Here is a 57,671-nt window from a genome sequence, read left to right on the forward strand (position 1 = left end):
GAAATCTTGAGCCAAGTGGAACAGCCACTGGTTGTTGATACGACTAAAACACCTTACGTTATTTTAATGGTGGGTGTGAATGGCGTGGGTAAGACAACCACTATCGGTAAGTTGGCGAAACAATTCCAAAGTGAAGGCAAGAAAGTGATGCTGGCGGCGGGTGATACCTTCCGCGCGGCAGCGGTTGAACAACTTCAGGTTTGGGGGCAGCGTAATGATGTTCCGGTTATCGCTCAGCACACGGGTGCCGATAGCGCGTCTGTTATCTACGATGCGATCGAAGCGGCGAAAGCGCGTGGTGTTGATGTTGTGATTGCAGATACTGCAGGCCGTTTGCAGAACAAGAGCAACTTGATGGAAGAGCTACGCAAGATTGTTCGTGTAATGAAGAAGATCGATGATTCTGCACCGCACGAAATCATGTTAACGCTAGATGCAGGTACCGGTCAGAATGCGATTAGCCAAGCGAAGTTGTTTAGTGACGTGGCACCAGTAACGGGAATTACGCTAACTAAGCTAGATGGTACAGCGAAAGGTGGTGTAATTTTCTCAATTGCTGACCAGTTCCAGATTCCAATCCGCTACATTGGTGTGGGTGAAGGCATTGATGACCTGCGTCCATTTGAGTCTAAAGACTTTATTGAAGCACTATTTAGCCGCGAAGAGTAACGCGAGTAGCAAAGTGGTTTATCCTTAACCTGCTACCGTTTTAAATTTGATATGAGTGATCGTAAGAGGAATTTTCGGTGATCAAATTTCAGCAAGTGAGCAAAGCCTACCGAGGCGGACGACAAGCGCTCCAAAAAGTGGACTTTCATCTCAAACGAGGAGAGATGGCATTTTTAGGCGGGCACTCTGGTGCCGGTAAAAGTACCTTGCTGAAGTTGATCTGCGCGATAGAGCGTCCAACTGACGGACGTGTTTGGTTTAACGATCACGATATTACTCGTATCCCAGCCAAAGACATTCCCTTTTTACGTCGTAACATCGGAATTGTCTTTCAAGATCACCGCCTACTGATGGATCGCTCGATCTTCGATAACGTCGCTCTGCCTATGCGTATTGAATCTATTTCTGAAAACGAAATTAAACGTCGAGTCAGCGCCGCGTTGGACAAAACCGGTTTATTAGACAAAGCCCGTTGTTTGCCAAGCCAGCTCTCTGGAGGTGAACAACAACGGGTCGGTATTGCTCGCGCTGTAGTTAACCGTCCAACTCTGCTTTTAGCGGATGAACCAACTGGTAACCTAGATCCTGAACTATCGAGTCGTGTATTACGTTTGTTTGAAGAGTTCAACCGTGCGGGTGTCACGATCATGCTAGCGACGCACGATATCGGGTTAGTGAACACTCGCCCTCAGTATCGTCATCTGGAATTAAACCAAGGCTTTTTGAGTGAGGTTGAAGATTATGGCCGCGAATAAGCGCATCAAGAAACCTCAATCCAATCGAGCAGCAACCCGGGCTTCAAGCGACGGTTTTTTTGTTGTTCATTGGAAACAAGCCAAGTCATCGTTCTCGCAAATGTGGCAGCGCCCGTTAGGCAACTTGCTGACCCTTGCGGTGATTTCAATGGCTTTAGCTATGCCCGCTTGTTTGTACCTACTGGGCAAGAACGTTGGTGAAGTGGCGAAAGACGTCACCAGCCCGTCACAAATTAGTGCTTATGTAGAGGATGGTATCCCTGAGCCGAGAGTCATGGTGCTCAAGGATGAAATCGAAAGTTGGGACCAAGTCGAACTGGTGGAGTATATTTCTCCACAGCAAGGTCTTGAGGACCTCAGCCAGTATTCTGGTTTTGAGGACGCCCTAACTATCCTCGATGATTATTCATTGCCAGGTGTGTTGGTGATTACGCCAAGCGTACACAGCGACACGTTAATTAAAGAACTGGCAGGCAAGGTTAAGAAACAAGAGTTAGTCACTGATGTTCGTTTAGATGAAGACTGGTTAGCTCGACTGGATGCGATCAAAGCACTTGCGGCTGTCATCGTGATTACCTTAACTGTGTTGATGTTGGGCGCCGTATTTCTGATTATCGGCAACACACTACGATTTAATGTGTTGGCGCATAAAGAAGAGATTCAAACCATGAAGCTGATTGGTGCTACCGACAGCTACATTCTTCGACCATACCTGTATGCTGGAATGTGGTTTGGTGTATTAGGTTCGATTAGCGCGTGGGTAATGACGGCATTGATTACCGTATTACTGAACAGCGCAGTGGATGACTTGGCTCAGCTGTACGATAGCCACTTCCGCTTAATTGGCCTGAGTTGGGATGAATCTTTATTGCTTTTGATCGTCGGAACCTTGCTTGGTAGCGTGGCTGCGAAGCTTTCTGCGCAGCGTCACCTAAAAGAAATTGAACCTGTTTAGGTGAATAGAGTCATAATTAGACGAAAAATAGGCACTTCTTAACCAGTTTTAGCCTTGTATAGACGAATTGATTATGCATAATTACTTCCCCATCCTTGAAACCTGTTCATTTTAGGTTCAAGATTGTAGGGTTTTAATAGATGTATTACTCCAGATCAGAGATTGATGAGGAACCGAATGGCAAACCAAGCGTATCAAATGGCTTTAGTCACACAAGATAGTTTAGATAGCTATATCCGATCAGCGAACAGCTACCCAATGCTGACACCTGAAGAGGAACGTGGACTTGCAGAGCGATTACATTACAAAGGTGAGATCGATGCTGCGAAAGGCTTGATCCTTTCACACCTACGATTCGTGGTGCACGTTGCAAGAGGCTACTCTGGCTATGGGCTGCCAATGGCTGATCTTGTCCAAGAAGGTAACATCGGCTTGATGAAGGCTGTTAAGCGCTTCAATCCAGAAGTTGGTGTCCGTCTAGTCTCTTTTGCTGTTCACTGGATCAAAGCTGAGATTCATGAATACGTATTGCGTAACTGGCGTATCGTTAAGATCGCTACGACTAAAGCGCAGCGTAAATTGTTCTTTAACCTTCGTAAGTCTAAAAAGCGTTTAGGTTGGTTCAATAACGGTGAAGTTGAGACGGTTGCGCGTGAGCTGGGTGTTGAGCCTTCAGAAGTTCGAGAAATGGAATCTCGTTTGGCGGCACAAGACGCGACGTTTGAAGCGCCTATGGACGACGACGACGGTGGTTCTGCTTACACGGCTCCAGTTTACTACCTAGAAGACAAAGCGTCAGACGTTGCTGAGACGGTTGAAGCGGCTAACTGGGAATCACATACTAATAATCGCTTAGGTCTCGCATTAAAGAGCTTAGACGAGCGTAGTCAACACATTGTTCGCTCACGTTGGTTAGACGACAACAAAGCAACACTGCAAGACTTAGCGGATACCTATAGCATTTCTGCAGAGCGTGTTCGCCAGTTAGAAAAGAATGCGATGAAGAAATTGAAGCAAGCCGTTGGTGACTTCTAAAGGCAGATAAGCCAGAAGCGATAAAATAAGCTGAATTTGAAAAGGCCGAGATCGAGAGATCTCGGCCTTTTTGTTTTTGATCGATTTCTCAACTTTTGCGTTCGAAATTTGCAAAACTATTTTGTGGATAACTCTGTGAGGAATTTATTCGTCAGCTGTCTAAAAGCAGGGTGTAGTAAGGCTTTGGCGGGGTTTTTCGCGTGGGGATATGTTTCAGTTAACCCACAGTTAGATCAGGATCATTACTACATGTTGTGGATCTATTTTTAAAAAGGCACTTTATTCACGCAATTCACAGATTTATCCACAAATGGTGCAAAAGTGATCGCTGGTGGATAACCTTATTAAGTGGGTGTGATTGTTAGCCTTGGGATAGGTTACAATGGCAGCAAAGTAAATCAGTATAAAAAGAGAAAGTTATGGACCAGTTTAAACATATCGACGTTAAAGGCGCTCAAGCCCTTATTGAACAAAGTGAAGCTCGACTTGTCGATATACGAGATCCGCAATCTTTTGCGGTTGCCCATTCAGAAACAGCCTACCACCTGACTAACGATACAATGGTGTCGTTTATGGATGAGGTTGAGTTCGAACAGCCTATCTTAGTGATGTGTTACCACGGTATTAGTAGCCAAGGCGCAGCACAATATTTAGTGAACCAAGGCTTTGAAGAGGTATATAGTGTTGATGGCGGTTTCGAAGCTTGGCATCGTGCTGAACTTCCGGTGATCGCGGGTTAATAGCTTTATCACTTAAACGCTTCAAGCATCTCCCATAGCATGAATAGGAAGTAACAATGATTAGACTGATGGTGTTAGACAACCCACGTCTTGCTCAAGCATTTATTGATTATATGGCCTCTCGTCAGATCCCTATTCAGATGTCTCCAGAGGGAGAAGGGCGTTTTGCTTTGTGGCTTCTTGATGGTCAATTTCAGGTTGAAACCGAAGCTGAGCTGAATCGTTTTTTGGCTGAACCGAATCATAAACGTTATCAAGCGGCCTCTTGGGACATGGCAGAGACCAGAAAGAGCAACTTTCATTATCACACGCCAAGTTTTATGGGCATGATAAAAGCCAAAGCGGGCCCCGTGACACTGAGCCTAATGTTGGTGTGTGTGGTAATTTTTGCGCTGCAACAGATTGGTTTTGGCCAAGCTATTTTCAATGCCCTGCATTTCCCAGCGGTTGATGGACAGCAATGGCAGTTGTGGCGTTGGTTGAGCCATGCCGTTCTGCATTTCTCTGTTATGCATATCGCATTCAATATTTTGTGGTGGTGGCAGCTAGGTGGGGACATTGAGAAGAAACTAGGTAGCCTCAAGCTACTTCAGATCTTTGCTGTCTCTTCTGCGCTTTCAGGTGCTGGGCAGTATTGGGTTGAAGGGGCGAACTTCGGTGGTTTGTCTGGTGTTGTGTATGCCTTGGTTGGTTACTTATGGGTTGTAGGTGCGAAGGCACCACAGCTTGGTTTAGGTATCCCAAGACAGATTGTCGGCTTTATGTTGGTGTGGTTAGTGCTTGGGTACATGCAGCCATTTATGGCGATCGCCAATACAGCGCATTTGGCTGGCCTAGCCGCTGGTGTCATTATTGGTTGGATTGATGCGATGAAAGCACCAAGCTCGGCAAGAAACTAACTCATTTTTTCTCGTGAGTAGCCAAACGATAGAGACAAAAAAGCGGCCAGATGAGCCGCTTTTTTATTGGGAATCGTTTTACATCATTACTGATAAAGGTATTTGGTAAACAATAAGTCAGCAATGAGGGTTTTACCTGTTTCAGGAAGTAAAATTTTATTGAGGTGCTCAACTAAGGACTTTCTCAAATCTTCACGACCGGATAGAGACTTAATTGTCTCTTCATTTTGTTTGCCGAGTAATTCAATCACCGCATCACGAATCAATGGCTGATGATGCTCAATGGCTTCTAAGTCATTACTATTTGCGACCATTATGTCGAGACGGACCTGAATATAGCCCAGTTTTTTACCTTTAGTGTAAAAATTGGTGGTGAGATCGGGCTCTAGCGTGAAGTAGGCTAGTTTGGGTGTCGATTCTTCTTCAGCGAAACTTGATGCTGAAAATAGTAGATTAATCGCAATAAATAGTTGGGCTACATAACGTTTGTGCATATTTGAGACTTTTCTTTAGTTTATTCGCGATATTCGAAACGCATTAGTCTTGTTACAATGAGCGGTCTAAATCTAAATACGTTTACAATTCGAAGGACGCTTTAATTTTATTCGAAAGTTGAAGCTTTATTGTACGTGTAAAGTCACCTATTGAATACTAGTATGAATCAGTCAATATCATTGTATCTAAATTCGTTAATGAATGTAGATTGGCAAAGCACAGAAAAATTTAGTTTTCCTAATGAAACCACCAAAGAGTGGCTTATGGAACAAGGATCGCTTTCCCGTAAGTTGGGCAAGTGCTGCAAGCACCTGTCTGTTGAGTTGCTTCATAATCAAGTTGTGGAACGATCAATTCTGCAGAAGGACGAAGAACGCCTTTTATCATCACATGATTGCTTACTACGTAAAGTGATTTTAAAGGGAGATGATGAGCCGTGGGTGTTAGGTCGAACCTTAATACCTCGAATTACCCTAGAAGACCATCAGCACTCCGATCTTTCTCAACAAGGGGATGTCCCGCTTGGATTAACTGTTTTCAGTGCTGAGAATGTGGAGCGAGATGCGCTGCAAGTCGGTTGGGTTATCGCTGGCGATGAGCGATTACTCGCGCGTCGTTCTCGATTATGGATGAATCATAAACCGATGCTTGTGGCCGAACTTTTTTTACCAACATCCCCCATTTACTCTAAGGAGAGTGTGTAAATGCTTGCCACCAAAGCGAAGGCGTACTGGCAATTGACGCGAATGAATCGCCCGATTGGTACTCTGTTACTCCTTTGGCCGACCTTGTGGTCGCTGATTATTGCTGCGAAAGGCATGCCTGATTTTGATGTCTTGGTTGTTTTCATACTCGGTGTGGTGTTAATGCGATCGGCTGGCTGTGTGATTAATGACTTTGCTGACCGTAAAGTTGATGGTCATGTCAAACGCACCAAGCAACGTCCATTACCTTCAGGCTTGGTTTCCAGCAAGGAAGCCATTGTGCTCTTCCTAGTGTTAGCTGTGGTTTCTTTTTTGTTGGTACTCACCATGAACCCGCTGACCATTAAGCTCTCTTTTATTGGCGTTGGTCTAGCGTTCATTTATCCTTTCATGAAGCGTTTTACACACCTTCCGCAGTTGTTTCTCGGATTGGCTTTCAGTTGGGCAATACCAATGGCTTGGGCGGCGCAAACCAATGAACTGCCAAGCATTGTGTGGTTTATCTTCGTGATTAATGCGTTGTGGACGATAGCCTACGACACGCAATATGCGATGGTTGACCGAGATGATGACTTGAAGATTGGCATCAAGTCGACGGCTATTCTGTTTGGTCGTTTTGATAAGCTTATGGTTGGCGCGCTGCAGTTAGTTACACTGGCGATGTTGATTGCATTGGGCATGCACTACCAACTCGGTGATACGTTCTACTGGGCACTGTTAGTTTCGGGAAGCTTGTTCGTGTATCAACAGCATCTGATGCGTCACCGCGATCGAGACCTTTGCTTCCAAGCCTTCTTGAACAATAACTATGTTGGAATGGCGGTGACTGTAGGCTTGTTCATTACCTTCTGGTAAGCATCAGCTTTACAAGTAAACGAACGCTAAAGAAAAGGCACCCATTGGGTGCCTTTTTTGATCGTGTTCAGTCTAGTGATTAAAGTGAATGCTAACCAAGAGATTATTCTGCTTGGTGGATACTCTCTTGAATCGTCAAGCGTACTTCAGGGTAAAGCATTGAGTAGAGAAGTTTAGCGAATTGCTGAGTCTTTTCTAAATCACAGTTACCATCGTTATCCAGATATTGCTGCTGTTTCAGAGTTGCGAACATCGACGCAAACACGCCTTTATCGAAGAACTCTGGTGCGTTGATGCCTTGTAGGCGACCCAGTCGCTGTGCGATGTCTTGGCTTTTCTGCTCAAGGTCTGACTTATCTAGATCAGGATTCTCTGTCAATAGGTTCAAAGCAATCGAGTAGCGCTGGAGAGTTTCTGAAATCGTGCGGCCTAGTAGCATCAGTGCTTGGCTGTTTGACTGGTTGATCGTTACTTGGTTGTTCGACACAACAAGCAGACCTTGGCTAACAAGTTCTTCAATGATGTTCGCCACCACGCTTTCAAGTTGAACTTCGTCGTAGCTTAAGAACAGCTCTTTCTTCAAGAACGGGTAGATTGCAGCAACATTCTTTTGAATCGAATCAATCGTTAGGCCGTGCTGACGAATGGTCATTTGAGCGATTAATGATGGTAGAGCAAACAAATGAATGATGTTATTACGGTAGTAGGTCATCAGAATCGATTGGTGACGGTCTAGCGAAATGATGTCACCCATCGTGTCGGATTCAATTAAGAACTTGTTCAATGACTCTGCGTGTTTTACTAAATCTTCAGCGCTGTCTTTAGGCACTGTGAATGTATCTGAATAAGGCACATTCTTAAGCAGAGACAGGTAGCAGTTGATCTGAGAAATCAAAGAATCACGAGACAATGCACGCTGTCTTGAAGCCAGTAACGCCGTTGCACAAAGTGTTAGTGCGTTGGTCGCTGCCGCATCGTTAATGTGTGTCATCATTTTGGTTGCTAGGTCATTAACCACTGGATTCATCCATTGTGGCTTACTGGTTCCCATTGGATCGATATCTTTAGTCCACTCTGGAGCGTGCTCGTTCAGATATTGGTTAAGCTGAATCGGCTCACCAAAGTTGACGTAGCCTTTACCAAAGTTACGCAGCTTACGAATGGTACGAATCACTAGGCTCGCGTTTTCTTTCTCTTTACGCTTACCACGAAGTTCTTTCGCGTAGGTCGCGACTTCCATTACGTGCTCATAGCCGATGTATACAGGAACCAAAGTCACCGGACGGTTCATGCCGCGCAGCATTGCTTGGATTGTCATCGCTAGCATGCCGGTTTTCGCCTGCAATAGACGACCCGTACGAGAACGACCACCTTCACTGAAGTACTCTACTGAGTAACCTTTAGCGAACAGTTCGGCTAGGTATTCACGGAAAATCGTCGAGTACAACTTGTTGCCTTTGAAACTACGACGAATAAAGAACGCACCTCCGTGACGGAAAATAGGGCCGGCAGGGAAGAAGTTGAGGTTAATACCTGCAGCGATGTGCGGAGGAACCATGCCTTCATGATAAAGCACATAAGAAAGCAGTAAGTAATCCATGTGGCTGCGGTGACAAGGCACGTAAACAATTTCGTGGCCGTCTTGAGCGAGCTTACGAACGGTTGAAGCGTTGCTAATATGCAGGCCTTGGTACAACTTATTCCACAACCAACCAAGAATCTTCTCACCGCGTTTGATTAGTGAGTAAGAGAAGTTCGCAGCAATCTCGTCCATGATGTCTTGAGCTTCTTTGCTCGCTTTCTCGATCGAAATGTTTTTTGCTTGTGCTTCGTCTTCAATCGCTTTTTTGATCGCTTCTGATTTTAGTAGGCGATCAAACAGAGCTTGGCGGCTTGGCAGGTTCGGGCCTGATGCCGCCAATTTTTGGCGAGAAAAGTGAATACGTGCCACGCGCGCCAGTTTATGCGCGATGGTGCTGTCGGTGCCGTGTGAGTTAGCCATGTATCGTAGAGATACCACTGGGCTAAAGCGAACTAGGCAGTCACGACCTGCTAGCAATACCGCTTTTGATTTCTCTAAGCCATTCATTGCTTGTAGGTAAGGCTTCTGGTTATTTTCTTTACCAGGTTTACGCCCCCACAATACCGTGGCAGGGATAACTTGAACGTCGAGTTCAGAGTCTTCAGCATGCAGTGAAAGCAGCTCAGAGAAGACTTCAATTGATGAGCTTGGTACATAATCATCGTCTTGCAGTAGAGTTTTGCGAGAAGAGATAAAAACGTAGCGTTGCAGTGATTTGCCATTGATTTCAAGCTTGCTCAACGGATCAGGCAACCCTAATTCAAGTGCATGTTTTTGCAATGTAAGAATGTCGACACTAGAGCGAAACGGTAAGGCGTATACAATCGGTTTGCTCAAATCAATGTTCAAATCCTCTATGGGGTTTGAAGGGATTGATGTGCTCTTTACCAATAGGGATAAAGGTAGCTTCATTAATGAACGTGAAAAAGATTGTCCAGAAGACATATAGGTTCACTGCCTCAATAGTTATTTCAATGTGCTCAAGCGTATCTCTATTTCTATAATGAAAGGATAAATCCTATGAGTGAAATAGGGATAAGCCTAGGCGTAAATTTAATCGATGCAAGAATACCAGAAACTGGTCTAACCTTTTAATGGAAATAGTCATATTGCCGTTAAGTTTGTGGAAAATCATTCATCGACTGATTGAGTATAGGGTTTAAAATGACCAAAAAATCAAACACCGGATTCAAACGTATCGTCAAAGCGGCGGGCTTTTCATGGCAAGGCATCACGAGTTCGTTTAAAAACGAGGCTGCATTTCGACAAGAAGTCTTCATGGCGACGGTGCTTATTCCGTTGGCGTTTTACTTAGATGTAAGCCAAGTTGAGCGAATCTTGATGATTTCAGCAGTTGTGTTGGTGATGGTTGTTGAGTTGATCAATACCGCGATTGAAGCGGTCGTTGACCGAATTGGTAGTGAACATCATGAGCTTTCTGGGATGGCGAAAGATGTCGGTTCGGCCGCGGTTTTCATCTGCTTGGCACTTGCAGGTTATGTGTGGCTAGAGATCTTGTTTTTGTAATTCGCTAAAAATGAACTAAAAACAACCAATTGCTTTGCTTTTGTTCAGTTACTGGATATACTCACAGTCAACTGTATAAAAAGACAGGTGAATCATGAAGCCGTTAACGCCCCGCCAGCAACAAGTTTTTGACCTTATCAAAAGTAAGATCGAAGATTGCGGTATGCCACCGACTCGTGCAGAAATCGCACGTGAACTTGGCTTCCGTTCTGCAAATGCTGCAGAAGAACATTTAAAAGCACTTGCTCGCAAAGAAGCAATTGAGATTATCCCGGGCGCGTCTCGTGGTATTCGTATTTTGCTTGAAGACGCAGCGAACGAAGAACAAGGTTTACCCTTGATTGGTCAAGTTGCCGCTGGTGAGCCTATTCTGGCCCAAGAGCATGTAGAAATGCATTACCAAGTTGACCCTGGCATGTTTAAACCACAAGCCGACTTCTTACTTCGTGTAAATGGCGAAAGTATGAAAGACATCGGTATTATGGATGGCGATTTACTGGCTGTTCATAAAACACAAGATGTACGCGATGGTCAGGTTGTCGTGGCTCGTGTCGATGATGATGTAACGGTAAAACGCCTAGAACGTAAAGGTTCAACGGTGCTGTTACACGCTGAAAATGAAGAGTTTTCTCCTATCCATGTCGATCTAGAATCTCAACACTTGTCTATTGAAGGACTTGCGGTTGGTATTATTCGTAACACCGACTGGATGTAGTCAGTGCAAACAGCTTATTGATATTTACTCTCAATAACTTGTTATTGTAATTGATATTCATTATCATCTTCTTTGTCGAGATACAAGGAAGATGATGATGCCAAATCCAACCAAACCTCAAATGAAGCCGCTTATTCCTAAGCCGCGATCTTCTGTTCAAAAGGCTTCTTCTGATCAAGGGTCGGCGCATCAAGAATTCCAAGTCCCGACGAACCTTGTTCAACACCTTTGGTTTCGCAGTCGAGAAAGCTTAGCCGATGATGGTCTCGTTTATGACCCTATCGCAGCGCAAGCCTGCAAGCGTTGCCAACTCGCACCTGAATGTCTGACTGGCGAACTCGATCAGCAACAACTTCTCTACGCAACACTGACTCAACTTTGTGACGCTCAAGTTCAACAATTTCTATCTCACAACCCAGAAGCTTGGATTATCAATGTTGGGGCAGGCCTCGATACCCGTTTCTACCGTTTAGATAACGGCCGTTGTCACTGGGTTGAATTGGATGTAACCGAGAATCTAGTTTGGAGACAACGCCTGTTCCACAAGAATGAACGCTACCGTTTAGAGTGTGGTTCGGTGGATGACCTGACTTGGTTGGATGAACTTAATATTCCAGAACAAGCTTCGGTGATGGTGGTGTGTGAACATGCTCTACTGGATTGCAATGAACAACAGACGGCGAACTTTATTCAGTCTTTGAGCCGTTATTTTACCCACGCACATGCATGTTTAGTGTTAGCTGGGGATAAAAGCTCTAGTGCTCTGGGGCAAAAACTCGGTTCTGGAAAGTATGCACATGGCTTATCTTCTCCGATAGACAGCGTTCTTAATTGGCTGCCATGGGCTCAATGGGTAAAAGCGTTTTCTCCACTTGACCAGCAGTGTAATCGTTGGAAGTTGTGGCAACGACTCCTTTGTAAGATCTCTCAGGTCAAAAAGCGTTTAACGCCGCAATTAGTACTAGTTAAATGGTAATTCTAGAGACTCTGTATTTCGAAGTGCTGAGTACATAGCCGCTATAAGTAAAATTCCACAACATAGTGAAAGCCCACTCACTAGGTTAAACTATCGCCTCTAATCTAAGAGGTGATCGTGAAGTTATTTAATCCCCAAACCATTTTTCAAACTTTATCCAATCAGGCGATGCACAAAAAAGTGCTGTTGCTCGCGATCCCGATGGTTCTTTCCAATATTACGGTTCCACTGTTGGGCTTAGTCGATGCTGCGGTTATCGGTCATCTGGAACATTCTTGGTATTTAGGTGGTGTGGCGCTGGGTGGCACAATGATCAGCGTGACCTTTTGGCTGCTCGGTTTCTTACGGATGTCGACGACTGGTCTAGCCGCACAATCTTATGGTGCGGACGATGGCAAGCAGCTTGGCTTAGTTTTCGTGCAAGGCGTGACCATGGCTTTAGGCTTTGCAGGTGTATTTTTACTATTGCACAGCTTGGTTGCGGATGCGGTTTTCTCATTGAGCAGTGCCAGTGAGCAAGTCAAACATTATGGCCTACAGTACTTCTCTATCCGCGCTTGGAGTGCACCTGCTGCGCTGACTAACTTTGTAATTTTAGGTTGGCTACTCGGGACTCAAAATGCCAAAGCGCCAATGTGGATGGTGATCATCACCAATGTCACCAATATCGTTTTGGATATCGTTTTTGTTATCGGTTTAGAATGGCAAGTGGAAGGTGCAGCATTGGCATCTGTAATGGCTGATTATGCCGGTCTAACATTTGGCCTGATTTGTATTTACCGAATCTGGTTGAGAAAGCAGTTACCATCGCCATGGGATCTGCTTAAGAGAACCAGCCAAGGTTTGAGTCGTTTCGTAAAACTGAATCGCGATATCTTTCTTCGTTCATTATGCCTACAAGCGACTTTCACTTTTATGACCTTCCAAGGCGCAAGCTTTGGTGATGATGTTGTGGCGGCCAATGCGGTATTGATGAGTTTCTTGATGATCATCTCTTATGGGATGGATGGTTTTGCTTATGCAATGGAAGCTATGGTCGGAAAGGCGATTGGCGCGAAAGATAAAGAAGAGTTAAATCAGTCTTTGATTGGCACTTTCTTCTGGAGCTTCAATATTTGTTTGGTACTGACCATAGCGTTCGCGATTGCTGGGTCTAGCTTGATTCATATGATCACCACCATCCCAGAAGTGAAGACTCAGGCTGAAGTTTACCTACCGTGGTTGATTGCGATGCCGCTCGTTTCTATGTGGTGCTTCTTGCTGGATGGTATTTTCGTTGGGGCAACCAAGGGCAAGGATATGCGCAATAGTATGTTTGTGGCTACCTGCAGTTTCTTCATGATTTTCTATTTAGCATCAGGTTTAGAGAACCATGCGCTGTGGTTAGCTATGTTGAGCTTTATGGCGATGCGTGGCATCGGTCTCGGTGTTTTATTTATTTCTCAGTGGAAGAAAGGTGAGTTTCTCGCTTAGCTTAGATAGATTAGTTCAGGGGGCGATAAATAGAAGCTGTGCAGATAAAAAGGTATTTAGACTATCATGTTCTAATTACTCGCATAGATATATAATTCAGTAGTTTAAATGAAAACAGCAAGCTCATGGCTTGCTGCTTATGTATTTGGCCTTCAGGTGGTCAAATAGCTCTATTGGTTCTTTGTTTAGAACAAACGGTTAAGTCCGTTAAGCGCTGCTACGCGATACGCTTCGGCCATCGTTGGGTAGTTAAATGTGGTATTCACAAAGTACTCGATGGTGTTAGCTTCACCTTTCTGTTCCATGATTGCCTGACCGATGTGGATGATCTCAGCAGCACGCTCACCAAACACGTGGATACCTAAAATCTCTTTAGTTTCACGATGGAAAAGTATCTTCAAGCTACCAATATCTTTACCTGCGATTTGAGCACGAGCTAAGTGCTTGAATGAAGATCGTCCCACTTCATAAGGTACTTTAGCCGCGGTAAGCTCTTGTTCTGTTTTTCCGACAGAGCTGATCTCAGGAATAGTATAGATACCTGTTGGGATGTCTTCGATAAGGTGTCGTTCTGCTTCACCTTTCACCACGGCTTGAGCCACGAATCGACCTTGGTCATAAGCAGCACTTGCTAGGCTAGGATACCCAATCACATCACCGACAGCGTAAACATGTTCAACACTGGTTTGGTAGTTGCTGTTGACTGATACTTGTCCGCGAGAGTCCGCTTCTAAGCCAACCGCACCAAGGTTCAGTTTATCAGTATTACCCGTTCGACCATTGGCATACAGTAGGCAATCGGCACGCATTTTCTTACCTGACTCTAGGTGAATGATTACGCCGTCATCAGTGCCTTCAATTTTCTCAAAGGTCTCATCGTTACGAATAACAACGCCGCTGTTCCAGAAGTGATAAGACAGAGCATCCGAGGTTTCGTTATCTAAGAAGGACAACAGGCGATCGCGAGTATTAATGAGATCGGTTTTAACGCCTAAGCCGCGAAATATAGAGGCATATTCACAGCCGATAACACCAGCACCATAGATGATGATGTGCTGAGGATCGTGTTTCAGAGAAAGAATCGAGTCGCTGTCGTAGACACGTTCATGCAGGAAGTCGACATTGTCTGGTTGATAAGGGCGAGAACCTGTCGCGATAACAAATTTGTCTGCGCTGTAGTGTTCTTCAGTACCGTCGCTTTGCATTACAGATATGGTGTGGGTATCGATAAAACGTGCAGTACCGAAGACTAACGTGCATTGGTTGCGATCGTAGAAACCTTGGCGCAAGCGAGTCTGTTTGTCTATGACCGATTTAGCATGTCCCAGAATATTGGAAAATGTTGAGTGGATACTTTTGTTGTTCTGACAAAACAGAGGGTTACTGTTGAATTCAATTATACGGCTTACGGCATGACGCAGTGCTTTGGAAGGAATAGTCCCCCAGTGGGTACAACCACCACCAACGCTGCTCTCTTTTTCAATGATTGCAACGTTCAACCCTGCTTTGGTTAACCCCATCGCTGCCCCTTCTCCTCCGGGGCCACTACCAATTACGATTACATCAAAGTGGTTGGAGTGTGGCATAGATATCTTCCTTGTTATATTTGATTAACATTGCTTTAGCGAGATTTTAACTGATTCTGTTCTTGGGTACATGAAAAGGGCATCAGAGAGTCGGTGAGATCACGTCATGCTACTGAAAAAATAATATTTGGTATGTCGTATGTCTCCAAATGACGGTGCGGATATTGAAATGTTTTCTTTGAACGTATTTACTTTGATACGTGAACAAAGAGGTGTGTTTAGTGTCTTATATAACCAGAGTGCCTTATATAAGTAAGTGATTCGCGTTATATTGGATAGAGTATTAGACATGCCTGTTTAGGCTGTAAAAGAAGATGTTGATAAAGTATGAAACCAATGGGCATTCGCGCACAGCAAAAAGAAAAGACTCGTCGTAGCTTAATCGATGCGGCATTTAGCCAACTCAGTGCCGATCGTAGTTTTTCTAATCTAAGCTTGAGAGAAGTCGCTCGTGAGGCTGGAATAGCTCCGACTTCCTTTTATCGTCACTTCAAAGACATGGATGAGCTTGGCTTAACTATGGTTGATGAAGGTGGCTTATTATTGCGTCAGTTGATGCGTCAAGCTAGGCAACGCATAGTAAAAGAAGGCAGCGTGATTCGCACATCGGTTGAAACCTTTATGGAATTCATTGAAAGCAGTCCAAACGTATTCAGACTGTTATTGCGGGAGCGCTCAGGAACCTCATTTGAGTTTCGTGCCGCGGTAGCTCGTGAGATACAGCACTTCTCTGCTGAGTTAACCGAATATTTAATCACAACAGGAATGACAAGAGACGAAGCTTTTACTCAAGCGGAAGCCTCCGTCATCTTGGTTTTTAACTCAGGGGCAGAAGCATTAGATTTAGATCGACGTCAGCGAGATGAATTGGCTGAGCGTTTGATCATGCAATTGCGAATGATGGCCAAAGGAGCTTTTTGGTATCGTAAAGAACGTGAACGTAACCGATTAAAAGGCGGGATTGAATAATGTCGAATGAAAATAATACTGTAAACCGTGGTTCTGAAAGAAAGACACTCGTACTTGCTGTTGTAGCAGGTGTGTGTGGTGACGCACTGTTATCTTGGGTAACAATGAGCGAAGTGGGCTTCTCTATTTTCCCGCTGATTGCTTTAGTGTTGGCTGTACAAGCGCTATACCAAGAATACCTAACAAATCCAGTATCTGAAGATATTCCGTTAGTGGGTTTAGCTTGTTTCTTTGTAGGTGCATTTGGCCACTCGGCTTTTGTGAAAGCACAGCACCCTGATGCCGGGTCAAACTTCTTTGCGATTATCGTCGCGATGCTACTGCTCGCTTGGGTAGGTAAGAAGCTTGGCTTTATCGGTAAAACCGCTTAAACCAACGTATAAATAAAAAAACGAGCCAATTGGCTCGTTTTTTTGTATCTGCTGTTTAGCTTCAACGTTGACCTAGAGATCGAGGCTTACGCTTTACGCTCTAGGAATACACCAGCCTCCATGTGGTGCGTGTAAGGGAACTGGTCAAATAGAGCAAAACGAGTGATATCGTGCGTTTCGCTTAGAATATCTAGGTTCTCTTTCAATGTCTCAGGGTTACAAGAGATGTACATGATGCGCTCGTAACCTTGAACCATCTTACAAGTATCCACATCCATACCTGAACGTGGTGGATCAACAAAAATAGTGTTGCAGTTGTAGCTCTTCAGATCGATGTTTGCTTGTTGTAGGCGACGGAATTCACGCTTGCCTTCCATTGCTACGGTAAAGTCTTCTGCAGACATGCGGATGATCTGAACATTTTCAATCTTGTTCGCCGCGATGTTGTATTGCGCGGACTCTACTGACGGCTTCGCTAGTTCTGTTGCCAGTACACGTTCGAAGTTCTGTGCCAGTGCTAGTGAGAAGTTACCGTTACCACAGTAAAGCTCAAGCAAGTCGCCTTTGCTGTCTTGAGTGCAGTCGACAGCCCATTCCAACATTTTCTCTGCTACTTTGCCGTTTGGTTGAGTAAAGCTGTTTTCTACTTGCTGGTAGATGTAGCTATCACCATTCACATCTAGTTTTTCAATGACGTAGTCGCGATCCAGTACGATTTTCATCTTACGAGCACGGCCAATCAGGTTTAGATTAAAACCTTCATCGTTTAATTGCTGCTTAAGTGCTTTAGCATCTTGAATCCACTGTTCATCCAATTGACGGTGGTAAAGCAGTGATACCAAAATTTCACCACTTAAAGTCGAAAGGAAATCGACTTGGAAGAGCTTATGGCGCAGAGAATGGTTGTCTTTCATTGCATCCGTTAAGAGAGGCATTAGATCGTTGATCAGGCGGCTAGCCGCTGGGAACTGGTCTACGCGGTATTTTTCTTTAGTTTCTTGATTGAACATGACGTAATACATATCGTCACCTTCATGCCACACACGGAATTCAGCACGCATGCGGTAGTGTTGCTCTGGAGATTCATACACTTCCAGCTCAGGCACATTATATTCTGAGAACATTTCAGTAAGACGTTCAGTCTTTTCTACGAGTTGCTCTTGGTAGCGTTGCGGGTTTACTTCTAAATTCGCCATTGTTATGCCTTTTGCTGTCGTGCTTTTAAATCAAGAGCGCAGATTTTATTCAATCTCAGCACTATGTCCAGTGTTGTCCTAACAATGAGTAAAAGATCGTTCGTAAATAATAGCAATGTAATATCACTAAAGTTTTGTAGCACGGAAAATTTGAATATTGACTGGACAAAAGAAAGATAGCTTAATAACATCTTTGCAAGCTGGTGCTATCTAGATGTATAGATGGCTGAAAGGGAATCTGGTGGGAATCCAGAACTGACGCGCAGCGGTAAAAGAGAACGAGTATTCATAGACACTGCAAATAGCATTTTGTGGGAAGTCGAATATTAGGTAACCGAAAGGTTGTGCTCTTGAGTCCGAATACCTGCCAGCGGCCAAGCCACATAATGTGGTTTGGTAGGACTTTACGCGATTTAGGATCACAACATGAACAAATCCCTTTTAGCGGTTACTGTAGCATCGCTGCTTTCACCTATCTCCAATTTACAAGCACAAGAAGCATCTACTGACGAAACCATGGTCGTTACGGCTAACCGTTTTGAGCAAAGCACTCAAAGTACCACGCTACCTGTTGTAGTTGTTACTCGATCAGAGATTGAAGCGATTCAAGCTAATGATATTTACGAAGTACTACGTCGTTTACCTGGTATTCAGGTAGCGAGCAACGGTGGTTACGGACAAAAGCAGAGTGTTTTTGTTAGAGGTACTAACTCTGACCACATCTTAGTACTGATTGATGGCGTGAAAACAGCAAGTGCAACATCAGGAGGAGCAAATTTTGCTGCTATTCCACTAGTTGGTGTTCAGCGCATTGAGTTTGTGCGTGGTCCTCGAGCTGCAATTTATGGAGCCGATGCGATTGGTGGTGTAATTAATATTATTACAGACACATCAAGTTCAGAAGCAAAAGTTAGCGTAGGGTTTGGATCTGATTCATACAAAAAAGGCAGTGTGGCAGTGTCTGGTAATATTACAGACTCTACAAGTGGTTCTGTAGCTGTAAAGCGAGCAGAGACTGATGGGTTTTCTGTTCAAAACTCAGCAGGTGATCAAGACGCAGATGGACATGAAGTGACTGAGCTAGCGCTTGCGATAACTCATAAACTGAATGACGAGTTTAAGCTTAAGTTTAATTCTACTTACTCGGATGGTGAAACAGAGTACGATCCGAAAAATGCTAAAAAAGATCAGACACTTTACAGTGCAATAGGCCGTCTTAGTTATACTGGAGAAACGTTGTCGAGCAACTTTTCTTTAAGTAAAGCTCAAGATTCTAGTAAAGATTATTACTACAAAAGTACTTATCAAACGGATCACCAGGCCGTTGCTTTCACAAATTTATTCGCTGTGAACAATGAAGTTTCTATTGGTGCGGGCCTTGATTGGTCTAAAGATGACGTATCAGAGTCCTCAAAAGACTATGCCGAGAAATCTCGTACGAATAACTCGCTATATGTTAGTGGCTTTTATGACAACCAAACCGTACAAGCTGAATTAGCTTTACGCGGTGACGATAACCAACGCTATGGCAAGAATACTACATGGCAAGCGGGTTTAGGATATTGGCTAGCAGCTAATTATCGCGTGACGGCTAATGCTGGTACGGCATTTAAAGCACCGACATTTAATCAACTATATTGGCCGGGCTCAGGTGTACCAACACTGAAGCCTGAAGAGTCAAAAAACTATGAAGTCGCATTCGAAGCCCATCAATCATTAGTTGATTGGAGAGTGTCGGCTTACAAAAATGATATTAAAAACATGATAGTTGGATGGCCATCAAAAAACATTGGTGTCGCTGAAATTAAAGGCTTAGAGCTATCGGGAGAATTCGATACAGGAAGTTTCTCTCACCAAGTTAGCCTTGACTTTATGGACCCGACAGATAAAAGCGATGGGTCTCAACTTTTACGTAGAGCGAAACAAAATGCTAAGTGGAACGTGACGTATTTTGCGGACAACTGGCAGGCGGACTTGAGTTATTTATATCAAGGTAAACGTATGGATAGCGGCAATGTTGAGTTAGATGAGTACTCGCTAGTAGATATAGCTGCGAGCTACTTTGTGACGGATCATTTCACAATGAGAGGGCGTATTGCCAACCTTTTTGATAAAGATTACACGTTAGCTAAAGGGTATGAAACACAAGAAAGAAGTTTCTTTATAAACGCTGACTACCAGTTCTAATTAACAACTAAACCGCCTTCGGGCGGTTTTTTCTTATTGGATATATCAATGAAAAAGAAAGTCGTCATAAGTTGGTCGTCAGGAAAAGACTCTACCTTAGCGTTAGAGCGTCTACTTGAAAGCAACGAGTACGAAGTTGTTGCTCTCTATACTACACATGTTGGAGATGAAGTTCCTTTCCAAGTAACTCCTATTGAGGTAGTTGTAATGCAAGCTCGATTGATCGGTTTACCATTAATTATGATTGAGCTACCGGAAGTCTTCCCCAGTAATGAGGTTTACCAAAGTACGATTGTCTCGGTACTTAAAGATTCTGGCTTATCAATCGATGCGGTCGCGTTTGGAGACATGTTTTGCAATGGTATTGCTGATTACCGAAGAAGCTATATAGAACCTGCAGGTTGGGAGTGTGTGTTTCCTCTTATGGGGGAGAGTAGTCAGGCATTAGCTAATGAAATAGTCGACAGAGGAATCGAAACCTTTCTCGTCACGGTCGATAGCGATGCATTAGACATGAGCTATTGCGGGAAAGAATACACACTTGAGCTAATAGGCAGCTTACCGAGTCATATCGATCCATGTGGCGAAGATGGTGAGTTCCACACCTTAGTGACGTCAGCGCCATGCTTTAAAGGTAAGCTCAAGATAGAGCTAGAAAATGTAGAGCAAGGTGAGCGCTTTGTTCATCAACGTTATCAAGCTTGCATTATATAGAGTGAGGATTGGCGAAAACTAAGCGAAGGAGTATCATTGCAGCGAAACTTATTATAGGTAATCGTTGTGTCGGAAAGCATGCAAAAAAACATATTGATCTTTGATTCTGGAGTTGGCGGTCTGTCCGTATATAAAGAGATAAGCCAGTTACTACCGAATCATAACTATACTTATGTATTCGATAATGAGGCTTACCCATACGGTGAGCTCGATCAGCAAGTCCTTATCCACAGAGTTCAAAGCATCGTTGCCAGTTTTGTGGCTAGCCACACTATTGATATTGTGGTGATAGCCTGTAATACCGCAAGTACGATTGTGTTACCTACACTTCGAGCTAATAACCGAATCCCTATTGTCGGGGTTGTTCCGGCAATCAAGCCTGCATCCCTACTTGCCAATAAAGCCGTTGGTCTTATAGCAACACCCGCAACGATTACTCGTGAATACACACACGAGCTCATCAAAAACTTCTCTAGTAATAAAAGAGTTGAGCTTTTAGGTTCGACTCAGCTGGTGGATATGGCCGAAGATAAACTCAGAGGTGAGGCGATTAACCTTGAAGAGCTGCAGCAAATCCTTCAACCAATGATCAACACAATTGATGTGGCTGTTTTAGGGTGCACTCATTTTCCACTGATCAAATCAGAGATTCAGCAAGTGCTAGGTAAAAACGTGATGTTGATTGATTCAGGTAGGGCTATTGCTAAGCGGGTTCAAGATTTATTGGATTTAGAGAGCAGTACTGAAGAAGGGGGAGTGCGTGAGGCTTTTTGTAGTGCACTTCCTAAAAAAGAAAGTGCACTAAATAGTATGCTGAAGCAGTTAGGGTTTAGCTCAGCTCAGCTTCGTCCGTTTCTGGATGTTTAGGATCGTTTGCAACGCGTACTTTTAAAGTACGTTGCATGTAATCTTTATCGTTAAGTTCTGAAATAGCATGATTTACATCATTACTTGCCATAACAACAAATCCAAAACCTCTTCTTTTACCAGTACGTTTGTCTTTCATTAAACGTACAGCAAATACTTCACCATATTCAGAGAACAATTCACGTACATGTGATTCATTCGCTTTGTATGGAAGGTTACCCACATAAAGTGTTTTTGTTGAAGCCTTAGGTTCTGACTCTGATTTTGAGTTGGTGCTTGAAAAATTAACAACAAAAGCGGAAGCCAAGACACCAAGGATAAAGGTAATTGCAGGCGATATATCTACCTGAGAGAAAACAATGCCGCCCAATACAGCTAGCGCGACAATTAACAACATCGATTTTTTTGAGTTCATATCGGAATACTACATATTAATAAACGAAATATACGCATCTACCATTAACAAAATAGACACATGAATCTTACGTTCATGGCTTCCATTTTGCCAATGTATTGCTGTGATACGTCTCAAATGTTTAGTTTTTATTCGAAAAATGCGGATGTGGTGGCTTTTTAGGCGAACAAAACTTTTATTTTAAAAAGCTCTTGTGCTCTATATCGAACTCTCTATAATGCCGCATCACCGACAAGGAGTGAGACGAAAGTCACGCTGCGAAATCGGTAGAGAATAAGAGTTTGAAAATAACCCTTGACTCTCTAAGTGGTGCAGGTATAGTACGCACCCCTAGCGACTGAGATGTAAATCACAAAACGCTAGCGCTCTTTAACAATTTAAACCTATCAATCTGTGTGGGCACTCGTTGATGAATATCAAAACGTTATTGGTTCTTTTTCGAAAGAGCGTAATAACAGTTACTTCGGTAACAAACTTGATTTCAATGAACTGAGTGACCAATACAAAATTAAGTTTACTTAATTTTGGCACAGTCAATTCATTACCATTCTGTTGGAATGGTAATAGCTTTAAAATTACACTCTTTATTTATAAAGAATAGTTTTGAAGTCAGTATTCGTTGAGTCACAAAATCTTAAATTGAAGAGTTTGATCATGGCTCAGATTGAACGCTGGCGGCAGGCCTAACACATGCAAGTCGAGCGGAAACGACACTAACAATCCTTCGGGTGCGTTAATGGGCGTCGAGCGGCGGACGGGTGAGTAATGCCTAGGAAATTGCCTTGATGTGGGGGATAACCATTGGAAACGATGGCTAATACCGCATAATGCCTACGGGCCAAAGAGGGGGACCTTCGGGCCTCTCGCGTCAAGATATGCCTAGGTGGGATTAGCTAGTTGGTGAGGTAATGGCTCACCAAGGCGACGATCCCTAGCTGGTCTGAGAGGATGATCAGCCACACTGGAACTGAGACACGGTCCAGACTCCTACGGGAGGCAGCAGTGGGGAATATTGCACAATGGGCGCAAGCCTGATGCAGCCATGCCGCGTGTATGAAGAAGGCCTTCGGGTTGTAAAGTACTTTCAGTTGTGAGGAAGGGTGTGTAGTTAATAGCTGCGCATCTTGACGTTAGCAACAGAAGAAGCACCGGCTAACTCCGTGCCAGCAGCCGCGGTAATACGGAGGGTGCGAGCGTTAATCGGAATTACTGGGCGTAAAGCGCATGCAGGTGGTTCATTAAGTCAGATGTGAAAGCCCGGGGCTCAACCTCGGAACTGCATTTGAAACTGGTGAACTAGAGTGCTGTAGAGGGGGGTAGAATTTCAGGTGTAGCGGTGAAATGCGTAGAGATCTGAAGGAATACCAGTGGCGAAGGCGGCCCCCTGGACAGACACTGACACTCAGATGCGAAAGCGTGGGGAGCAAACAGGATTAGATACCCTGGTAGTCCACGCCGTAAACGATGTCTACTTGGAGGTTGTGGCCTTGAGCCGTGGCTTTCGGAGCTAACGCGTTAAGTAGACCGCCTGGGGAGTACGGTCGCAAGATTAAAACTCAAATGAATTGACGGGGGCCCGCACAAGCGGTGGAGCATGTGGTTTAATTCGATGCAACGCGAAGAACCTTACCTACTCTTGACATCCAGAGAAGCCAGCGGAGACGCAGGTGTGCCTTCGGGAGCTCTGAGACAGGTGCTGCATGGCTGTCGTCAGCTCGTGTTGTGAAATGTTGGGTTAAGTCCCGCAACGAGCGCAACCCTTATCCTTGTTTGCCAGCGAGTAATGTCGGGAACTCCAGGGAGACTGCCGGTGATAAACCGGAGGAAGGTGGGGACGACGTCAAGTCATCATGGCCCTTACGAGTAGGGCTACACACGTGCTACAATGGCGCATACAGAGGGCAGCAAGCTAGCGATAGTGAGCGAATCCCAAAAAGTGCGTCGTAGTCCGGATTGGAGTCTGCAACTCGACTCCATGAAGTCGGAATCGCTAGTAATCGTGAATCAGAATGTCACGGTGAATACGTTCCCGGGCCTTGTACACACCGCCCGTCACACCATGGGAGTGGGCTGCAAAAGAAGTGGGTAGTTTAACCTTTCGAGGAGGACGCTCACCACTTTGTGGTTCATGACTGGGGTGAAGTCGTAACAAGGTAGCCCTAGGGGAACCTGGGGCTGGATCACCTCCTTATACGAAGATAGTCACGATGAGTGTCCACACAGATTGATGGTTTAGATTTAGTTAAAGCCAGAGCTTTAATTAATAACGTAAGTTATTGATTAAAGCTTTTTGCTTTATGCTCTTTAACAATTTGGAAAGCTGACTGATTAACTGACTTACGAGTCATGTTAATCAAATTTAAAAGTTCTCAATGTTTATCTTTTATTAGATAAACACAACAAACACATTCAAGTGTCTTGTATTCGAATCAAACTAAGTTTGATTCACAATTGAGTCCGGCAAACAGTCATCAAGAATTAACCCTTCTTGATGACAACCAAAAACCTTGGTTAGTTGCCATACGCTTATTTGTCTTCACTTTTTAAAGTGAAAGCAAATAGAAACCCTTTCGGGTTGTATGGTTAAGTGACTAAGCGTACACGGTGGATGCCTTGGCAGTCAGAGGCGATGAAAGGCGTAATAACTTGCGATAAGCCCAGATTAGGTAGTAATAACCTTTTGAGTCTGGGATTCCTGAATGGGGAAACCCACTTGCATAAGCAAGTATCCTGTTGTGAATACATAGCAACAGGAGGCAAACCGGGGGAACTGAAACATCTAAGTACCCCGAGGAAGAGAAATCAACCGAGATTCCGAAAGTAGCGGCGAGCGAAATTGGATTAGCCCTTAAGCTTTTAATGAGACAGATGAAGGCTCTGGAAAGTGCCGCAATAAAGGGTGATAGCCCCGTAATCGACATCTCATAATCAGTGAAAACGAGTAGGGCGGGACACGTGATATCCTGTCTGAATATGGGGGGACCATCCTCCAAGGCTAAATACTACTGACTGACCGATAGTGAACCAGTACCGTGAGGGAAAGGCGAAAAGAACCCCTGTGAGGGGAGTGAAATAGAACCTGAAACCGTGTACGTACAAGCAGTAGGAGCACCTTCGTGGTGTGACTGCGTACCTTTTGTATAATGGGTCAGCGACTTAATTTTAGTAGCAAGGTTAACCGTTTAGGGGAGCCGTAGGGAAACCGAGTCTTAACTGGGCGTACAGTTGCTAGGATTAGACCCGAAACCAGGTGATCTAGCCATGGGCAGGTTGAAGGTTGAGTAACATCAACTGGAGGACCGAACCGACTAATGTTGAAAAATTAGCGGATGACTTGTGGCTAGGGGTGAAAGGCCAATCAAACCTGGAGATAGCTGGTTCTCCCCGAAAGCTATTTAGGTAGCGCCTCGGACGAATACTACTGGGGGTAGAGCACTGTTAAGGCTAGGGGGTCATCCCGACTTACCAACCCTTTGCAAACTCCGAATACCAGTAAGTACTATCCGGGAGACACACGGCGGGTGCTAACGTCCGTCGTGGAGAGGGAAACAACCCAGACCGCCAGCTAAGGTCCCAAAGTATAGCTAAGTGGGAAACGATGTGGGAAGGCTCAGACAGCCAGGATGTTGGCTTAGAAGCAGCCATCATTTAAAGAAAGCGTAATAGCTCACTGGTCGAGTCGGCCTGCGCGGAAGATGTAACGGGGCTAAGCTATACACCGAAGCTGCGGCTACGTACCTTAGGGTATGTGGGGTAGGGGAGCGTTCTGTAAGCCGTTGAAGGTGTGCTGTAAGGCATGCTGGAGGTATCAGAAGTGCGAATGCTGACATGAGTAACGATAAAGGGAGTGAAAAACTCCCTCGCCGGAAGACCAAGGGTTCCTGTCCAACGTTAATCGGGGCAGGGTAAGTCGACTCCTAAGGCGAGGCCGAAAGGCGTAGTCGATGGGAAACGGGTTAATATTCCCGTACTTCTTACAATTGCGATGGGGGGACGGAGAAGGCTAGGTGGGCCTGGCGACGGTTGTCCAGGTTCAAGTACGTAGGCGGAAAGTTTAGGTAAATCCGGACTTTCTTAACGCTGAGATACGATGTCGAGCTACTACGGTAGTGAAGTCATTGATGCCATGCTTCCAGGAAAAGCCTCTAAGCTTCAGATTGTAAGGAATCGTACCCCAAACCGACACAGGTGGTCGGGTAGAGAATACCAAGGCGCTTGAGAGAACTCGGGTGAAGGAACTAGGCAAAATGGTACCGTAACTTCGGGAGAAGGTACGCTCTTATCAGTGAAGTCCCTTGCGGATGGAGCAGACGAGAGTCGCAGATACCAGGTGGCTGCAACTGTTTATTAAAAACACAGCACTGTGCAAAATCGTAAGATGACGTATACGGTGTGACGCCTGCCCGGTGCCGGAAGGTTAATTGATGGGGTTAGACTTCGGTCGAAGCTCTTGATCGAAGCCCCGGTAAACGGCGGCCGTAACTATAACGGTCCTAAGGTAGCGAAATTCCTTGTCGGGTAAGTTCCGACCTGCACGAATGGCGTAATGATGGCCACGCTGTCTCCACCCGAGACTCAGTGAAATTGAAATCGCTGTGAAGATGCAGTGTACCCGCGGCTAGACGGAAAGACCCCGTGAACCTTTACTACAGCTTGGCACTGAACATTGAACCTACATGTGTAGGATAGGTGGGAGACTATGAAACCGCGTCGCTAGATGTGGTGGAGTCGTCCTTGAAATACCACCCTTGTAGTTTTGATGTTCTAACGTTGGTCCCTGAATCGGGATTACGGACAGTGCCTGGTGGGTAGTTTGACTGGGGCGGTCTCCTCCCAAAGAGTAACGGAGGAGCACGAAGGTGGGCTAAACACGGTTGGACATCGTGTGGTTAGTGCAATGGCATAAGCCCGCTTGACTGCGAGAATGACAATTCGAGCAGGTGCGAAAGCAGGTCATAGTGATCCGGTGGTTCTGAATGGAAGGGCCATCGCTCAACGGATAAAAGGTACTCCGGGGATAACAGGCTGATACCGCCCAAGAGTTCATATCGACGGCGGTGTTTGGCACCTCGATGTCGGCTCATCACATCCTGGGGCTGAAGTCGGTCCCAAGGGTATGGCTGTTCGCCATTTAAAGTGGTACGCGAGCTGGGTTTAGAACGTCGTGAGACAGTTCGGTCCCTATCTGCCGTGGGCGTTGGAAAATTGAAAGGGGCTGCTCCTAGTACGAGAGGACCGGAGTGGACGAACCTCTGGTGTTCGGGTTGTCATGCCAATGGCATTGCCCGGTAGCTAAGTTCGGAATCGATAACCGCTGAAAGCATCTAAGCGGGAAGCGAGCCTTGAGATGAGTTTTCCCTGGCACTATAAGTGTCCTAAAGGGTTGTCGTAGACTACGACGTTGATAGGCAGGGTGTGTAAGTGCTGCGAGGCATTGAGCTAACCTGTACTAATTGCCCGTGAGGCTTAACCATACAACACCCAAGGGGTTTTGTGGACTCAATAGAAAGACAGATCTTGAATGAGTTTGAAGAGATACTTTTAAATCAGTTTTCCGAATTATTAATTGTCGCTAATGCGTCAATTAAACAAAATTTGCTTGGCGACCATAGCATTGTGGACCCACCTGATTCCATGCCGAACTCAGAAGTGAAACACAATAGCGCCGATGGTAGTGTGGGGTTTCCCCATGTGAGAGTAGGACATCGCCAGGCTCCAAATTTATTTTCACTTTTTTAAAAGTGAAGACAAAAGTTCGACTTTGTCTATTAAATAGACAAGTCACCATAGGATTCTAAGTTTTCTTAGAGTTTTATGTTGACTTTCAAAGTGGAAAGCGTATTATACGCGTCCTGCTTAAGTGCTAAGGCACTGAAAGCGTTCTCTTTTTAGAGAACACGCTCTTTAACAATTTAAACCTATCAATCTGTGTGGGCACTCGTTGATGAATATCAAAACGTTATTACTTAGGTAATGACAGTTACTTCGGTAACACAATGATTTCAATGAACTGAGTGACCAATACGTTTAACTACTTGTAGTTATTCGGCACAGTCAATTCATTACCATTCTGTTGGAATGGTAATAGCTTTAAAATTACACTCTTTATTTATAAAGAATAGTTTTGAAGTCAGTATTCGTTGAGTCACAAAATCTTAAATTGAAGAGTTTGATCATGGCTCAGATTGAACGCTGGCGGCAGGCCTAACACATGCAAGTCGAGCGGAAACGACACTAACAATCCTTCGGGTGCGTTAATGGGCGTCGAGCGGCGGACGGGTGAGTAATGCCTAGGAAATTGCCTTGATGTGGGGGATAACCATTGGAAACGATGGCTAATACCGCATAATGCCTACGGGCCAAAGAGGGGGACCTTCGGGCCTCTCGCGTCAAGATATGCCTAGGTGGGATTAGCTAGTTGGTGAGGTAATGGCTCACCAAGGCGACGATCCCTAGCTGGTCTGAGAGGATGATCAGCCACACTGGAACTGAGACACGGTCCAGACTCCTACGGGAGGCAGCAGTGGGGAATATTGCACAATGGGCGCAAGCCTGATGCAGCCATGCCGCGTGTATGAAGAAGGCCTTCGGGTTGTAAAGTACTTTCAGTTGTGAGGAAGGGTGTGTAGTTAATAGCTGCGCATCTTGACGTTAGCAACAGAAGAAGCACCGGCTAACTCCGTGCCAGCAGCCGCGGTAATACGGAGGGTGCGAGCGTTAATCGGAATTACTGGGCGTAAAGCGCATGCAGGTGGTTCATTAAGTCAGATGTGAAAGCCCGGGGCTCAACCTCGGAACTGCATTTGAAACTGGTGAACTAGAGTGCTGTAGAGGGGGGTAGAATTTCAGGTGTAGCGGTGAAATGCGTAGAGATCTGAAGGAATACCAGTGGCGAAGGCGGCCCCCTGGACAGACACTGACACTCAGATGCGAAAGCGTGGGGAGCAAACAGGATTAGATACCCTGGTAGTCCACGCCGTAAACGATGTCTACTTGGAGGTTGTGGCCTTGAGCCGTGGCTTTCGGAGCTAACGCGTTAAGTAGACCGCCTGGGGAGTACGGTCGCAAGATTAAAACTCAAATGAATTGACGGGGGCCCGCACAAGCGGTGGAGCATGTGGTTTAATTCGATGCAACGCGAAGAACCTTACCTACTCTTGACATCCAGAGAAGCCAGCGGAGACGCAGGTGTGCCTTCGGGAGCTCTGAGACAGGTGCTGCATGGCTGTCGTCAGCTCGTGTTGTGAAATGTTGGGTTAAGTCCCGCAACGAGCGCAACCCTTATCCTTGTTTGCCAGCGAGTAATGTCGGGAACTCCAGGGAGACTGCCGGTGATAAACCGGAGGAAGGTGGGGACGACGTCAAGTCATCATGGCCCTTACGAGTAGGGCTACACACGTGCTACAATGGCGCATACAGAGGGCAGCAAGCTAGCGATAGTGAGCGAATCCCAAAAAGTGCGTCGTAGTCCGGATTGGAGTCTGCAACTCGACTCCATGAAGTCGGAATCGCTAGTAATCGTGAATCAGAATGTCACGGTGAATACGTTCCCGGGCCTTGTACACACCGCCCGTCACACCATGGGAGTGGGCTGCAAAAGAAGTGGGTAGTTTAACCTTTCGGGGAGGACGCTCACCACTTTGTGGTTCATGACTGGGGTGAAGTCGTAACAAGGTAGCCCTAGGGGAACCTGGGGCTGGATCACCTCCTTATACGAAGATAGTCACGATGAGTGTCCACACAGATTGATTAGGTTTAAAAAGTAAAAGAGATACTAGTGTCCCGTTCGTCTAGAGGCCTAGGACACCGCCCTTTCACGGCGGTAACAGGGGTTCGACTCCCCTACGGGATACCATCTTTAAGTATTCTCTTCTATCAGAGTATTTAGAAATGGTTCATTAGTTTGAATCAAGCTCTTTAACAATTTGGAAAGCTGACTGATTGATTTACTTACGAGTAATTCAATCAAATTTAAAAGTTCTCAATGTTTATCTGCTCTTAGTTAATAAGAACGGTATAGACACAACAAACACATTCAAGTGTCTTGTATTCGAATCAAACGTTAGTTTGATTCACAATTGAGTCCGGCAAACAGTTATCAAGAATTAACCCTTCTTGATGACAACCAAAAACCTTGGTTAGTTGCCATACACTTATTTGTCTTCACTTTTTAAAGTGAAAGCAAATAGAAACCCTTTCGGGTTGTATGGTTAAGTGACTAAGCGTACACGGTGGATGCCTTGGCAGTCAGAGGCGATGAAAGGCGTAATAACTTGCGATAAGCCCAGATTAGGTAGTAATAACCTTTTGAGTCTGGGATTCCTGAATGGGGAAACCCACTTACATAAGTAAGTATCCTGTTGTGAATACATAGCAACAGGAGGCAAACCGGGGGAACTGAAACATCTAAGTACCCCGAGGAAGAGAAATCAACCGAGATTCCGAAAGTAGCGGCGAGCGAAATTGGATTAGCCCTTAAGCTTTTAATGATGCAGGTGAAGGCTCTGGAAAGTGCCGCAATAAAGGGTGATAGCCCCGTAACCGACACATCATAATCAGTGAAAACGAGTAGGGCGGGACACGTGATATCCTGTCTGAATATGGGGGGACCATCCTCCAAGGCTAAATACTACTGACTGACCGATAGTGAACCAGTACCGTGAGGGAAAGGCGAAAAGAACCCCTGTGAGGGGAGTGAAATAGAACCTGAAACCGTGTACGTACAAGCAGTAGGAGCACCTTCGTGGTGTGACTGCGTACCTTTTGTATAATGGGTCAGCGACTTAATTTTAGTAGCAAGGTTAACCGTTTAGGGGAGCCGTAGGGAAACCGAGTCTTAACTGGGCGTACAGTTGCTAGGATTAGACCCGAAACCAGGTGATCTAGCCATGGGCAGGTTGAAGGTTGAGTAACATCAACTGGAGGACCGAACCGACTAATGTTGAAAAATTAGCGGATGACTTGTGGCTAGGGGTGAAAGGCCAATCAAACCTGGAGATAGCTGGTTCTCCCCGAAAGCTATTTAGGTAGCGCCTCGGACGAATACTACTGGGGGTAGAGCACTGTTAAGGCTAGGGGGTCATCCCGACTTACCAACCCTTTGCAAACTCCGAATACCAGTAAGTACTATCCGGGAGACACACGGCGGGTGCTAACGTCCGTCGTGGAGAGGGAAACAACCCAGACCGCCAGCTAAGGTCCCAAAGTATAGCTAAGTGGGAAACGATGTGGGAAGGCTCAGACAGCCAGGATGTTGGCTTAGAAGCAGCCATCATTTAAAGAAAGCGTAATAGCTCACTGGTCGAGTCGGCCTGCGCGGAAGATGTAACGGGGCTAAGCTATACACCGAAGCTGCGGCTACGTACCTTAGGGTATGTGGGGTAGGGGAGCGTTCTGTAAGCCGTTGAAGGTGGTCTGTAAGGGCTGCTGGAGGTATCAGAAGTGCGAATGCTGACATGAGTAACGATAAAGGGAGTGAAAAACTCCCTCGCCGGAAGACCAAGGGTTCCTGTCCAACGTTAATCGGGGCAGGGTAAGTCGACTCCTAAGGCGAGGCCGAAAGGCGTAGTCGATGGGAAACGGGTTAATATTCCCGTACTTCTTACAATTGCGATGGGGGGACGGAGAAGGCTAGGTGGGCCTGGCGACGGTTGTCCAGGTTCAAGTATGTAGGCGGGTGGTTTAGGTAAATCCGGACCACTACTAACGCTGAGATACGATGTCGAGCTACTACGGTAGTGAAGTCATTGATGCCATGCTTCCAGGAAAAGCCTCTAAGCTTCAGATTGTAAGGAATCGTACCCCAAACCGACACAGGTGGTCGGGTAGAGAATACCAAGGCGCTTGAGAGAACTCGGGTGAAGGAACTAGGCAAAATGGTACCGTAACTTCGGGAGAAGGTACGCTCTTATCAGTGAAGTCCCTTGCGGATGGAGCAGACGAGAGTCGCAGATACCAGGTGGCTGCAACTGTTTATTAAAAACACAGCACTGTGCAAAATCGTAAGATGACGTATACGGTGTGACGCCTGCCCGGTGCCGGAAGGTTAATTGATGGGGTTAGACTTCGGTCGAAGCTCTTGATCGAAGCCCCGGTAAACGGCGGCCGTAACTATAACGGTCCTAAGGTAGCGAAATTCCTTGTCGGGTAAGTTCCGACCTGCACGAATGGCGTAATGATGGCCACGCTGTCTCCACCCGAGACTCAGTGAAATTGAAATCGCTGTGAAGATGCAGTGTACCCGCGGCTAGACGGAAAGACCCCGTGAACCTTTACTACAGCTTGGCACTGAACATTGAACCTACATGTGTAGGATAGGTGGGAGACTATGAAATTGCGTCGCTAGATGTGATGGAGTCGTCCTTGAAATACCACCCTTGTAGTTTTGATGTTCTAACGTTGGTCCCTGAATCGGGATTACGGACAGTGCCTGGTGGGTAGTTTGACTGGGGCGGTCTCCTCCCAAAGAGTAACGGAGGAGCACGAAGGTGGGCTAAACACGGTTGGACATCGTGTGGTTAGTGCAATGGCATAAGCCCGCTTGACTGCGAGAATGACAATTCGAGCAGGTGCGAAAGCAGGTCATAGTGATCCGGTGGTTCTGAATGGAAGGGCCATCGCTCAACGGATAAAAGGTACTCCGGGGATAACAGGCTGATACCGCCCAAGAGTTCATATCGACGGCGGTGTTTGGCACCTCGATGTCGGCTCATCACATCCTGGGGCTGAAGTCGGTCCCAAGGGTATGGCTGTTCGCCATTTAAAGTGGTACGCGAGCTGGGTTTAGAACGTCGTGAGACAGTTCGGTCCCTATCTGCCGTGGGCGTTGGAAAATTGAAAGGGGCTGCTCCTAGTACGAGAGGACCGGAGTGGACGAACCTCTGGTGTTCGGGTTGTCATGCCAATGGCATTGCCCGGTAGCTAAGTTCGGAATCGATAACCGCTGAAAGCATCTAAGCGGGAAGCGAGCCTTGAGATGAGTTTTCCCTGGCACTATAAGTGTCCTAAAGGGTTGTCGTAGACTACGACGTTGATAGGCAGGGTGTGTAAGTGCTGCGAGGCATTGAGCTAACCTGTACTAATTGCCCGTGAGGCTTAACCATACAACACCCAAGGGGTTTTGTGGACTCAATAGAAAGACAGACCTTGAATGAGTTTGAAGAGATACTTTTAAATCAGTTTTCCGAATTATTAATTGTCGCTAATGCGTCAATTAAACAAAATTTGCTTGGCGACCATAGCATTGTGGACCCACCTGATTCCATGCCGAACTCAGAAGTGAAACACAATAGCGCCGATGGTAGTGTGGGGCTTCCCCATGTGAGAGTAGGACATCGCCAGGCTCCAAATTTATTTTCACTTTTTTAAAAGTGAAGACAAAAGTTCGACTTTGTCTATTAAATAGACAAGTCACCATAGGATTCTAAGTTTTCTTAGAGTTTTATGTTGACTTTCAAAGTGGAAAGCGTATTATACGCGTCCTGCTTAAGTGCTAAGGCACTGAAAGCGTTCTCTTTTTAGAGAACACGCTCTTTAACAATTTAAACCTATCAATCTGTGTGGGCACTCGTTGATGAATATCAAAGCGTTATTGGTTCTTTTTCGAAAGAACGTAATAACAGTTACTTCGGTAACAAACTTGATTTCAATGAACTGAGTGACCAATACGTTTAACTACTTGTAGTTATTCGGCACAGTCAATTCATTACCATTCTGTTGGAATGGTAATAGCTTTAAAATTACACTCTTTATTTATAAAGAATAGTTTTGAAGTCAGTATTCGTTGAGTCACAAAATCTTAAATTGAAGAGTTTGATCATGGCTCAGATTGAACGCTGGCGGCAGGCCTAACACATGCAAGTCGAGCGGAAACGACACTAACAATCCTTCGGGTGCGTTAATGGGCGTCGAGCGGCGGACGGGTGAGTAATGCCTAGGAAATTGCCTTGATGTGGGGGATAACCATTGGAAACGATGGCTAATACCGCATAATGCCTACGGGCCAAAGAGGGGGACCTTCGGGCCTCTCGCGTCAAGATATGCCTAGGTGGGATTAGCTAGTTGGTGAGGTAATGGCTCACCAAGGCGACGATCCCTAGCTGGTCTGAGAGGATGATCAGCCACACTGGAACTGAGACACGGTCCAGACTCCTACGGGAGGCAGCAGTGGGGAATATTGCACAATGGGCGCAAGCCTGATGCAGCCATGCCGCGTGTATGAAGAAGGCCTTCGGGTTGTAAAGTACTTTCAGTTGTGAGGAAGGGTGTGTAGTTAATAGCTGCGCATCTTGACGTTAGCAACAGAAGAAGCACCGGCTAACTCCGTGCCAGCAGCCGCGGTAATACGGAGGGTGCGAGCGTTAATCGGAATTACTGGGCGTAAAGCGCATGCAGGTGGTTCATTAAGTCAGATGTGAAAGCCCGGGGCTCAACCTCGGAACTGCATTTGAAACTGGTGAACTAGAGTGCTGTAGAGGGGGGTAGAATTTCAGGTGTAGCGGTGAAATGCGTAGAGATCTGAAGGAATACCAGTGGCGAAGGCGGCCCCCTGGACAGACACTGACACTCAGATGCGAAAGCGTGGGGAGCAAACAGGATTAGATACCCTGGTAGTCCACGCCGTAAACGATGTCTACTTGGAGGTTGTGGCCTTGAGCCGTGGCTTTCGGAGCTAACGCGTTAAGTAGACCGCCTGGGGAGTACGGTCGCAAGATTAAAACTCAAATGAATTGACGGGGGCCCGCACAAGCGGTGGAGCATGTGGTTTAATTCGATGCAACGCGAAGAACCTTACCTACTCTTGACATCCAGAGAAGCCAGCGGAGACGCAGGTGTGCCTTCGGGAGCTCTGAGACAGGTGCTGCATGGCTGTCGTCAGCTCGTGTTGTGAAATGTTGGGTTAAGTCCCGCAACGAGCGCAACCCTTATCCTTGTTTGCCAGCGAGTAATGTCGGGAACTCCAGGGAGACTGCCGGTGATAAACCGGAGGAAGGTGGGGACGACGTCAAGTCATCATGGCCCTTACGAGTAGGGCTACACACGTGCTACAATGGCGCATACAGAGGGCAGCAAGCTAGCGATAGTGAGCGAATCCCAAAAAGTGCGTCGTAGTCCGGATTGGAGTCTGCAACTCGACTCCATGAAGTCGGAATCGCTAGTAATCGTGAATCAGAATGTCACGGTGAATACGTTCCCGGGCCTTGTACACACCGCCCGTCACACCATGGGAGTGGGCTGCAAAAGAAGTGGGTAGTTTAACCTTTCGGGGAGGACGCTCACCACTTTGTGGTTCATGACTGGGGTGAAGTCGTAACAAGGTAGCCCTAGGGGAACCTGGGGCTGGATCACCTCCTTATACGAAGATAGTCACGATGAGTGTCCACACAGATTGATGGTTTAGATTTAGTTAAAGCCAGAGCTTTAATTAATAACGTAAGTTATTGATTAAAGCTTTTTGCTTTATGCTCTTTAACAATTTGGAAAGCTGACTGATTAACTGACTTACGAGTCATGTTAATCAAATTTAAAAGTTCTCAATGTTTATCTGCTCTTATTTAATAAGAACGGTATAAACACAACAAACACATTCAAGTGTCTTGTATTCGAATCAAACTTAGTTTGATTCAAAATTGAGTCCGGCAAACAGTCATCAAGAATTAACCCTTCTTGATGACAACCAAAAACCTTGGTTAGTTGCCATACGCTTATTTGTCTTCACTTTTTAAAGTGAAAGCAAATAGAAACCCTTTCGGGTTGTATGGTTAAGTGACTAAGCGTACACGGTGGATGCCTTGGCAGTCAGAGGCGATGAAAGGCGTAATAACTTGCGATAAGCCCAGATTAGGTAGTAATAACCTTTTGAGTCTGGGATTCCTGAATGGGGAAACCCACTTGCATAAGCAAGTATCCTGTTGTGAATACATAGCAACAGGAGGCAAACCGGGGGAACTGAAACATCTAAGTACCCCGAGGAAGAGAAATCAACCGAGATTCCGAAAGTAGCGGCGAGCGAAATTGGATTAGCCCTTAAGCTTTTAATGATGCAGGTGAAGGCTCTGGAAAGTGCCGCAATAAAGGGTGATAGCCCCGTAACCGACACATCATAATCAGTGAAAACGAGTAGGGCGGGACACGTGATATCCTGTCTGAATATGGGGGGACCATCCTCCAAGGCTAAATACTACTGACTGACCGATAGTGAACCAGTACCGTGAGGGAAAGGCGAAAAGAACCCCTGTGAGGGGAGTGAAATAGAACCTGAAACCGTGTACGTACAAGCAGTAGGAGCACCTTCGTGGTGTGACTGCGTACCTTTTGTATAATGGGTCAGCGACTTAATTTTAGTAGCAAGGTTAACCGTTTAGGGGAGCCGTAGGGAAACCGAGTCTTAACTGGGCGTACAGTTGCTAGGATTAGACCCGAAACCAGGTGATCTAGCCATGGGCAGGTTGAAGGTTGAGTAACATCAACTGGAGGACCGAACCGACTAATGTTGAAAAATTAGCGGATGACTTGTGGCTAGGGGTGAAAGGCCAATCAAACCTGGAGATAGCTGGTTCTCCCCGAAAGCTATTTAGGTAGCGCCTCGGACGAATACTACTGGGGGTAGAGCACTGTTAAGGCTAGGGGGTCATCCCGACTTACCAACCCTTTGCAAACTCCGAATACCAGTAAGTACTATCCGGGAGACACACGGCGGGTGCTAACGTCCGTCGTGGAGAGGGAAACAACCCAGACCGCCAGCTAAGGTCCCAAAGTATAGCTAAGTGGGAAACGATGTGGGAAGGCTCAGACAGCCAGGATGTTGGCTTAGAAGCAGCCATCATTTAAAGAAAGCGTAATAGCTCACTGGTCGAGTCGGCCTGCGCGGAAGATGTAACGGGGCTAAGCTATACACCGAAGCTGCGGCTACGTACCTTAGGGTATGTGGGGTAGGGGAGCGTTCTGTAAGCCGTTGAAGGTGGTCTGTAAGGACTGCTGGAGGTATCAGAAGTGCGAATGCTGACATGAGTAACGATAAAGGGAGTGAAAAACTCCCTCGCCGGAAGACCAAGGGTTCCTGTCCAACGTTAATCGGGGCAGGGTAAGTCGACTCCTAAGGCGAGGCCGAAAGGCGTAGTCGATGGGAAACGGGTTAATATTCCCGTACTTCTTACAATTGCGATGGGGGGACGGAGAAGGCTAGGTGGGCCTGGCGACGGTTGTCCAGGTTCAAGTACGTAGGCGGAAAGTTTAGGTAAATCCGGACTTTCATTAACGCTGAGATACGATGTCGAGCTACTACGGTAGTGAAGTCATTGATGCCATGCTTCCAGGAAAAGCCTCTAAGCTTCAGATTGTAAGGAATCGTACCCCAAACCGACACAGGTGGTCGGGTAGAGAATACCAAGGCGCTTGAGAGAACTCGGGTGAAGGAACTAGGCAAAATGGTACCGTAACTTCGGGAGAAGGTACGCTCTTATCAGTGAAGTCCCTTGCGGATGGAGCAGACGAGAGTCGCAGATACCAGGTGGCTGCAACTGTTTATTAAAAACACAGCACTGTGCAAAATCGTAAGATGACGTATACGGTGTGACGCCTGCCCGGTGCCGGAAGGTTAATTGATGGGGTTAGACTTCGGTCGAAGCTCTTGATCGAAGCCCCGGTAAACGGCGGCCGTAACTATAACGGTCCTAAGGTAGCGAAATTCCTTGTCGGGTAAGTTCCGACCTGCACGAATGGCGTAATGATGGCCACGCTGTCTCCACCCGAGACTCAGTGAAATTGAAATCGCTGTGAAGATGCAGTGTACCCGCGGCTAGACGGAAAGACCCCGTGAACCTTTACTACAGCTTGGCACTGAACATTGAACCTACATGTGTAGGATAGGTGGGAGACTATGAAACCGCGTCGCTAGATGTGGTGGAGTCGTCCTTGAAATACCACCCTTGTAGTTTTGATGTTCTAACGTTGGTCCCTGAATCGGGATTACGGACAGTGCCTGGTGGGTAGTTTGACTGGGGCGGTCTCCTCCCAAAGAGTAACGGAGGAGCACGAAGGTGGGCTAAACACGGTTGGACATCGTGTGGTTAGTGCAATGGCATAAGCCCGCTTGACTGCGAGAATGACAATTCGAGCAGGTGCGAAAGCAGGTCATAGTGATCCGGTGGTTCTGAATGGAAGGGCCATCGCTCAACGGATAAAAGGTACTCCGGGGATAACAGGCTGATACCGCCCAAGAGTTCATATCGACGGCGGTGTTTGGCACCTCGATGTCGGCTCATCACATCCTGGGGCTGAAGTCGGTCCCAAGGGTATGGCTGTTCGCCATTTAAAGTGGTACGCGAGCTGGGTTTAGAACGTCGTGAGACAGTTCGGTCCCTATCTGCCGTGGGCGTTGGAAAATTGAAAGGGGCTGCTCCTAGTACGAGAGGACCGGAGTGGACGAACCTCTGGTGTTCGGGTTGTCATGCCAATGGCATTGCCCGGTAGCTAAGTTCGGAATCGATAACCGCTGAAAGCATCTAAGCGGGAAGCGAGCCTTGAGATGAGTTTTCCCTGGCACTATAAGTGTCCTAAAGGGTTGTCGTAGACTACGACGTTGATAGGCAGGGTGTGTAAGTGCTGCGAGGCATTGAGCTAACCTGTACTAATTGCCCGTGAGGCTTAACCATACAACACCCAAGGGGTTTTGTGGACTCAGAAGTACCAGACCTTGAATGCGTTTGAAGAGATACTTTTAAATCAGTTTTCCGAATTATTAATTGTCGCTAATGCGTCAATTAAACAAAATTTGCTTGGCGACCATAGCATTGTGGACCCACCTGATTCCATGCCGAACTCAGAAGTGAAACACAATAGCGCCGATGGTAGTGTGGGGTTTCCCCATGTGAGAGTAGGACATCGCCAGGTTTTAAATTAAATCTTTAGGTTGACCGACCTGGAGATATGGACGCTCACTTAGTGAGTTGACCACTGCGGAGTGGTAGTTCAGTTGGTTAGAATACCGGCCTGTCACGCCGGGGGTCGCGGGTTCGAGTCCCGTCCACTCCGCCACTTATTAGAAAAGCCCTGCTTGAAATAGCGGGCTTTTTTACATTTGAAGAAAAGTGTTTTGCCCTTCGGTCGAATGAATCCAACAAAGGGTTTGCCTGAAGTCCACAACCCCGTCCATTCCGCTACTTATTAGAAAGCCTAGTATGACGACTAGGCTTTCGTCGTTTCTGGGGTATGATACCAATCCGGAAAATTAACTGATCAGGTTTATCCAATCCCTTCTGCTCATTTTTGTGACACGATCTTTGCACTCAAGAAATTCATTCCAAGCGCGACAAACCTTGGAAACAATGTCGTTATAATTAGTGAAACTTTGATTCGCTAGATAATGTTGTCGCAACCAACTCCAAACTTGCTCTATAGGGTTAAGCTCTGGCGAGTAGGGAGGAAGCTTAATAGTACTGACGTTATTAAACTCTCTCGCAATATCATCGGTATGCCAGCCTGCACCATCCATTATAGCGACAGCATGACGTCCTTTTTCAGTAGCCTTAGATATCTGCTCTAAGTGATTTGTCATTATGTCCTTGTTAACCCAAGGAACCACTATATTCCTCTTTCAGGGCATACCGAACCAAACAAATAAGCGTATTCAAATTGCTGTTGTTTTACCACGCGAGGCCTCGTTCCACGAGTCGCCCAAAGACGTGTCGTTGTGTTCTGTTGGCCAAACCTAGCTTCGTCTTGAAACCAGACATCAACACTCTCTAGCCTAATATGGCCGGGGATCTTAAGGATCGTTTCTATTTTGAATTTTTTTAAAATCGTCTTGGATTTGCTGTGATTGTTTAGGGTGTTTGGAGCGAGAAGTTATCCAAGAGAAGCCCATGTGGTCGAGGAGATAATAGATAGAATTAGGGTGGTAGTATTTATCAAAGTTTTTCACGATGTAGTCATGTATATCGCTCCCGACAAGGCGCCCGCCTGAAGGGGACTCTGCTTCTTTCTTAATGAATGCACTGAGTTGTTTTCGTTGTTCTGCATTGAGGTATGCAGGTCTGCCTGTGCGAGGTTTTTCTTGAAGCCCTTCCAATCCTTCTTCAAGAAATACTTGAACCCATTTGTTTACACTAGTTCGACTGACTTTAAGGTATTTGGCAATTTGAGTGCGCGAGTGACCTTCTTTGAAGTGGGCTAGTGCTAGCAAGCGAACCTTCATTTGAATGGTTTTTTGTTGGCTTGCTAGCTTTTTAAAATCAGTATTATTAAGGCTATCCATGACGATTTTCTGTAAGAGTTCGACGGCCTTAATTAGATCACATTTTTACTTTAATTGGTATGACACGATCTTTGCACTCAAGAAATTCATTCCAAGCGCGACAAACCTTGGAAACAATGTCGTTATAATCCGTGAAACTTTGATTCACTAGATAATGTTGTCGCAACCAACTCCAAACTTGCTCTATAGGTTTAAGCTCTGGCGAGTAGGGAGGAAGCTTAATAGTACTGACGTTATTAAACTCTCTCGCAATATCATCGGTATGCCAGCCTGCACCATCCATTATAGCGACAGCATGACGCCCTTTTTCAGTAGCCTTAGATATCTGCTCTAAGTGATTTGTCATTATGTCCTTGTTAACCCAAGGAACCACTATATTCCTCTTTCAGGGCATACCGAACCAAACAAATAAGCGTATTCAAATTGCTGTTGTTTTACCACGCGAGGCCTCGTTCCACTAGTCGCCCAAAGACGTGTCGTTGTGTTCTGTTGGCCAAACCTAGCTTCGTCTTGAAACCAGACATCAACACTCTCTAGCCTAATATGGCCGGGGATCTTAAGGATCGTTTCTATTTTGAATTTTTTTAAAATCGTCTTGGATTTGCTGTGATTGTTTAGGGTGTTTGGAGCGAGAAGTTATCCAAGAGAAGCCCATGTGGTCGAGGAGATAATAGATAGAATTAGGGTGGTAGTATTTATCAAAGTTTTTCACGATGTAGTCATTTACATCACTCCCGACAAGGTTGGATGTCTAGCTCTTCAAGTGATGCGCTAGCTTTGGAATACCCACTTACCTCTAAGTCATTTATCTCGTAGATACAAAAACGCCTAGCGTTTGCTAGGCGTTGATAAATAGTGTTGTTAGTACATCTACTACAGTATTTGCTTAAGCACTCTGTCGGCTTTGACGCGAGTGATCTTACGAATCAACTTCTGAACTTCCATCGGGTAGCTCTCTACCTTATCTAACTGCTTATAAGTACAGATAAGTTGAGTGTGTTGAAGGATATTATCTACTTCAGCTTGGAACTTATCTGTTAGGTGATGGTAGTTGTCTTGGATAAAGATACCGTTCTCTAGATCCAGTTTCCATGCGCGCGGGTTTAGGTTATTGCCTGTTAGTAGCATGTAGCGCTTATCGACCCAAATCCCCTTTAGGTGGTAGCTATTGGAATCGTGTTGCCAAAGTCGAATTGATAGATTACGACTAGCAATATGAGCTTCATTAGCTTTAGCGAAACGGCGTAAGTTCAATTCGTAAAGGTAAGGCAGCCCACCAATCGTTTTAAACTCTTCTTCTGGTGGGATAAAGAAATCATTCGCTGTCTTATCGCCAACAACAATACTGACCTTTACGCCACGCTTAAGCGCTTTCTTTACTTCTTTAGCTAGGCTAGGTGGAAAGTTGAAGTAAGGTGTGCAGATAAATATTTCATCTTTAGCTTGAGCGACAAGTTGATTGATTCCCTGATTCAGACGGTTACGTCTTTTACCGATACCAACCAATGGTGTTACAGCAACTTGCTCTGCAGCAACGTCTTGTCCATCGAATTGATACTGAGATCTTGCTAGGGAAGCTCGAAACTGGCGAATCGCTGGTTTCAGCTCTTTGGTTGCAGGCTTGTTCTTATCTGCTAAGTCGTAAACAGCACTATCTGAGATCATCTGCTCCTGCACGTAGCTAAACATCGAGTCAGCAAGTGCTGAGTTGTTTAAAACATGGTAGCGGTCAAAGCGATAGCGGTCATGGTAGTTCAGGTAGATATTGTTAAGGCTTGCACCGCTGTATATCACACTGTCATCGACGATAAATCCCTTTAAGTGCAATACGCCAAAGACTTCTTTACCGCGGACAGGGATGCCATAGACAGGAACAGAGTACTGATATTTTTCTGCGAACTCTTTATACATTGCAGCATTGCCTTCAGAAGACTCTGCGCCTATCAATCCACGTTGCGCACGGTGCCAATCGACACACACGCTCACGTCTAATTCTGGATTCTTTTGCTTTGCTTCATATAAGGCAGTTAGGATCTCACGGCCAGCCTCATCATCTTCAAGATACAAAGCGACTAAACTAATACGAGTTGTTGCGCGAGATATCTCATCAAGTAGACGAGTTCGAAACTCTTGCGCTGATAGTAGTACTTCAAACTTGTCAGGATTCTGCGCTATGGTTGGCAACTGTATGAATGGATTCCTACTGGCAATCATATTGACTGTTTTACCTTAAAAATATGCAAAATTGCGAACCTTGAATTTTACCAAAGGGATAGACCCAAATACTAGATGATCGAGGCATTCTCTAACAATTTTGCTGATAATGCATAGGAATGAGATCTTTTCCGCTATTCGAATAGCGCTCGTACAAAACTCTTAGAGCATTAGGCAGATTTTTGGGGTCTATTTGTACGAATTGGTGGCGCGCGTAAAAATTGGTGAGATGAGCGTATGCAAAGCAGTAATCGTTTTCCGTTAGCGTGTGCTGTTCACAATAATCCATAAGTTGGGAACCTAATCGCTTACCACGATATTGTTTTGATATCGCCATACCGGTAAGTAAACGATTATCTTCAATGGTACGAAAACGCACGACACCACAAAGCTCGTTATCTAGTAATAACGAATAGATCAGTTCACTCTTGTTCGCTTTTCCCGTTGGATAATGTTCTTTATAGAAACGTTTAACTAGGGGAACCTTTACTGGGTCTAATTGAGTAATGATGACATTGTTCATTCAGTCACTGCGCCATTGGTTTATCTGCTGTAGAATGACCGCAGTGTAAGTTAATTGAATATCGCCATGCAATTCCATCTCAATGCTAGTTTAAAAAATGTTCATACTTTTTCCATCGATCAGACGTGTGATGCGTTGGTTGAAGTCACCACTACCGAAGAACTGATTTCGCTTTACAAAGACCCTAAATGGTCAGCTTTGCCTAAGTTAATACTGGGTAAGGGCAGTAATATGCTTTTTACTGAGCACTTCGCTGGTCTGGTCATTGTGAATAAATTAGCCGGGATTGAGCTGACCGAGACGGACAGTCATCACCTACTGCATGTTAATGGTGGGGAGGATTGGCCAAGCTTGGTTGAGTGGAGTGTCGATAAAGGGCAGGGTGGCCTAGAAAATCTAGCAATGATACCTGGCTGTTCAGGCTCAGCTCCGATACAGAATATTGGAGCGTATGGTGTTGAACTGCAAGATGTATGCGAGTATGTCGATATCCTGTGTCTGGATACTTATACAGTTAAGCGATTAAGCAAAGAAGAATGCCTCTTTGGTTACCGAGATTCAATTTTCAAACACGCCCTCTATGGTAAAGCGATCGTTGTTGCGATTGGTTTGACGTTGCCGAAAGAGTGGGAGCCATGCAATCACTATGGCCCGTTAAAAGGCCTAACAGCCGATACACTCTCTCCTCGCACTATATTTGATGAAGTATGCGCTATCCGTTCAAGTAAGCTGCCAGACCCTAGAGTCCAAGGCAATGCGGGCAGCTTCTTCAAAAACCCTGTGATCACCAAAGATCATTTTGATCGCTTGTTAGCGCTATATCCCAATATTGTCGGCTATGAGAGCAATGACATGATCAAAGTCGCAGCAGGCTGGCTGATTGATCAATGCCAGTTCAAAGGCGTGACAGAAGGGGGTGCTCAAGTTCACCCAAATCAAGCATTAGTTATCATCAATTATGATAAGGCTTCTGCTGTGGATATCCTTAAGCTTGCAGAGCGAGTGCGCCAATCTGTCTTGAATAAATTCGATATTCGATTGGAACATGAAGTGCGTTTTATGGGACGAGACCGCGAAACAAACCTAGATAAAGCTTTGGAGTCATTGGGATGAGAGAACACAGTACCAAGCTTGTACTATTGAGATGTCTTGCCGATGGTGAGTTTCATTCAGGTGAAGACCTAGGTGAAATGATTGGAGTATCACGAGCGGCTATCAGTAAGCACATTAAAGGTATTCAAGAGTGGGGTTTAGATATCTATCGAATTCAAGGTAAAGGTTATAAGCTAGCCAGTCGTTTAGATATGCTTGACCAAGAAAAGTTATCTGCAGTTAGTCACGATGCTTCTCTTGAACTCATTCCAATCATAGATTCAACAAACCAACATCTATTAGAGCGAACTAACACACTTGAATCGGGTTCTGTCTGTATTGCTGAATATCAAGCTGCGGGACGTGGACGTCGTGGACGAGAGTGGGTATCGCCATTCGGTGCAAACCTCTATCTTTCAATGTATTGGAGACTCGATGCCGGGATGGCTGCCGCAATGGGCTTGAGCCTTGTGGTTGGTGTAGCTGTTGTTGAAGCTTTGGAAGAGATGGGCGTAGAAGGTATAAAGCTCAAATGGCCGAACGACCTTTACCACAATGACAAGAAGCTTGCAGGTATCTTGGTAGAACTGTCAGGGCAGTCTGGTGGCGCTGCTCATATTGTGATTGGGTTGGGGCTAAACTTATCCATGGATCCTGCAACATCAGGTATTGGCCAACCTTGGACTTCTCTTAAAGAAGTGTGTGATGGAAAAGTCCCCGATCGTAACCAGTTAGCACAGACTCTGATCAATGCTTGGGATAAGTCCCTTGTCGATTATGAGCAGAAAGGGATGTCGAATTTTGTAGAACGTTGGAACCGCTTAGATAATTTCTTAGGTCGCAATGTTAGGTTGATCATTGGACCTAGAGAAATTGAAGGTGTTGTTCAAGGCATCGATGAACAAGGTGCTGTATTACTCAAAACTGAGAATGGTGTCGAGAGCTATATCGGTGGTGAGATATCGCTAAGAAAAGGCGACTAAGGCGTTACTATTTTCTTAGTAACACTTCTTCAACCATATGATCTGCGCCTTTACGTAGAATCAAGTGAGCCCTTTCTCGTGTCGGAAGGATATTTTGTTCTAGGTTCAAGCCATTAATTGAACTCCAGATACCTTCCGCTTTATCCAGTGCTGCTTGGTTCGATAATTTTGTGTAATGACTAAAGTAAGAGCCAGGTTTGGTAAACGCGCCATCGCGGAATTTCATAAAGCGATTGACGTACCACTCTTTGATTTGTTGGCTATCAGCGTCAACATAGAGTGAGAAATCAAGGAAGTCTGAAATAAACACGCGATGTGGCTCGTGTGGATCATTCATGCCTGTTTGTAAGACATTAAGTCCTTCAATAATAAGCACATCTGGTAGGTCGACGCACTTAACGTCATCAGTAATGTTGTACGTAAGGTGCGAGTACACGGGTGCCGTGACATTTCTCTTGCATGCTTTTACATCCGAAACAAAGTTCACTAAACGCTTAATGTCGTAAGACTCCGGAAAGCCTTTTTTGCTCATCAATCCTTTTTCTTCTAACACCTCATTTGGGTATAAGAAGCCATCGGTTGTCACTAGCTCAACTTTTGGGTGGTTCTCCCAGCGAGAAAGTAGGGCTTTAAGCAGTCGTGCTGTCGTACTTTTGCCAACAGCGACACTTCCAGCAATACCGATGATAAAAGGTGGTGCTTTCTCGTTTTTATCCAAGAATTGATGGAGTACTGAGTTCCTGTTCTGTCTGGCTGCCACATAGAGATTTAACAGACGAGAGAGAGGTAGGTAGATCTCTACGGCTTCCTCCATTGTGAGCTTTTCATTGATGCCTTGAAGCTCTTTTAAGTCGCTCTCAGAAAGTGTCATCGGAACTAAATTCCTTAGCTCAGACCAACGTTCGCGGTCAAATGACATAAATGGGCTCATATAAACTCTATAGTGGATAACAAAACAAGTGCATGGAAAATACATCAAGCGATAGATAAATAAAATATCTTCCTGTACTAGATGTGGGTTAAAGGCAGAAACCTTGAGCTAAATAGCCGTATATAGGAATTTGATAGGAGAATTTTTCACTTTTTTTCAATTTACTATTGCAAGGTGGAAAATCATTCAATAAAATGCGCCCCACTTGTGCCGACTTAGCTCAGTAGGTAGAGCAACTGACTTGTAATCAGTAGGTCACCAGTTCGATTCCGGTAGTCGGCACCACTTTCTCCCTTTCTTTAAGGTAAGCGAGAGAAAGCTCAAAATTTGGAGGGGTTCCCGAGTGGCCAAAGGGAGCAGACTGTAAATCTGCCGGCACTGCCTTCGATGGTTCGAATCCGTCTCCCTCCACCATATTCTAAAGGTTAAATAGCTCAAACAGAGTTACGTGTTGCGTGCATCGTATAATGGCTATTACCTCAGCCTTCCAAGCTGATGATGCGGGTTCGATTCCCGCTGCACGCTCCAACTCATTTTGTGTGCTGATATAGCTAAGTCGGTAGAGCGCACCCTTGGTAAGGGTGAGGCCCCCAGTTCGACTCTGGGTATTAGCACCAGTCTAAAGCTTCTTCTCCTTTAATAAAGAAAACCATTTTTTTTGGTTGCGTGGTCTTATTTTAAGCCACCTAATCCGTACCTAGAGGGACACCCCATGTCTAAAGAAAAATTTGAACGTACGAAACCGCACGTAAACGTTGGTACTATCGGCCACGTTGACCACGGTAAAACAACTCTAACTGCTGCTATCTGTACTACACTTGCAAAAGTGTACGGCGGTGTTGCTAAAGATTTCGCATCTATCGATAACGCTCCAGAAGAGCGCGAGCGCGGTATCACAATCGCAACTTCTCACGTTGAGTACGATACTCCTGAACGTCACTACGCACACGTAGACTGTCCTGGACACGCCGATTATGTTAAAAACATGATCACTGGTGCTGCTCAAATGGACGGCGGTATCCTAGTTGTTGCTGCTACAGATGGCCCTATGCCACAAACTCGTGAGCACATCCTACTTGGTCGTCAAGTTGGTATCCCTTACATCATCGTATTCATGAACAAATGTGACATGGTTGATGACGAAGAGCTACTTGAGCTAGTAGAAATGGAAGTTCGTGAACTTCTTTCTGAGTACGAGTACCCAGGAGACGACCTTCCAGTAATTCAAGGTTCTGCACTTGGCGCTCTAAACGGCGAAAAGCAGTGGGAAGACAAGATCGTTGAGCTTGCAGAAGCACTAGATTCTTACATTCCACTTCCAGAGCGTGCTGTTGATCTACCGTTCCTACTTCCTATTGAAGATGTATTCTCAATCCAAGGTCGTGGTACTGTAGTTACTGGTCGTATCGAGCGCGGTATCCTACGCGTTGGTGACGAAGTAGAAATCGTTGGTATCAAAGAGACTACTCTTACTACTTGTACTGGTGTTGAAATGTTCCGTAAACTGCTTGACGAAGGTCGTGCAGGTGAGAACGTTGGTGCACTTCTACGTGGTACTAAGCGTGATGACGTTGAACGTGGCCAAGTACTTTCTGCTAAAGGTTCAATCAACCCACATACTAAGTTTGAGTCTGAAGTATACGTACTTTCTAAAGACGAAGGCGGCCGTCACACTCCTTTCTTCAAAGGTTACCGTCCACAGTTCTACTTCCGTACAACTGACGTAACAGGCGATATCACTCTACCTGAAGGCGTAGAAATGGTAATGCCAGGTGACAACGTTCAAATGACTGTTGAGCTAATCGCTCCAATCGCAATGGACGAAGGTCTACGTTTCGCAATCCGCGAAGGTGGCCGTACAGTTGGTGCTGGTGTTGTAGCTAAAATCTTTGCATAAGATTTGACGAACCACTAGTAAAAAGGGCATCATTTGATGCCCTTTTTCTGCGCTGAAAAAAGAGTTGAGTGTTTTGACATCAATTTTAGCTCTTAGCAAAGAATTAAACGGTCTTTTTAACTAAAATGACTGTTAGATGTGTTGTTTTGCAACGCAAAGGAATGTGCCCTGCAACAGCGGGGTTATTGTCGTCTATATTTAAGACTTATCACAGGTTGGTTTTATGAAAGCAAACGCTGAAACTCCTGATAGCTCAGGTGCAGCAGATACAATGAAGTGGGTAGTCGCTTTTGTACTGTTGGCTGCTGCTGTTGTGGGTAATTACCTGTATGGTGAATTGTCTGTTGTAATTCGCGCTGCAGGTGTAGTTGTGCTGATTGCTGCCGCACTAGGCGTTGCAGCAACAACAACTAAAGGTAAAGCTGCGATCGATTTTGCAAAAGAATCTCGTATGGAGATTCGTAAAGTTGTTTGGCCTACTCGCCAAGAAACTATGCAAACTACATTGATCGTTTTAGCTGTATGTATTGTTATGTCTCTAGTGCTTTGGGGAATTGACGGCATTATGGTCCGTTTAGTTTCTCTAGCGACTGGGGTGTAGAGGGTTCTGATTCATGAGTGAAGCTCCAAAAAAACGTTGGTATGTAGTTCAAGCCTTTTCTGGCTATGAAGGTCGTGTATCTCAATCGTTACGCGAACATATTAAAATGCACGACATGGAAGAATTCTTTGGTGACGTTTTAGTACCTACTGAAGAAGTAGTGGAAATGCGTGCAGGTCAACGCCGTAAAAGCGAACGTAAGTTCTTCCCTGGCTACGTATTAGTGCAAATGATCATGAATGATGAATCATGGCACTTAGTACGCAGCATTCCTCGTGTTATGGGCTTCATTGGTGGTACCTCTGATCGTCCTGCACCAATCACTGACAAAGAAGCTGATGCTATCTTGAACCGTCTAGAGAAAGCGAGCGAGTCTCCACGTCCTAAGACAATGTTCGAAGCGGGTGAAGTGGTTCGTGTGAACGATGGTCCATTTGCTGACTTTAACGGTACTGTTGAAGAAGTGGATTACGAGAAGAGCCGCATTAAGGTATCTGTATCGATCTTTGGTCGTGCAACACCTGTTGAGCTTGAATTTGGTCAGGTTGAGAAACTAGACTAAGACTCGGTTAGTTTGAGTAAGCTGTTGATAACTATTTAACAAGCTGTTCAAAATGAAAGAGTATAAAAAATCACCTTTTTAGGGTTGTTAAAGGCGCGAATTATGATTATAATTTCGCGCCTTTTTACTTCTATCGAAGTAAGAAAGAGTTAATTGAAATTAAGGGGAGCTTGCCTTACGGCTAGCGCATGTACCCAAAAATTAGGAAATATCATGGCTAAGAAAGTTGAAGCTTATATCAAACTGCAAGTTGCAGCTGGTATGGCAAACCCAAGTCCACCGGTTGGTCCTGCTCTAGGTCAACACGGCGTGAACATCATGGAATTCTGTAAAGCGTTCAACGCAAAAACAGAATCTGTTGAGAAAGGTCTACCTACTCCAGTAGTAATTACTGTTTACAACGACCGTTCTTTCACGTTCGTAACTAAGACTCCACCTGCTGCTGTTCTTCTTAAGAAAGCTGCTGGCGTTAAGTCTGGTTCAGGTCGTCCAAACACTGAGAAAGTTGGTACTGTAACTGACGCTCAAGTTCAGGAAATCGCAGAAACTAAAGCTGCTGATATGACTGGTGCTGACATCGAAGCAATGAAGCGTTCTATTGCTGGTACTGCTCGTTCAATGGGCCTAGTGGTAGAGGGATAAGATCATGGCAAAACTTACTAAGCGTATGCGCGTAATCCGCGACAAAGTTGAAGTAACTAAAGAATACGAAATCAACGAAGCTGTTGCTCTTCTTAAAGAACTAGCTACTGCTAAATTCGTTGAGTCTGTAGATGTTGCTGTTAACCTAGGCATCGATGCTCGTAAATCTGACCAAAACGTACGTGGCGCAACTGTGCTACCTCACGGTACTGGCCGTGACATCCGCGTTGCTGTGTTCACTCAAGGTGCAAACGCAGAAGCAGCTAAAGCAGCTGGCGCAGATATCGTTGGTATGGAAGATCTTGCTGAGCAAGTGAAAAAAGGCGAAATGAACTTCGACGTTGTTGTTGCTTCTCCTGATGCAATGCGTGTTGTTGGTCAACTAGGTACAATCCTAGGTCCACGCGGCCTTATGCCAAACCCTAAAGTTGGTACTGTAACTCCTAACGTTGCTGAAGCGGTTAAGAACGCTAAAGCTGGTCAGGTTCGTTACCGTAACGACAAGAACGGTATCATCCACACTACTATCGGCAAAGCGTCTTTCGAAGCTAACCAGCTTCAAGAGAACCTAGAAGCACTTCTAGTGGCTCTTAAGAAAGCTAAGCCTTCTTCAGCGAAAGGTACTTTCCTGAAGAAAGTAAGCATCTCTACTACGATGGGTGCTGGTGTTACTGTTGATCAAGCTAGTCTTGACACTCAAGCAAACTAATTTGCTTTGGCGCAGATTTAGTGTATACTTCTGCGCCTAATATTTGTGGTTGGGTGATTTTTGAAGCAATTCAGGTCATCCGTCCCAAGACCGTAGGTGCTGTACTCTTCGGAGATATGGCTTAATAAAACCTACGTAGGCGATGTTGTGGTTTGAAGTGAATTTATTCATTTTTAAATAACATCGTAAACGCTCATTACATTTTGTATGAGTGCTGTAATCACAACCAGAGGTTAATCCAAATGGCTTTAAATCTTCAAGACAAAAAAGCAATTGTTGCTGAAGTCAACGAAGCTGCCAGTGGTGCACTTTCTGCAGTTGTAGCTGATTCTCGTGGCGTTACTGTTGGCGCAATGACTTCTCTACGTAAACAAGCTCGCGAAGCGGGTGTTTACATGAGAGTTGTTCGTAACACACTAGCACGCCGTGCGATTCAGGGTACAGACTACGAGTGTCTAACTGACACTTTCACTGGTCCAACTCTGATCGCATTCTCTAATGAGCACCCAGGTGCTGCAGCGCGTCTTTTCAAAGACTTCGCTAAAGAGAATAAAGATTTCGAGATCAAAGCTGCTGCATTTGAAGGCGCAGTTACTGATGCTGAAGTACTAGCGACACTACCAACTTACGACGAAGCTATCGCACGCCTAATGATGTGCATGAAAGAAGCTTCTGCTGGCAAGCTGGTTCGTACTATCGCTGCTGTTCGCGACCAAAAAGAAGAAGCTGCGGCTTAAGCCTTGCTTTTCACTGGTTGCTATTTAAACTTATTGTTGACTTAAAAGAGAATTGTTATGTCTATTACTAACGAGCAAATCCTAGACGCAGTTGCAGAAATGTCTGTAATGCAAGTTGTTGAGCTTATCGAAGCTATGGAAGAGAAATTCGGTGTTACTGCTGCTGCTGCAGTTGTAGCTGGTGGTGCTTCTGCTGAAGCTGCTGCTGAGCAAACTGAATTCGACGTAATCCTAACTGCTGCTGGCGCTAACAAAGTACAAGTTATCAAAGCTGTACGTGGCGCAACTGGCCTAGGTCTTAAAGAAGCTAAAGGTCTTGTAGACTCAGCTCCTGCAGCGCTTAAAGAAGGCGTTGACAAAGCTGAAGCTGAAGCTCTTAAAGCACAGCTAGAAGAAGCTGGCGCTTCTGTTGAAGTTAAGTAATTATTACTTAATTTCCTAGCCGCAAGGCTAATGGCTGGTGGTTTATTAACCACCGGCCTTTTTGCGCTGTAGGGCTATGACGAAATTTCCGCTGTTTAACCGTCATAATCCGAGCAAAAAAACAGTCATTTTTTCGAAATGATTGTTCACTACAGTAAACAGCTGTTTGTCACCGCCCCCTCTTGAAGAGTGTTTTGGGTGGTTTGGGTCACTTATCAGCGAGCTGAGGAACCCCATGGTTTACTCTTATACCGAGAAAAAGCGCATCCGTAAGGATTTTGGTACTCGTCCACAAGTTTTGGACATTCCATACCTGTTATCGATCCAGCTTGATTCTTTCGATAAATTCATCGAACAGGATCCAGAAGGTCAATACGGTCTTGAAGCTGCTTTCCGTTCTGTATTTCCAATTCAGAGCTACAACGGCAATTCTGAGCTGCAATACGTTAGCTACCGTCTTGGTGAGCCAGTTTTTGACGTTAAAGAATGTCAAATCCGCGGTGTTACTTACTCAAAGCCACTACGCGTAAAACTACGTCTAGTTATCTTTGATCGAGATGCACCAGCAGGTACTGTAAAAGACATTAAAGAACAAGAAGTCTACATGGGCGAAATTCCGCTTATGACAGACAATGGTACTTTCGTAATTAATGGTACCGAGAGAGTTATCGTATCCCAGCTGCACCGAAGCCCAGGCGTGTTCTTCGACAGTGATAAGGGTAAGACCCACTCATCAGGTAAAGTTCTTTATAACGCACGTGTAATTCCTTACCGTGGCTCATGGTTAGACTTTGAGTTCGATCCTAAGGATAACTTATTCGTACGTATCGACCGTCGTCGTAAGCTACCAGCATCGATTATTCTTCGTGCACTTGGTAAATCGACTGAAGAGATCCTAGATCTGTTCTTCGACAAGGTGAACTTCGAAGTTAAAGACCAAACTCTACTTATGGAGTTGGTTCCTGATCGTCTACGTGGTGAAACTGCGTCATTCGACATCGAATCAAACGGTAAGACTTACGTTGAGACTGGTCGTCGTGTAACTGCTCGCCATATCCGTCAACTTGAAAAAGATGGCGTTGAGCACATCGAAGTACCAGTAGAGTACATCGTTGAAAAGATTGCTGCGAAAGATTACATCAACGAAGCAACTGGCGAGATCATCGTTGGCGCAAACCAAGAGATTAGCCTAGAAGCACTTGCTAACCTGTCTCAAGCAGGTCACAAGACTCTAGAAGTGCTGTTCACGAATGACCTAGACCATGGTCCATTCATGTCAGACACTCTACGTGCGGATAGCACAGTAGATCGCATCTCTGCATTGGTAGAAATCTACCGCATGATGCGCCCTGGCGAGCCACCAACGAAAGAAGCTGCAGAATCATTGTTCGAAAGCCTATTCTTCTCTGAAGATCGTTACGACCTATCAACTGTAGGCCGTATGAAATTCAACAGCTCTATCGAGCGTGAAGAAGAAGAAGAGCGCGGTACTCTGGATGAATCAGACATCATCGAAGTGATGAAGAAACTGATTGGTATCCGTAACGGTATTGGTGAAGTGGACGATATCGACCACCTTGGCAACCGTCGTATCCGTTCTGTAGGTGAAATGGCAGAAAACCAATTCCGTGTTGGTCTAGTTCGTGTAGAACGTGCCGTTAAAGAACGTCTAAGCCTTGGTGACCTTGATGCAATCATGCCTCAAGATCTTATCAACGCTAAGCCGATCTCTGCTGCAGTTAAAGAATTCTTTGGCTCTTCACAGCTTTCACAGTTTATGGACCAAAACAACCCATTGTCAGAAGTTACGCACAAGCGTCGTATCTCTGCTTTAGGTCCTGGTGGTCTTACTCGTGAGCGCGCAGGCTTCGAAGTACGTGACGTTCACGTAACTCACTACGGTCGTCTATGTCCGATCGAAACGCCTGAAGGTCCAAACATCGGTCTAATTAACTCGCTATCTGCGTTTGCACGTTGTAACGATTACGGTTTCCTAGAAACTCCGTACCGTCGTGTAGTAGATGGTGTAGTAACAGAAGAAGTTGATTACCTGTCTGCAATCCAGGAAGGTCAATTCGTAATCGCGCAAGCAAATACCATTCTTACTGAAGAAGGTACTTTTGCAGATGAGCTAATCACAGCTCGTCAAAAAGGTGAATCTGGTCTTCACCCACGCGATCACGTTGACTACATGGACGTTGCGACAAACCAAGTAGTATCTATCGCTGCTTCGCTTATCCCGTTCCTAGAACACGATGATGCGAACCGTGCATTGATGGGTGCCAACATGCAACGTCAAGCTGTACCAACACTTAGAGCTGATAAGCCTCTAGTAGGTACGGGTATCGAACGTAACATCGCAGTTGACTCTGGTGTTACAGCGGTTGCTAAACGTGGTGGTCAAGTTCAGTCTGTTGACGCTTCTCGTATCGTAGTTAAGGTTAACGAAGATGAATTGGTACCTGGCGAAGCTGGTATCGATATCTACAACCTGACTAAGTACACGCGTTCGAACCAAAACACATGTATTAACCAACGTCCAACTGTACTTCCTGGTGAACCAGTTGCACGCGGCGATGTTCTTGCTGACGGTCCTTCAACAGACCTTGGTGAACTAGCTCTTGGCCAAAACATGCGTATCGCATTCATGCCTTGGAACGGTTACAACTTCGAAGACTCGATCTTAGTATCTGAGCGCGTAGTTCAAGAAGACCGTTTCACGACAATCCACATTCAAGAACTATCTTGTGTGGCTCGTGATACTAAGCTGGGTTCTGAAGAGATCACAGCTGATATTCCAAACGTAGGTGAGTCTGCTCTGTCTAAACTAGACGAGTCAGGTATCGTTTACATTGGTGCTGAAGTGAAGGGTGGCGACATCCTAGTTGGTAAAGTAACCCCTAAAGGTGAAACTCAACTGACTCCTGAAGAGAAGCTACTACGTGCTATCTTCGGTGAGAAAGCATCTGATGTTAAAGATACTTCTCTACGTGTACCAAACTCTGTTTCGGGTACTATCATCGATGTACAAGTCTTCACTCGCGATGGCGTAGAGAAAGACAAACGTGCACTTGAAATCGAACAGATGCAGCTTAAAGAAGCTAAGAAAGATCTAACTGAAGAGTTCCAAATTCTTGAGGGCGGCCTTCTTAACCGTGTTAAAGCTGTACTTCTGTCTGGTGGTTACTCTGAAGCTAAGCTTGATACGATCGGTCGTAAGCAATGGCTAGAGCAAGTTCTAGAAGACGATGCGCTACAAACACAGCTTGAGCAACTTGCTGAGCAGTGGGATGAGCTAAAAGCAGACTTCGATAAGAAGTTTGAAACTAAGCGTCGTAAAATCACTCAAGGTGATGATCTAGCGCCTGGCGTTCTTAAGATTGTTAAAGTTTACCTAGCGGTTAAACGTCGTATCCAGCCTGGTGATAAGATGGCCGGTCGTCACGGTAACAAAGGTGTAATCTCTAAGATTAACCCTGTTGAAGACATGCCATACGATGAGAAAGGTCAGCCTGTAGACATCGTACTTAACCCGCTGGGTGTACCATCGCGTATGAACATCGGTCAGATCCTAGAAGTTCACTTAGGTTTGGCTGCGAAAGGTATCGGTGACAAGATCAACCAAATGGTTAAGGAACAACAAGAACTGCATAAGTTCCGTGAGTTCCTACAGAAGGTTTATGATCTTGGTGATACTCGTCAGAAAGTTGATATTGCTGAACTGTCTGATGATCAAGTTCGTACACTGATCAAGAACCTACGTGGCGGTCTACCGATTGCTACTCCTGTGTTCGACGGTGCTTCTGAGTCTCTAATCAAAGAACTACTTAAACTGGGTGATCTGCCAGAATCTGGTCAGCTTAAACTGTTTGATGGTCGTACTGGTGATTCGTTTGAGCGTCCTGTAACTGTTGGTTACATGTACATGCTGAAACTGAACCACTTGGTTGATGACAAGATGCATGCTCGTTCAACTGGTTCTTACAGCCTAGTAACTCAGCAACCACTTGGTGGTAAAGCTCAGTTCGGTGGTCAGCGTTTCGGTGAGATGGAAGTATGGGCACTAGAAGCATACGGTGCTGCATATACTCTACAAGAAATGCTAACAGTTAAGTCGGATGACGTTAACGGCCGTACTAAGATGTACAAGAACATCGTAGATGGTAACCATAGCATGGAACCTGGCATGCCAGAGTCGTTCAACGTACTGTTGAAAGAGATTCGCTCGCTAGGTATCAACATCGAGCTAGAAGACGAAGAGTAATCCCTCTTTTTCATAAAGAAGATTGGATTACTTGGTAAAGGGGGCTCACTTTAGTCGGTGAGCTCCTTTAACTCCTTACAGGAGCTGAACGTGAAAGACTTATTAAACTTTCTAAAAGCACAGCATAAGACCGAAGAATTTGATGCAATCAAAATCGGTCTATCTTCACCAGACACGATCCGTTCGTGGTCTTTTGGTGAAGTTAAAAAGCCAGAAACAATTAACTATCGTACGTTCAAACCTGAACGTGATGGTCTGTTCTGTGCACGTATTTTTGGTCCAGTTAAAGACTACGAATGTCTTTGTGGCAAATACAAGCGCCTGAAGCACCGTGGTGTTATCTGTGAGAAGTGTGGCGTTGAAGTTACACAAACTAAAGTTCGTCGTGACCGTATGGGCCACATCGAGCTTGCTTCACCAGTTGCTCACATCTGGTTCCTAAAATCACTACCGTCTCGTATCGGTCTACTAATGGATATCCCTCTGCGTGATATCGAACGTGTTCTTTACTTCGAAATGTACGTAGTAACTGAACCGGGTATGACTGATCTAGAAAAATCTCAGATGCTTACTGAAGAAGAGTATCTGGATCGTCTAGAAGAGTGGGGTGACGAATTCACTGCTAAGATGGGTGCTGAAGCGATCAAAGATCTGCTTTCAACAATGGACCTTCATCAAGAAGTGGAAGAAATGCGCGAAGAGTTGGAAACAACTAACTCTGAAACTAAGCGTAAGAAAGTTACTAAGCGTTTGAAGCTAGTTGAAGCGTTCATTTCGTCAGGCAACAAGCCTGAGTGGATGATCCTAACTGTACTTCCAGTGCTACCGCCAGATCTGCGTCCTCTAGTACCACTAGATGGCGGTCGTTTTGCGACATCTGATCTGAACGACCTTTACCGTCGTGTGATCAACCGTAACAACCGTTTGAAGCGTCTTCTAGAGCTAGCGGCTCCAGACATCATCGTACGTAACGAAAAACGTATGCTGCAAGAGTCTGTTGATGCCCTTCTAGATAACGGTCGTCGCGGTCGTGCGATCACGGGTTCTAACAAGCGTCCTCTGAAATCTCTTGCTGATATGATCAAGGGTAAACAAGGTCGTTTCCGTCAGAACCTTCTAGGTAAACGTGTAGACTACTCTGGCCGTTCTGTAATCACAGTTGGTCCATACCTTCGTCTACATCAGTGTGGTCTTCCTAAGAAGATGGCACTTGAGCTATTTAAGCCGTTCATCTACAGCAAGCTAGAAACTCGTGGCATGGCTACGACAATCAAAGCTGCTAAGAAAATGGTAGAGCGCGAAGAAGCGATCGTTTGGGATATTCTAGACGAAGTGATCCGTGAACACCCAGTACTGCTTAACCGTGCACCTACACTTCACCGTCTAGGTATCCAAGCGTTTGAACCAGTACTAATCGAAGGTAAAGCGATTCAGCTTCACCCACTAGTGTGTGCGGCATACAACGCCGACTTCGATGGTGACCAAATGGCTGTACACGTGCCTCTAACTCTAGAAGCACAGCTTGAAGCTCGTACCCTAATGATGTCGACGAATAACATTCTGTCGCCAGCATCTGGTGATCCAATCATCGTACCTTCTCAGGACGTTGTATTGGGTCTTTACTACATGACACGTGACAAGATCAACGTGAAAGGTGAAGGTATGTACCTTGCTGGCCCTGCTGAGGCTGAAAAGGCATACCGTACTAAGACTGCTGAGCTACACGCTCGCGTTAAAGTACGTATCACTGAAACAGTAGTAGACGAAGACGGCAATAGCACAACGAATACTGGCCTAGTAGATACGACTGTAGGTCGTGCAATGCTATGGCAGATCGTTCCAGCTGGCCTTCCGTACAGCATCGTTAACCAAAAGTTAGGTAAGAAGCAGATCTCTACTCTTCTTAACGAGTGTTACCGTAAGCTTGGTCTAAAAGATACAGTAGTATTTGCTGACCAAATCATGTACGCAGGTTTCGCATACGCGGCACTTTCTGGTGTTTCTGTAGGTATCAACGATATGGTTGTTCCTCAAGCGAAATACGATGAAATTGAATCTGCTGAAGAAGAAGTTCGTGAAATCCAAGAGCAATTCCAATCTGGTCTTGTTACTGCGGGTGAGCGTTACAACAAAGTTATCGATATCTGGGCATCTA

General features: G+C 45.4%; 37 protein-coding genes, 6 tRNA genes, 9 rRNA genes, 2 pseudogenes and 1 riboswitch (2 of these 55 cut by a window edge). Of the genes and pseudogenes, 43 read left to right on the forward strand and 11 right to left on the reverse strand.

The window, feature by feature from the left end; genetic code table 11:
- The 6 genes from ftsY to glpG form a co-directional block, all read left to right on the forward strand.
- Positions 1-669, forward strand: partial view of a signal recognition particle-docking protein FtsY gene (gene ftsY, locus K08M4_RS00555; protein ID WP_086048548.1) — the 3' portion only. It extends 567 nt beyond the left edge of the window; the window shows 669 of its 1,236 coding nt (coding positions 568-1,236); its start codon lies beyond the left edge, outside the window; its stop codon occupies positions 667-669.
- Positions 670-746: 77 nt separating this feature from the next.
- A complete protein-coding gene (gene ftsE, locus K08M4_RS00560; RefSeq protein ID WP_009848236.1) occupies positions 747-1,424 on the forward strand; it encodes a cell division ATP-binding protein FtsE in 678 nt (225 codons plus the stop codon).
- The gene (gene ftsX, locus K08M4_RS00565; protein ID WP_086048549.1) at positions 1,411-2,379 is read left to right on the forward strand and encodes a permease-like cell division protein FtsX; all 969 of its coding nucleotides are present in this window, start codon (positions 1,411-1,413) and stop codon (positions 2,377-2,379) included. The genes ftsE and ftsX overlap by 14 nt, the downstream gene beginning before the upstream one ends.
- A gap of 177 nt (positions 2,380-2,556) precedes the next feature.
- Positions 2,557-3,414, forward strand: coding sequence for an RNA polymerase sigma factor RpoH (rpoH, locus tag K08M4_RS00570; protein ID WP_010438716.1), 858 nt, complete (start codon positions 2,557-2,559; stop codon positions 3,412-3,414).
- A gap of 419 nt (positions 3,415-3,833) precedes the next feature.
- The gene (gene glpE, locus K08M4_RS00575) at positions 3,834-4,154 is read left to right on the forward strand and encodes a thiosulfate sulfurtransferase GlpE (protein ID WP_009848240.1); all 321 of its coding nucleotides are present in this window, start codon (positions 3,834-3,836) and stop codon (positions 4,152-4,154) included.
- Between the two features lie 56 nt (positions 4,155-4,210).
- A complete protein-coding gene (gene glpG, locus K08M4_RS00580) occupies positions 4,211-5,053 on the forward strand; it encodes a rhomboid family intramembrane serine protease GlpG (RefSeq protein WP_086048550.1) in 843 nt (280 codons plus the stop codon).
- A gap of 86 nt (positions 5,054-5,139) precedes the next feature.
- On the opposite strand, the gene K08M4_RS00585 is transcribed toward glpG, so the two are convergent.
- Positions 5,140-5,547, reverse strand: coding sequence for a flagellar basal body-associated protein FliL (locus K08M4_RS00585; RefSeq protein ID WP_009848242.1), 408 nt, complete (start codon positions 5,545-5,547; stop codon positions 5,140-5,142).
- Between the two features lie 162 nt (positions 5,548-5,709).
- Here K08M4_RS00585 and K08M4_RS00590 point away from each other — a divergent pair, with 162 nt between their 5' ends.
- Complete coding sequence (locus tag K08M4_RS00590; protein WP_170213746.1) at positions 5,710-6,252, forward strand: chorismate lyase; 543 nt, start codon at positions 5,710-5,712, stop codon at positions 6,250-6,252.
- Positions 6,253-7,107, forward strand: a complete 855-nt coding sequence (gene ubiA / locus K08M4_RS00595; protein ID WP_009848245.1) for a 4-hydroxybenzoate octaprenyltransferase — start codon at positions 6,253-6,255, stop codon at positions 7,105-7,107.
- A gap of 103 nt (positions 7,108-7,210) precedes the next feature.
- Here ubiA and plsB read toward each other — a convergent pair whose 3' ends face one another.
- On the reverse strand, positions 7,211-9,634 hold the full coding sequence (plsB, locus tag K08M4_RS00600; protein WP_086048551.1) for a glycerol-3-phosphate 1-O-acyltransferase PlsB: 2,424 nt from the start codon (positions 9,632-9,634) through the stop codon (positions 7,211-7,213).
- Between the two features lie 219 nt (positions 9,635-9,853).
- Between plsB and K08M4_RS00605 the strand changes: the two genes are divergently transcribed.
- The 4 genes from K08M4_RS00605 to dinF all read left to right on the forward strand — a co-directional run bounded on the left by K08M4_RS00605 (position 9,854) and on the right by dinF (position 13,380).
- Positions 9,854-10,216: a diacylglycerol kinase gene (locus K08M4_RS00605; protein WP_086048552.1), complete on the forward strand. Its 363-nt coding sequence runs from the start codon at positions 9,854-9,856 to the stop codon at positions 10,214-10,216.
- 94 nt (positions 10,217-10,310) lie between these two features.
- A complete protein-coding gene (gene lexA, locus K08M4_RS00610) occupies positions 10,311-10,931 on the forward strand; it encodes a transcriptional repressor LexA (protein WP_009848249.1) in 621 nt (206 codons plus the stop codon).
- A 97-nt stretch (positions 10,932-11,028) separates the two neighbouring features.
- The gene (locus K08M4_RS00615) at positions 11,029-11,907 is read left to right on the forward strand and encodes a class I SAM-dependent methyltransferase (RefSeq protein ID WP_086048553.1); all 879 of its coding nucleotides are present in this window, start codon (positions 11,029-11,031) and stop codon (positions 11,905-11,907) included.
- Positions 11,908-12,024: 117 nt separating this feature from the next.
- Complete coding sequence (gene dinF, locus K08M4_RS00620; protein ID WP_198299302.1) at positions 12,025-13,380, forward strand: MATE family efflux transporter DinF; 1,356 nt, start codon at positions 12,025-12,027, stop codon at positions 13,378-13,380.
- A 185-nt stretch (positions 13,381-13,565) separates the two neighbouring features.
- On the opposite strand, the gene sthA is transcribed toward dinF, so the two are convergent.
- On the reverse strand, positions 13,566-14,966 hold the full coding sequence (gene sthA / locus K08M4_RS00625; protein ID WP_086048554.1) for a Si-specific NAD(P)(+) transhydrogenase: 1,401 nt from the start codon (positions 14,964-14,966) through the stop codon (positions 13,566-13,568).
- Between the two features lie 327 nt (positions 14,967-15,293).
- Between sthA and fabR the strand changes: the two genes are divergently transcribed.
- Together fabR and K08M4_RS00640 are read left to right on the forward strand one after the other, a co-directional pair.
- On the forward strand, positions 15,294-15,935 hold the full coding sequence (gene fabR / locus K08M4_RS00635) for an HTH-type transcriptional repressor FabR (protein WP_010438693.1): 642 nt from the start codon (positions 15,294-15,296) through the stop codon (positions 15,933-15,935).
- Positions 15,935-16,306: a YijD family membrane protein gene (locus K08M4_RS00640; RefSeq protein WP_004736696.1), complete on the forward strand. Its 372-nt coding sequence runs from the start codon at positions 15,935-15,937 to the stop codon at positions 16,304-16,306. The genes fabR and K08M4_RS00640 overlap by 1 nt, the downstream gene beginning before the upstream one ends.
- Positions 16,307-16,392: 86 nt before the next feature.
- Here the strand turns inward: K08M4_RS00640 and trmA are convergent, their stop codons facing one another.
- Positions 16,393-17,502 carry a tRNA (uridine(54)-C5)-methyltransferase TrmA gene (trmA, locus tag K08M4_RS00645; protein WP_086048555.1) on the reverse strand — a complete coding sequence of 370 codons (1,110 nt, stop codon included), beginning with the start codon at positions 17,500-17,502 and terminating at the stop codon, positions 16,393-16,395.
- Positions 17,503-17,686: 184 nt separating this feature from the next.
- A riboswitch (cobalamin riboswitch) is annotated at positions 17,687-17,888 on the forward strand.
- Positions 17,889-17,928: 40 nt separating this feature from the next.
- Here trmA and K08M4_RS00655 point away from each other — a divergent pair.
- Genes K08M4_RS00655 through murI form a run of 3 tightly spaced genes read left to right on the forward strand, consistent with a single transcriptional unit; the run spans position 17,929 to position 21,270 of the window.
- A complete protein-coding gene (locus K08M4_RS00655) occupies positions 17,929-19,689 on the forward strand; it encodes a TonB-dependent receptor domain-containing protein (protein ID WP_086048557.1) in 1,761 nt (586 codons plus the stop codon).
- A 48-nt stretch (positions 19,690-19,737) separates the two neighbouring features.
- Positions 19,738-20,403 carry a Dph6-related ATP pyrophosphatase gene (locus K08M4_RS00660; RefSeq protein ID WP_086048558.1) on the forward strand — a complete coding sequence of 222 codons (666 nt, stop codon included), beginning with the start codon at positions 19,738-19,740 and terminating at the stop codon, positions 20,401-20,403.
- Between the two features lie 60 nt (positions 20,404-20,463).
- Complete coding sequence (murI, locus tag K08M4_RS00665; RefSeq protein ID WP_086048559.1) at positions 20,464-21,270, forward strand: glutamate racemase; 807 nt, start codon at positions 20,464-20,466, stop codon at positions 21,268-21,270.
- Here the strand turns inward: murI and K08M4_RS00670 are convergent.
- Positions 21,233-21,685, reverse strand: a complete 453-nt coding sequence (locus tag K08M4_RS00670) for an RNA recognition motif domain-containing protein (protein ID WP_009848258.1) — start codon at positions 21,683-21,685, stop codon at positions 21,233-21,235. The two genes, murI and K08M4_RS00670, sit on opposite strands and share 38 nt — an antisense overlap.
- A gap of 636 nt (positions 21,686-22,321) precedes the next feature.
- Here K08M4_RS00670 and K08M4_RS00675 point away from each other — a divergent pair.
- From K08M4_RS00675 to K08M4_RS00725, 11 genes are all read left to right on the forward strand, one after another.
- A 16S ribosomal RNA gene (locus K08M4_RS00675) occupies positions 22,322-23,876 on the forward strand.
- A 390-nt stretch (positions 23,877-24,266) separates the two neighbouring features.
- A 23S ribosomal RNA gene (locus tag K08M4_RS00680) occupies positions 24,267-27,159 on the forward strand.
- A 124-nt stretch (positions 27,160-27,283) separates the two neighbouring features.
- Positions 27,284-27,399: ribosomal RNA gene (gene rrf, locus K08M4_RS00685) — 5S ribosomal RNA — on the forward strand.
- Between the two features lie 443 nt (positions 27,400-27,842).
- Positions 27,843-29,397: ribosomal RNA gene (locus K08M4_RS00690) — 16S ribosomal RNA — on the forward strand.
- A gap of 67 nt (positions 29,398-29,464) precedes the next feature.
- Positions 29,465-29,540: transfer RNA gene (locus K08M4_RS00695), tRNA-Glu, on the forward strand.
- 353 nt (positions 29,541-29,893) lie between these two features.
- Positions 29,894-32,787: ribosomal RNA gene (locus tag K08M4_RS00700) — 23S ribosomal RNA — on the forward strand.
- A gap of 124 nt (positions 32,788-32,911) precedes the next feature.
- A 5S ribosomal RNA gene (gene rrf / locus K08M4_RS00705) occupies positions 32,912-33,027 on the forward strand.
- Positions 33,028-33,484: 457 nt separating this feature from the next.
- A 16S ribosomal RNA gene (locus K08M4_RS00710) occupies positions 33,485-35,039 on the forward strand.
- Positions 35,040-35,443: 404 nt separating this feature from the next.
- Positions 35,444-38,337 (forward strand): 23S ribosomal RNA (locus K08M4_RS00715).
- Between the two features lie 122 nt (positions 38,338-38,459).
- Positions 38,460-38,575, forward strand: a 5S ribosomal RNA gene (rrf, locus tag K08M4_RS00720).
- Together the 16S, 23S and 5S rRNA genes with 2 tRNA genes alongside form the textbook arrangement of a ribosomal RNA operon.
- 67 nt (positions 38,576-38,642) lie before the next feature.
- Positions 38,643-38,719 (forward strand) — tRNA-Asp (locus tag K08M4_RS00725).
- Positions 38,720-38,912: 193 nt separating this feature from the next.
- Here K08M4_RS00725 and K08M4_RS21910 read toward each other — a convergent pair.
- The 5 genes and pseudogenes from K08M4_RS21910 to K08M4_RS00755 all read right to left on the reverse strand — a co-directional run bounded on the left by K08M4_RS21910 (position 38,913) and on the right by K08M4_RS00755 (position 42,675).
- A pseudogene (locus K08M4_RS21910) lies at positions 38,913-39,938 on the reverse strand (IS630 family transposase).
- A 37-nt stretch (positions 39,939-39,975) separates the two neighbouring features.
- Positions 39,976-40,311, reverse strand: coding sequence for a transposase (locus K08M4_RS22510; RefSeq protein ID WP_086048561.1), 336 nt, complete (start codon positions 40,309-40,311; stop codon positions 39,976-39,978).
- Positions 40,312-40,494: 183 nt separating this feature from the next.
- Positions 40,495-40,659 (reverse strand): annotated as a pseudogene (locus K08M4_RS22515) (helix-turn-helix domain-containing protein); the annotation flags it as partial.
- 152 nt (positions 40,660-40,811) lie between these two features.
- Positions 40,812-42,152, reverse strand: a complete 1,341-nt coding sequence (gene pssA, locus K08M4_RS00750) for a CDP-diacylglycerol--serine O-phosphatidyltransferase (RefSeq protein WP_086048563.1) — start codon at positions 42,150-42,152, stop codon at positions 40,812-40,814.
- A gap of 91 nt (positions 42,153-42,243) precedes the next feature.
- Positions 42,244-42,675: a GNAT family N-acetyltransferase gene (locus K08M4_RS00755; RefSeq protein WP_086048564.1), complete on the reverse strand. Its 432-nt coding sequence runs from the start codon at positions 42,673-42,675 to the stop codon at positions 42,244-42,246.
- Positions 42,676-42,741: 66 nt separating this feature from the next.
- Between K08M4_RS00755 and murB the strand changes: the two genes are divergently transcribed.
- Together murB and birA are read left to right on the forward strand one after the other, a co-directional pair.
- Positions 42,742-43,788, forward strand: coding sequence for a UDP-N-acetylmuramate dehydrogenase (gene murB, locus K08M4_RS00760; protein ID WP_086048565.1), 1,047 nt, complete (start codon positions 42,742-42,744; stop codon positions 43,786-43,788).
- Positions 43,785-44,750 (forward strand): bifunctional biotin--[acetyl-CoA-carboxylase] ligase/biotin operon repressor BirA, encoded by a 966-nt coding sequence (gene birA, locus K08M4_RS00765; protein WP_086048566.1) that lies wholly within the window; start codon positions 43,785-43,787, stop codon positions 44,748-44,750. Before murB ends, birA begins: the two co-directional genes overlap by 4 nt.
- 7 nt (positions 44,751-44,757) lie before the next feature.
- Here birA and coaA read toward each other — a convergent pair whose 3' ends face one another.
- Positions 44,758-45,681: a type I pantothenate kinase gene (gene coaA, locus K08M4_RS00770; RefSeq protein WP_009844725.1), complete on the reverse strand. Its 924-nt coding sequence runs from the start codon at positions 45,679-45,681 to the stop codon at positions 44,758-44,760.
- A gap of 209 nt (positions 45,682-45,890) precedes the next feature.
- On the opposite strand from coaA, the gene K08M4_RS00775 reads away from it, so the two are divergent.
- The 13 genes from K08M4_RS00775 to rpoC form a co-directional block, all read left to right on the forward strand.
- Positions 45,891-45,966: transfer RNA gene (locus K08M4_RS00775), tRNA-Thr, on the forward strand.
- Positions 45,967-46,010: 44 nt separating this feature from the next.
- Positions 46,011-46,095, forward strand: a tRNA-Tyr gene (locus K08M4_RS00780).
- A 39-nt stretch (positions 46,096-46,134) separates the two neighbouring features.
- Positions 46,135-46,209: transfer RNA gene (locus tag K08M4_RS00785), tRNA-Gly, on the forward strand.
- A gap of 13 nt (positions 46,210-46,222) precedes the next feature.
- Positions 46,223-46,298, forward strand: a tRNA-Thr gene (locus K08M4_RS00790).
- Positions 46,299-46,393: 95 nt separating this feature from the next.
- Positions 46,394-47,578: an elongation factor Tu gene (gene tuf / locus K08M4_RS00795; protein ID WP_012604914.1), complete on the forward strand. Its 1,185-nt coding sequence runs from the start codon at positions 46,394-46,396 to the stop codon at positions 47,576-47,578.
- 223 nt (positions 47,579-47,801) lie between these two features.
- Positions 47,802-48,179 carry a preprotein translocase subunit SecE gene (gene secE / locus K08M4_RS00800; RefSeq protein ID WP_017096511.1) on the forward strand — a complete coding sequence of 126 codons (378 nt, stop codon included), beginning with the start codon at positions 47,802-47,804 and terminating at the stop codon, positions 48,177-48,179.
- 13 nt (positions 48,180-48,192) lie between these two features.
- Positions 48,193-48,741 carry a transcription termination/antitermination protein NusG gene (gene nusG / locus K08M4_RS00805; RefSeq protein ID WP_012605006.1) on the forward strand — a complete coding sequence of 183 codons (549 nt, stop codon included), beginning with the start codon at positions 48,193-48,195 and terminating at the stop codon, positions 48,739-48,741.
- Positions 48,742-48,954: 213 nt separating this feature from the next.
- On the forward strand, positions 48,955-49,383 hold the full coding sequence (gene rplK, locus K08M4_RS00810) for a 50S ribosomal protein L11 (protein ID WP_010435555.1): 429 nt from the start codon (positions 48,955-48,957) through the stop codon (positions 49,381-49,383).
- 4 nt (positions 49,384-49,387) lie between these two features.
- Positions 49,388-50,092, forward strand: coding sequence for a 50S ribosomal protein L1 (rplA, locus tag K08M4_RS00815; protein WP_012605004.1), 705 nt, complete (start codon positions 49,388-49,390; stop codon positions 50,090-50,092).
- Positions 50,093-50,334: 242 nt separating this feature from the next.
- Positions 50,335-50,829, forward strand: coding sequence for a 50S ribosomal protein L10 (gene rplJ / locus K08M4_RS00820; protein WP_009844673.1), 495 nt, complete (start codon positions 50,335-50,337; stop codon positions 50,827-50,829).
- A gap of 57 nt (positions 50,830-50,886) precedes the next feature.
- Positions 50,887-51,252: a 50S ribosomal protein L7/L12 gene (gene rplL, locus K08M4_RS00825; protein WP_009844674.1), complete on the forward strand. Its 366-nt coding sequence runs from the start codon at positions 50,887-50,889 to the stop codon at positions 51,250-51,252.
- A 235-nt stretch (positions 51,253-51,487) separates the two neighbouring features.
- Positions 51,488-55,516: a DNA-directed RNA polymerase subunit beta gene (gene rpoB, locus K08M4_RS00830; RefSeq protein WP_029224582.1), complete on the forward strand. Its 4,029-nt coding sequence runs from the start codon at positions 51,488-51,490 to the stop codon at positions 55,514-55,516.
- Between the two features lie 90 nt (positions 55,517-55,606).
- Positions 55,607-57,671 carry the start of a DNA-directed RNA polymerase subunit beta' gene (gene rpoC / locus K08M4_RS00835; protein WP_086048567.1) on the forward strand. It continues 2,138 nt past the right edge of the window, so 2,065 of the gene's 4,203 nt are visible here — the first part of the coding sequence; it begins with the start codon at positions 55,607-55,609; the stop codon falls past the right edge of the window.

Origin of the sequence: Vibrio syngnathi, from assembly GCF_002119525.1 — a bacterium.
GTDB lineage: Bacteria > Pseudomonadota > Gammaproteobacteria > Enterobacterales > Vibrionaceae > Vibrio > Vibrio syngnathi.

Bases quoted from the DNA above. Each gene is read 5' to 3' on its own strand.
- ftsX (WP_086048549.1), top strand. From the start codon at position 1,411: ATGGCCGCGAATAAGCGCATCAAGAAACCTCAATCCAATCGAGCAGCA.
- rpoH (WP_010438716.1), top strand. From the start codon at position 2,557: ATGGCAAACCAAGCGTATCAAATGGCTTTAGTCACACAAGATAGTTTA.
- glpE (WP_009848240.1), top strand. From the start codon at position 3,834: ATGGACCAGTTTAAACATATCGACGTTAAAGGCGCTCAAGCCCTTATT.
- glpG (WP_086048550.1), top strand. From the start codon at position 4,211: ATGATTAGACTGATGGTGTTAGACAACCCACGTCTTGCTCAAGCATTT.
- K08M4_RS00585 (WP_009848242.1), bottom strand. From the start codon at position 5,547: ATGCACAAACGTTATGTAGCCCAACTATTTATTGCGATTAATCTACTA.
- K08M4_RS00590 (WP_170213746.1), top strand. From the start codon at position 5,710: ATGAATCAGTCAATATCATTGTATCTAAATTCGTTAATGAATGTAGAT.
- ubiA (WP_009848245.1), top strand. From the start codon at position 6,253: ATGCTTGCCACCAAAGCGAAGGCGTACTGGCAATTGACGCGAATGAAT.
- plsB (WP_086048551.1), bottom strand. From the start codon at position 9,634: ATGTCTTCTGGACAATCTTTTTCACGTTCATTAATGAAGCTACCTTTA.
- K08M4_RS00605 (WP_086048552.1), top strand. From the start codon at position 9,854: ATGACCAAAAAATCAAACACCGGATTCAAACGTATCGTCAAAGCGGCG.
- lexA (WP_009848249.1), top strand. From the start codon at position 10,311: ATGAAGCCGTTAACGCCCCGCCAGCAACAAGTTTTTGACCTTATCAAA.
- K08M4_RS00615 (WP_086048553.1), top strand. From the start codon at position 11,029: ATGCCAAATCCAACCAAACCTCAAATGAAGCCGCTTATTCCTAAGCCG.
- sthA (WP_086048554.1), bottom strand. From the start codon at position 14,966: ATGCCACACTCCAACCACTTTGATGTAATCGTAATTGGTAGTGGCCCC.
- fabR (WP_010438693.1), top strand. From the start codon at position 15,294: ATGAAACCAATGGGCATTCGCGCACAGCAAAAAGAAAAGACTCGTCGT.
- K08M4_RS00640 (WP_004736696.1), top strand. From the start codon at position 15,935: ATGTCGAATGAAAATAATACTGTAAACCGTGGTTCTGAAAGAAAGACA.
- trmA (WP_086048555.1), bottom strand. From the start codon at position 17,502: ATGGCGAATTTAGAAGTAAACCCGCAACGCTACCAAGAGCAACTCGTA.
- K08M4_RS00655 (WP_086048557.1), top strand. From the start codon at position 17,929: ATGAACAAATCCCTTTTAGCGGTTACTGTAGCATCGCTGCTTTCACCT.
- K08M4_RS00660 (WP_086048558.1), top strand. From the start codon at position 19,738: ATGAAAAAGAAAGTCGTCATAAGTTGGTCGTCAGGAAAAGACTCTACC.
- K08M4_RS00670 (WP_009848258.1), bottom strand. From the start codon at position 21,685: ATGAACTCAAAAAAATCGATGTTGTTAATTGTCGCGCTAGCTGTATTG.
- pssA (WP_086048563.1), bottom strand. From the start codon at position 42,152: ATGATTGCCAGTAGGAATCCATTCATACAGTTGCCAACCATAGCGCAG.
- K08M4_RS00755 (WP_086048564.1), bottom strand. From the start codon at position 42,675: ATGAACAATGTCATCATTACTCAATTAGACCCAGTAAAGGTTCCCCTA.
- murB (WP_086048565.1), top strand. From the start codon at position 42,742: ATGCAATTCCATCTCAATGCTAGTTTAAAAAATGTTCATACTTTTTCC.
- birA (WP_086048566.1), top strand. From the start codon at position 43,785: ATGAGAGAACACAGTACCAAGCTTGTACTATTGAGATGTCTTGCCGAT.
- coaA (WP_009844725.1), bottom strand. From the start codon at position 45,681: ATGAGCCCATTTATGTCATTTGACCGCGAACGTTGGTCTGAGCTAAGG.
- tuf (WP_012604914.1), top strand. From the start codon at position 46,394: ATGTCTAAAGAAAAATTTGAACGTACGAAACCGCACGTAAACGTTGGT.
- secE (WP_017096511.1), top strand. From the start codon at position 47,802: ATGAAAGCAAACGCTGAAACTCCTGATAGCTCAGGTGCAGCAGATACA.
- nusG (WP_012605006.1), top strand. From the start codon at position 48,193: ATGAGTGAAGCTCCAAAAAAACGTTGGTATGTAGTTCAAGCCTTTTCT.
- rplK (WP_010435555.1), top strand. From the start codon at position 48,955: ATGGCTAAGAAAGTTGAAGCTTATATCAAACTGCAAGTTGCAGCTGGT.
- rplA (WP_012605004.1), top strand. From the start codon at position 49,388: ATGGCAAAACTTACTAAGCGTATGCGCGTAATCCGCGACAAAGTTGAA.
- rplJ (WP_009844673.1), top strand. From the start codon at position 50,335: ATGGCTTTAAATCTTCAAGACAAAAAAGCAATTGTTGCTGAAGTCAAC.
- rplL (WP_009844674.1), top strand. From the start codon at position 50,887: ATGTCTATTACTAACGAGCAAATCCTAGACGCAGTTGCAGAAATGTCT.
- rpoB (WP_029224582.1), top strand. From the start codon at position 51,488: ATGGTTTACTCTTATACCGAGAAAAAGCGCATCCGTAAGGATTTTGGT.